Source organism: Achromobacter ruhlandii (assembly GCF_902859695.1).
GTDB lineage: Bacteria > Pseudomonadota > Gammaproteobacteria > Burkholderiales > Burkholderiaceae_B > Achromobacter > Achromobacter ruhlandii.
This window is the reverse complement of sequence record NZ_CADIJL010000015.1, coordinates 56567-110824: the sequence shown is the minus strand read 5'-3', so window position 1 is coordinate 110824 and position 54258 is coordinate 56567. Positions and strand designations below refer to the sequence as shown.

At 68.8% G+C, this 54258-nt stretch carries 60 protein-coding genes and 1 riboswitch (2 of these 61 only partly in view); of the genes, 34 read left to right on the top strand and 26 right to left on the bottom strand.

Annotated features, from left to right (window positions below; translation table 11 throughout):
- The 7 genes from HV742_RS18905 to HV742_RS18875 form a co-directional block, all read right to left on the bottom strand.
- Positions 1 to 641, bottom strand: partial view of a DUF1513 domain-containing protein gene (locus tag HV742_RS18905; protein WP_175146125.1) — the 5' portion only. It extends 535 nt beyond the left edge of the window; the window shows 641 of its 1176 coding nt (coding positions 1-641); it begins with the start codon at positions 639 to 641; the stop codon falls past the left edge of the window.
- A gap of 10 nt (positions 642 to 651) precedes the next feature.
- Positions 652 to 1740, bottom strand: a complete 1089-nt coding sequence (locus tag HV742_RS18900) for an imelysin family protein (RefSeq protein ID WP_175146124.1) — start codon at positions 1738 to 1740, stop codon at positions 652 to 654.
- Positions 1740 to 3257: a di-heme oxidoreductase family protein gene (locus HV742_RS18895; protein WP_175146123.1), complete on the bottom strand. Its 1518-nt coding sequence runs from the start codon at positions 3255 to 3257 to the stop codon at positions 1740 to 1742. Before HV742_RS18895 ends, HV742_RS18900 begins: the two co-directional genes overlap by 1 nt.
- Entirely contained in the window at positions 3254 to 4552 is a 1299-nt protein-coding gene (locus HV742_RS18890; RefSeq protein WP_175146122.1) for an imelysin family protein, read from the bottom strand. The genes HV742_RS18895 and HV742_RS18890 overlap by 4 nt, the downstream gene beginning before the upstream one ends.
- Positions 4553 to 4830: 278 nt before the next feature.
- A complete protein-coding gene (locus HV742_RS18885) occupies positions 4831 to 6150 on the bottom strand; it encodes an MFS transporter (RefSeq protein ID WP_175146121.1) in 1320 nt (439 codons plus the stop codon).
- Between the two features lie 44 nt (positions 6151 to 6194).
- The gene (locus tag HV742_RS18880; protein WP_175146120.1) at positions 6195 to 6863 is read right to left on the bottom strand and encodes a DUF4286 family protein; all 669 of its coding nucleotides are present in this window, start codon (positions 6861 to 6863) and stop codon (positions 6195 to 6197) included.
- A gap of 121 nt (positions 6864 to 6984) precedes the next feature.
- The gene (locus HV742_RS18875) at positions 6985 to 7896 is read right to left on the bottom strand and encodes a LysR family transcriptional regulator (RefSeq protein ID WP_059271950.1); all 912 of its coding nucleotides are present in this window, start codon (positions 7894 to 7896) and stop codon (positions 6985 to 6987) included.
- Between the two features lie 278 nt (positions 7897 to 8174).
- Here HV742_RS18875 and HV742_RS18870 point away from each other — a divergent pair, with 278 nt between their 5' ends.
- The 6 genes from HV742_RS18870 to HV742_RS18845 all read left to right on the top strand — a co-directional run bounded on the left by HV742_RS18870 (position 8175) and on the right by HV742_RS18845 (position 13254).
- Positions 8175 to 9182 carry an ABC transporter substrate-binding protein gene (locus tag HV742_RS18870; RefSeq protein ID WP_059271952.1) on the top strand — a complete coding sequence of 336 codons (1008 nt, stop codon included), beginning with the start codon at positions 8175 to 8177 and terminating at the stop codon, positions 9180 to 9182.
- Positions 9183 to 9308: 126 nt separating this feature from the next.
- Positions 9309 to 10100, top strand: a complete 792-nt coding sequence (locus HV742_RS18865) for an ABC transporter permease (RefSeq protein ID WP_026384433.1) — start codon at positions 9309 to 9311, stop codon at positions 10098 to 10100.
- A gap of 2 nt (positions 10101 to 10102) precedes the next feature.
- Complete coding sequence (locus tag HV742_RS18860) at positions 10103 to 10924, top strand: ABC transporter ATP-binding protein (RefSeq protein WP_175146119.1); 822 nt, start codon at positions 10103 to 10105, stop codon at positions 10922 to 10924.
- Between the two features lie 34 nt (positions 10925 to 10958).
- Positions 10959 to 11141, top strand: a complete 183-nt coding sequence (locus tag HV742_RS18855; RefSeq protein ID WP_054417758.1) for a DUF4089 domain-containing protein — start codon at positions 10959 to 10961, stop codon at positions 11139 to 11141.
- Positions 11138 to 12526 carry an AtzE family amidohydrolase gene (locus tag HV742_RS18850; RefSeq protein WP_175146118.1) on the top strand — a complete coding sequence of 463 codons (1389 nt, stop codon included), beginning with the start codon at positions 11138 to 11140 and terminating at the stop codon, positions 12524 to 12526. Before HV742_RS18855 ends, HV742_RS18850 begins: the two co-directional genes overlap by 4 nt.
- Before the next feature lie 20 nt (positions 12527 to 12546).
- Positions 12547 to 13254: a GntR family transcriptional regulator gene (locus HV742_RS18845; protein ID WP_024069876.1), complete on the top strand. Its 708-nt coding sequence runs from the start codon at positions 12547 to 12549 to the stop codon at positions 13252 to 13254.
- A gap of 26 nt (positions 13255 to 13280) precedes the next feature.
- Here HV742_RS18845 and HV742_RS18840 read toward each other — a convergent pair whose 3' ends face one another.
- Positions 13281 to 13826, bottom strand: coding sequence for an antibiotic biosynthesis monooxygenase (locus HV742_RS18840; RefSeq protein ID WP_175146117.1), 546 nt, complete (start codon positions 13824 to 13826; stop codon positions 13281 to 13283).
- 207 nt (positions 13827 to 14033) lie between these two features.
- Between HV742_RS18840 and hpxZ the strand changes: the two genes are divergently transcribed.
- Both hpxZ and HV742_RS18830 read left to right on the top strand, forming a co-directional pair.
- Entirely contained in the window at positions 14034 to 14411 is a 378-nt protein-coding gene (gene hpxZ, locus HV742_RS18835; RefSeq protein WP_059271958.1) for an oxalurate catabolism protein HpxZ, read from the top strand.
- Between the two features lie 147 nt (positions 14412 to 14558).
- The gene (locus HV742_RS18830; RefSeq protein ID WP_049072898.1) at positions 14559 to 15113 is read left to right on the top strand and encodes an NADPH-dependent FMN reductase; all 555 of its coding nucleotides are present in this window, start codon (positions 14559 to 14561) and stop codon (positions 15111 to 15113) included.
- A gap of 939 nt (positions 15114 to 16052) precedes the next feature.
- Here HV742_RS18830 and HV742_RS18825 read toward each other — a convergent pair.
- A complete protein-coding gene (locus tag HV742_RS18825) occupies positions 16053 to 16271 on the bottom strand; it encodes a dodecin (RefSeq protein WP_006386517.1) in 219 nt (72 codons plus the stop codon).
- A 188-nt stretch (positions 16272 to 16459) separates the two neighbouring features.
- Here HV742_RS18825 and HV742_RS18820 point away from each other — a divergent pair, with 188 nt between their 5' ends.
- Positions 16460 to 16963 (top strand): DUF6496 domain-containing protein, encoded by a 504-nt coding sequence (locus tag HV742_RS18820; RefSeq protein WP_049072897.1) that lies wholly within the window; start codon positions 16460 to 16462, stop codon positions 16961 to 16963.
- A gap of 12 nt (positions 16964 to 16975) precedes the next feature.
- Here HV742_RS18820 and HV742_RS18815 read toward each other — a convergent pair whose 3' ends face one another.
- Positions 16976 to 17887 (bottom strand): LysR family transcriptional regulator, encoded by a 912-nt coding sequence (locus HV742_RS18815; RefSeq protein WP_049072896.1) that lies wholly within the window; start codon positions 17885 to 17887, stop codon positions 16976 to 16978.
- A 109-nt stretch (positions 17888 to 17996) separates the two neighbouring features.
- Here HV742_RS18815 and HV742_RS18810 point away from each other — a divergent pair, with 109 nt between their 5' ends.
- From HV742_RS18810 to HV742_RS18800, 3 genes are all read left to right on the top strand, one after another.
- The gene (locus tag HV742_RS18810; protein ID WP_049072895.1) at positions 17997 to 18791 is read left to right on the top strand and encodes an SDR family NAD(P)-dependent oxidoreductase; all 795 of its coding nucleotides are present in this window, start codon (positions 17997 to 17999) and stop codon (positions 18789 to 18791) included.
- A gap of 27 nt (positions 18792 to 18818) precedes the next feature.
- Positions 18819 to 19832 carry a zinc-binding alcohol dehydrogenase family protein gene (locus HV742_RS18805; RefSeq protein ID WP_054503116.1) on the top strand — a complete coding sequence of 338 codons (1014 nt, stop codon included), beginning with the start codon at positions 18819 to 18821 and terminating at the stop codon, positions 19830 to 19832.
- 118 nt (positions 19833 to 19950) lie between these two features.
- On the top strand, positions 19951 to 20250 hold the full coding sequence (locus HV742_RS18800) for a hypothetical protein (protein WP_376750538.1): 300 nt from the start codon (positions 19951 to 19953) through the stop codon (positions 20248 to 20250).
- 94 nt (positions 20251 to 20344) lie between these two features.
- Here the strand turns inward: HV742_RS18800 and HV742_RS18795 are convergent, their stop codons facing one another.
- The 4 genes from HV742_RS18795 to HV742_RS18780 form a co-directional block, all read right to left on the bottom strand.
- Positions 20345 to 20698: an antibiotic biosynthesis monooxygenase gene (locus tag HV742_RS18795; protein WP_063579912.1), complete on the bottom strand. Its 354-nt coding sequence runs from the start codon at positions 20696 to 20698 to the stop codon at positions 20345 to 20347.
- A 127-nt stretch (positions 20699 to 20825) separates the two neighbouring features.
- Positions 20826 to 21182 carry a hypothetical protein gene (locus tag HV742_RS18790; protein WP_049072891.1) on the bottom strand — a complete coding sequence of 119 codons (357 nt, stop codon included), beginning with the start codon at positions 21180 to 21182 and terminating at the stop codon, positions 20826 to 20828.
- A 78-nt stretch (positions 21183 to 21260) separates the two neighbouring features.
- Entirely contained in the window at positions 21261 to 22166 is a 906-nt protein-coding gene (locus HV742_RS18785; protein ID WP_175146116.1) for an aldose epimerase family protein, read from the bottom strand.
- 91 nt (positions 22167 to 22257) lie between these two features.
- Positions 22258 to 23268: an NAD-dependent epimerase/dehydratase family protein gene (locus tag HV742_RS18780; protein ID WP_175146115.1), complete on the bottom strand. Its 1011-nt coding sequence runs from the start codon at positions 23266 to 23268 to the stop codon at positions 22258 to 22260.
- Between the two features lie 86 nt (positions 23269 to 23354).
- Between HV742_RS18780 and HV742_RS18775 the strand changes: the two genes are divergently transcribed.
- The 7 genes from HV742_RS18775 to HV742_RS18740 all read left to right on the top strand — a co-directional run bounded on the left by HV742_RS18775 (position 23355) and on the right by HV742_RS18740 (position 30387).
- Positions 23355 to 24254, top strand: coding sequence for a LysR family transcriptional regulator (locus HV742_RS18775; RefSeq protein ID WP_175146114.1), 900 nt, complete (start codon positions 23355 to 23357; stop codon positions 24252 to 24254).
- Between the two features lie 108 nt (positions 24255 to 24362).
- Positions 24363 to 24626 (top strand): hypothetical protein, encoded by a 264-nt coding sequence (locus HV742_RS18770; RefSeq protein WP_063579915.1) that lies wholly within the window; start codon positions 24363 to 24365, stop codon positions 24624 to 24626.
- Between the two features lie 238 nt (positions 24627 to 24864).
- A complete protein-coding gene (locus HV742_RS18765; RefSeq protein ID WP_175146113.1) occupies positions 24865 to 25170 on the top strand; it encodes a cupin domain-containing protein in 306 nt (101 codons plus the stop codon).
- Between the two features lie 133 nt (positions 25171 to 25303).
- Complete coding sequence (locus tag HV742_RS18755; protein ID WP_049072886.1) at positions 25304 to 25930, top strand: pyridoxamine 5'-phosphate oxidase family protein; 627 nt, start codon at positions 25304 to 25306, stop codon at positions 25928 to 25930.
- Positions 25931 to 26097: 167 nt separating this feature from the next.
- The gene (gene mutS, locus HV742_RS18750; RefSeq protein ID WP_059271982.1) at positions 26098 to 28752 is read left to right on the top strand and encodes a DNA mismatch repair protein MutS; all 2655 of its coding nucleotides are present in this window, start codon (positions 26098 to 26100) and stop codon (positions 28750 to 28752) included.
- Positions 28749 to 29942, top strand: a complete 1194-nt coding sequence (locus tag HV742_RS18745) for a ribosomal protein uL16 3-hydroxylase (protein WP_175146112.1) — start codon at positions 28749 to 28751, stop codon at positions 29940 to 29942. The genes mutS and HV742_RS18745 overlap by 4 nt, the downstream gene beginning before the upstream one ends.
- 217 nt (positions 29943 to 30159) lie before the next feature.
- Complete coding sequence (locus HV742_RS18740) at positions 30160 to 30387, top strand: endopeptidase (RefSeq protein WP_080977372.1); 228 nt, start codon at positions 30160 to 30162, stop codon at positions 30385 to 30387.
- Between the two features lie 203 nt (positions 30388 to 30590).
- Here HV742_RS18740 and bamC read toward each other — a convergent pair whose 3' ends face one another.
- The 4 genes from bamC to HV742_RS18720 all read right to left on the bottom strand — a co-directional run bounded on the left by bamC (position 30591) and on the right by HV742_RS18720 (position 34123).
- On the bottom strand, positions 30591 to 31715 hold the full coding sequence (gene bamC, locus HV742_RS18735) for an NlpB/DapX family lipoprotein (protein ID WP_175146111.1): 1125 nt from the start codon (positions 31713 to 31715) through the stop codon (positions 30591 to 30593).
- Positions 31716 to 31732: 17 nt separating this feature from the next.
- A complete protein-coding gene (gene dapA / locus HV742_RS18730) occupies positions 31733 to 32638 on the bottom strand; it encodes a 4-hydroxy-tetrahydrodipicolinate synthase (RefSeq protein ID WP_054417738.1) in 906 nt (301 codons plus the stop codon).
- A gap of 87 nt (positions 32639 to 32725) precedes the next feature.
- Positions 32726 to 33373 (bottom strand): site-2 protease family protein, encoded by a 648-nt coding sequence (locus HV742_RS18725; RefSeq protein ID WP_049072881.1) that lies wholly within the window; start codon positions 33371 to 33373, stop codon positions 32726 to 32728.
- 123 nt (positions 33374 to 33496) lie between these two features.
- Complete coding sequence (locus HV742_RS18720; protein WP_049072880.1) at positions 33497 to 34123, bottom strand: L-threonylcarbamoyladenylate synthase; 627 nt, start codon at positions 34121 to 34123, stop codon at positions 33497 to 33499.
- Positions 34124 to 34212: 89 nt separating this feature from the next.
- On the opposite strand from HV742_RS18720, the gene ypfJ reads away from it, so the two are divergent.
- The 3 genes from ypfJ (at position 34213) to HV742_RS18705 (ending at position 36549) form a co-directional block, all read left to right on the top strand.
- Positions 34213 to 35067 (top strand): KPN_02809 family neutral zinc metallopeptidase, encoded by an 855-nt coding sequence (gene ypfJ, locus HV742_RS18715; protein WP_049072879.1) that lies wholly within the window; start codon positions 34213 to 34215, stop codon positions 35065 to 35067.
- A gap of 181 nt (positions 35068 to 35248) precedes the next feature.
- Positions 35249 to 35785, top strand: coding sequence for a hypothetical protein (locus tag HV742_RS18710; RefSeq protein ID WP_049072878.1), 537 nt, complete (start codon positions 35249 to 35251; stop codon positions 35783 to 35785).
- Positions 35782 to 36549, top strand: coding sequence for a hypothetical protein (locus HV742_RS18705; protein WP_059271984.1), 768 nt, complete (start codon positions 35782 to 35784; stop codon positions 36547 to 36549). The genes HV742_RS18710 and HV742_RS18705 overlap by 4 nt, the downstream gene beginning before the upstream one ends.
- A 2-nt stretch (positions 36550 to 36551) precedes the next feature.
- Here HV742_RS18705 and HV742_RS18700 read toward each other — a convergent pair whose 3' ends face one another.
- From HV742_RS18700 to HV742_RS18690, 3 genes are all read right to left on the bottom strand, one after another.
- The gene (locus tag HV742_RS18700; RefSeq protein WP_080977371.1) at positions 36552 to 36824 is read right to left on the bottom strand and encodes a hypothetical protein; all 273 of its coding nucleotides are present in this window, start codon (positions 36822 to 36824) and stop codon (positions 36552 to 36554) included.
- 227 nt (positions 36825 to 37051) lie between these two features.
- A complete protein-coding gene (locus tag HV742_RS18695) occupies positions 37052 to 37702 on the bottom strand; it encodes a hypothetical protein (protein ID WP_054417736.1) in 651 nt (216 codons plus the stop codon).
- A gap of 132 nt (positions 37703 to 37834) precedes the next feature.
- The gene (locus HV742_RS18690) at positions 37835 to 38575 is read right to left on the bottom strand and encodes an ArsR/SmtB family transcription factor (RefSeq protein ID WP_049072874.1); all 741 of its coding nucleotides are present in this window, start codon (positions 38573 to 38575) and stop codon (positions 37835 to 37837) included.
- A gap of 78 nt (positions 38576 to 38653) precedes the next feature.
- Here HV742_RS18690 and HV742_RS18685 point away from each other — a divergent pair, with 78 nt between their 5' ends.
- A complete protein-coding gene (locus HV742_RS18685) occupies positions 38654 to 39916 on the top strand; it encodes an MFS transporter (RefSeq protein ID WP_063584393.1) in 1263 nt (420 codons plus the stop codon).
- Between the two features lie 134 nt (positions 39917 to 40050).
- Here HV742_RS18685 and HV742_RS18680 read toward each other — a convergent pair whose 3' ends face one another.
- The 3 genes from HV742_RS18680 to HV742_RS18670 form a co-directional block, all read right to left on the bottom strand.
- Complete coding sequence (locus HV742_RS18680; protein WP_059271986.1) at positions 40051 to 40683, bottom strand: FMN-binding negative transcriptional regulator; 633 nt, start codon at positions 40681 to 40683, stop codon at positions 40051 to 40053.
- A 144-nt stretch (positions 40684 to 40827) separates the two neighbouring features.
- Positions 40828 to 41313 (bottom strand): GNAT family N-acetyltransferase, encoded by a 486-nt coding sequence (locus tag HV742_RS18675; protein ID WP_049072871.1) that lies wholly within the window; start codon positions 41311 to 41313, stop codon positions 40828 to 40830.
- A gap of 30 nt (positions 41314 to 41343) precedes the next feature.
- Positions 41344 to 41538: a hypothetical protein gene (locus tag HV742_RS18670; RefSeq protein WP_049072870.1), complete on the bottom strand. Its 195-nt coding sequence runs from the start codon at positions 41536 to 41538 to the stop codon at positions 41344 to 41346.
- A 470-nt stretch (positions 41539 to 42008) separates the two neighbouring features.
- Between HV742_RS18670 and HV742_RS18665 the strand changes: the two genes are divergently transcribed.
- From HV742_RS18665 to HV742_RS18635, 7 genes are all read left to right on the top strand, one after another.
- On the top strand, positions 42009 to 42176 hold the full coding sequence (locus HV742_RS18665; protein WP_175146110.1) for a hypothetical protein: 168 nt from the start codon (positions 42009 to 42011) through the stop codon (positions 42174 to 42176).
- A gap of 131 nt (positions 42177 to 42307) precedes the next feature.
- Positions 42308 to 43921, top strand: a complete 1614-nt coding sequence (locus HV742_RS18660) for a PQQ-binding-like beta-propeller repeat protein (protein ID WP_175146109.1) — start codon at positions 42308 to 42310, stop codon at positions 43919 to 43921.
- A gap of 54 nt (positions 43922 to 43975) precedes the next feature.
- A complete protein-coding gene (locus tag HV742_RS18655) occupies positions 43976 to 44347 on the top strand; it encodes a tRNA-binding protein (protein WP_054417731.1) in 372 nt (123 codons plus the stop codon).
- 42 nt (positions 44348 to 44389) lie between these two features.
- Positions 44390 to 44569: riboswitch (yybP-ykoY riboswitch) on the top strand.
- 4 nt (positions 44570 to 44573) lie between these two features.
- On the top strand, positions 44574 to 45143 hold the full coding sequence (gene mntP / locus HV742_RS18650) for a manganese efflux pump MntP (protein ID WP_054417730.1): 570 nt from the start codon (positions 44574 to 44576) through the stop codon (positions 45141 to 45143).
- Between the two features lie 215 nt (positions 45144 to 45358).
- On the top strand, positions 45359 to 46582 hold the full coding sequence (locus tag HV742_RS18645) for a phosphoadenosine phosphosulfate reductase (RefSeq protein WP_175146108.1): 1224 nt from the start codon (positions 45359 to 45361) through the stop codon (positions 46580 to 46582).
- The gene (locus HV742_RS18640; RefSeq protein ID WP_175146107.1) at positions 46579 to 47124 is read left to right on the top strand and encodes an N-acetyltransferase; all 546 of its coding nucleotides are present in this window, start codon (positions 46579 to 46581) and stop codon (positions 47122 to 47124) included. Before HV742_RS18645 ends, HV742_RS18640 begins: the two co-directional genes overlap by 4 nt.
- On the top strand, positions 47009 to 47644 hold the full coding sequence (locus HV742_RS18635) for an IbrB-like domain-containing protein (protein WP_175146106.1): 636 nt from the start codon (positions 47009 to 47011) through the stop codon (positions 47642 to 47644). The genes HV742_RS18640 and HV742_RS18635 overlap by 116 nt, the downstream gene beginning before the upstream one ends.
- Here the strand turns inward: HV742_RS18635 and HV742_RS18630 are convergent.
- Entirely contained in the window at positions 47580 to 48434 is an 855-nt protein-coding gene (locus HV742_RS18630) for a sensor histidine kinase (RefSeq protein ID WP_175146105.1), read from the bottom strand. The genes HV742_RS18635 and HV742_RS18630 overlap by 65 nt on opposite strands.
- Positions 48431 to 49096, bottom strand: coding sequence for a response regulator (locus HV742_RS18625; protein ID WP_175146104.1), 666 nt, complete (start codon positions 49094 to 49096; stop codon positions 48431 to 48433). The genes HV742_RS18630 and HV742_RS18625 overlap by 4 nt, the downstream gene beginning before the upstream one ends.
- A 72-nt stretch (positions 49097 to 49168) precedes the next feature.
- Here HV742_RS18625 and HV742_RS18620 point away from each other — a divergent pair, with 72 nt between their 5' ends.
- From HV742_RS18620 to HV742_RS18605, 4 genes are all read left to right on the top strand, one after another.
- Entirely contained in the window at positions 49169 to 49960 is a 792-nt protein-coding gene (locus HV742_RS18620; protein ID WP_175146103.1) for a sulfite exporter TauE/SafE family protein, read from the top strand.
- Between the two features lie 462 nt (positions 49961 to 50422).
- Positions 50423 to 50980, top strand: coding sequence for a fimbrial protein (locus HV742_RS18615; RefSeq protein ID WP_175146102.1), 558 nt, complete (start codon positions 50423 to 50425; stop codon positions 50978 to 50980).
- Positions 50981 to 51147: 167 nt separating this feature from the next.
- A complete protein-coding gene (locus tag HV742_RS18610) occupies positions 51148 to 53637 on the top strand; it encodes a fimbria/pilus outer membrane usher protein (protein WP_175146101.1) in 2490 nt (829 codons plus the stop codon).
- Positions 53638 to 53695: 58 nt separating this feature from the next.
- Positions 53696 to 54258 carry the 5' portion of a fimbria/pilus periplasmic chaperone gene (locus tag HV742_RS18605; RefSeq protein ID WP_175146100.1) on the top strand. It continues 166 nt past the right edge of the window, so the window shows 563 of its 729 coding nt (coding positions 1-563); the start codon lies at positions 53696 to 53698; the stop codon falls past the right edge of the window.

Here is a 54258-nt window from a genome sequence, read left to right as displayed (position 1 = left end):
TCCAGGTTCAGTTCGAGCTTGCCGTAGTCCGGATGCGTCAGGATGCCGCCATTGGCCACGCACAGCGTCTTGCCGTCGGGCATCAACAGCACCTCGTGCGGCCCGATGCCGCCGCTGTCGTATTCGCCGATGCGGCGGTAGCCGCCGCCCGGCGTGGCATCGTAGATGCCGAGCACGCCACGGCCGCCGTCGAAATCGTTCTCGGTCGCGGCCAACAGCCGGCCGCCGTCGAAATAGGCGCCGTGGCCGAAGAAATGGCGGTCTTCCGGCAAGGGCAGTTCGAGCGGCGGGCGGTCGCCGCGCAGGTCGAACGCCAGCGCGAAGAAGCCCGGCTGGCGGCCGAACACCACGGCGCGTCCGGCGGGGGCGTCGATCGCGAAACTGTGGCCGCGCGCGGGCATCGGCACCACGTGGCGGTCCTGTCCGGCGCCATCGAGCACCACCGTCTCGTCGCGGCCGCCGCGCTGCCGCGCCGCCAGATAGCGCGCCTGGGCATCGTCGCCGGGAGCGGCCAGCGCTGGCCGCGGCCAGCCGAGAGCCGCGCCCAGCGCGCCGCCCGCGCCCCAGGCCAGGAAATCGCGCCGCGCGGGGCGCGCCGGCCCATTGCCGGCCGGCGCATCGCCCGCAATGCCGCTCAGCATGCGGTCGCGCTCAGTCGCCATCGAGCGCATTGAAGCCGATAGTCACGCCCAGCGCCGGCGCCAGGTCCTGGTCAACGATGGCCTTGGCGTTCTTCAGCGTCAACGCCGCCAGGCCCAGCAGGCGGCGCCCTTCGGCATCGCCCAGCGCCCGCTCCAGCGGCGCCGGCGCCTCGCGCAGCGCGCGCGCCGCGTTGCCCACTTCGGCCAGCACCGCGCCCGCCATCCAGTCCTCGCCCTTGGGCAAGGCATAGCCGCCCGCCTGATAGAACGCCGCCAGGCCCTCCAGGCCGGCGGCCAGCGTGCGCGTCGACAGCCCGCTGCGCCAGAACGCGGCGCGCCGGGGCCGGGCGCCGTCGGCCGAATCGCCCAGCACCGGCAGCAGCTTCACGTCGCGCGCGAACTGCAGCCCGGTGGACAGCGCCTTCATGGCTTCGGCCGCCACCTCCTGCGGATCGCGGTACAGATCGTTGCCCGCCCGCGGCCGCGCGAACTGGCGGCCGAAGTCGGCCTTGGCATCCCAGGCCTGCGCCACGTCGCGCGAGATCGCGGCGACGTTGCCCGACACGGCCCGGGCGTAGCCGCAAGCGTAGGCAAAGGTGGGCGCGCCTTGCTGCGCCAGCAACGCCGGCTCTCCATACAGCACGAATTCCAATGCCGGCAGCCCCTGCACCGCGACGCTGCGGCCGGCCAGCGCGCCCGGCTTGAGCAGGTCGGCATCCTGCGCCGCGATCACGGCCTGCACCTGGCGCGGCATCACGCCGCGCGTGTCGGGCCAGAACGCCAGGCGCTCGTAGCGGTTGGCCTGCACCAACGGCCCGAAGCGCAGTGGTTCGAGCCGCGCCCACGCCAGCGCCAGGTCGGCAAAAGCCGCTTCGACCCGCTTGGCGCCCGCCGCATCCGGCTTGCCGCACCACTGGCCGAGCGCGTCGTCCAGATCGGTCGCGGCGGCGACCATGCCGGCGGCGGCCGGCCGCGCGTAGCCGTGCGCCAGGCGCTCGCCCAGGTCGGCGGGCAATTCGGCGCCGGCGGCCAGCGGCCAGGCCAGCGCCAGCGCGGCGGCCAGGGCCGGCGCGCGCCAGCGTGCAACGAGGATAGCCATCACAGCGACTCCAGGAAACGGATCAGGTCGGCGCGTTCTTCGGGCGTCATCGCCACCACGCGGTCGCGCGCGGGCTGGCCCGCGCCGCCATGCCACAGCACCGCCTCCAGCAGCGTGCGGGCGCGGCCGTCGTGCAGCCAGGTGGCGGTGGGATTGACGGTCCTGGTCAGGCCGATGCCCCACAGCGGCGGGGTGCGCCATTCGCGGCCGTTGGCGGAACCATCGGACACGCCGTCGGCCAGGTCATCGCCCATGTCGTGCACCAGCATGTCGGTGTACGGCCAGATCAGCTGGAAGCGATGCTCGGCCTGCTTCGCGTTGCGGCTGGTGACGTACTTGGGCACGTGGCAGGCGACGCAATTGGCCTCGTAGAACAGTTTCTTGCCGGCCAGCACGCGGGCGTCGTCGGCATCGCGCCGCTGCGGCACCGCCAGGTTGGTCGAGTAGGTGGTGACGAAGTCCATCAGCTTGGCTGGCACTTCCTCCGGCCCGAAGCGCGGCTGCGCGCCGTGCGGCATCTTCAGGCACTGGGGCTGCGCCGCCGTACAGTCGCCGTAGTGGTTGGGGAACAGCGGCGTCGACAGCCCCATGTCGTTGGAAAACGCGGCGGCGCTCTGCTGCTCCACCGTGGGCTGGCCGGCCTTCAGATTGAAGCGGCCCAGCGCGCGCTGGCCGGTGCGCGCGTCGGTGACCCAGTTGGCCTTGCCGACGATGCCATCGCGCTTGTCGGCGCCGATGTTGGCCAGGATGTCGGCCTCGTGGATCGATTCCAGCAGGCCCAGGCCGATCATCGGCGGCGCCAGCCGCGGCGAGATCTGCGTGTCCTTGCGCATCGGGCCGTAGCCCAGGTTGTCGATGCGGTAGACCGGCTTCATCAGCGTGGCGGTCTCGCCGCCATTGAGCTTGACGGTGACCGGGGTGTACTCGATTTCCATGCGGCCTTCGGCCGGCAGGCCGGCCACCGCGAAGTTCTGCAACTGCACGCCATAGACGGGCTCGGGCAGCAGCGCGATCTCGCCCGGCGCCAGGCGCGGATGGCCGCGGTCCGGGCCTTCGGGCACCGCCAGGCGCAGCAGCAATGCCACGGCGTCGGGACGCTCCAGCGGATCGAAACCCGGCACCGAGCCGCGCCCGTCCTTGGTATGACAGGCCTGGCAGGACCGCGCGTTGAACAGCGGGCCGAGGCCGTCGGAGGCCTGCGTGGAGGCCGGCGCGGAGACCCAGTCCTTGCGGAACAGGCCGTTGCCGACCTGGAATTCCTGGCGCCGCTCGAAGCTCATGTTGGCCGACGGCTGCGAGAAGATGTCGGCGTTGATGAGCTTGTTGGTGGTGGTGGCGCCCGCCTGCATGGTCTCGAAGGTTTCGGCCTTGGAGAAATCGCGGGTCGGCGCGGTGATGGCGAGAACCCGCTTGAGGTCCTCGGCGCTCAGGTCGTCGCGCCCGGCGGGCGCGGTGGGAGCGGCGGCGACGCCGGCATGGGCCGACGCCGCCAGTACGGCGGCGAATACGAGCTTCACTTGAATACGGCGTCGGGTTTGTCCAGGCTGTCGGAACCTTCGATGGCGACCTTGCCCAGGTCCAGCAGCGCGATCACGCGCTCCAGGCTGCGGGTCTGGTCGACCAGGCGGTCGATGGCGGCCTGCACCACGGCGTTGCCCTCCTTGTTGCCGTCGGCGATCATCTGGTCATAGGTCTCGACCGTCTCGGCGCGGGTCTTCATGGCCTGCATCGCGGCCACGGTGGCGTCCAGCTTGGCGCGCACTTCGGCGTCCAGCTTGGGATCGCGCGCCTTGACCAGCTCCGACAGGCTGGCGCCCGCCACCTGCTTGCCGTCGACGCGGGTGTACGTGCCCAGGTAGACGTTGCGGATGCCGATCTGGTTGTAGAAGTGCGAGTTGTGGGTGTTGTCCGAGAAGCAGTCATGCTCTTCCTCGGGATCGTGCAGCATCAGGCCGAGCTTCATGCGCTCGCCGGCCAGTTCGCCGTACGACAGGCTGCCCACGCCGGTCAGCATCGCCACCAGGCCGGCCTTGGGATCTTCTTCCACGGCCTTGCGCGCGGCGCCGTCCTTCTTCCAGTTGCCGACCATCTCTTCCAGGTCGGTCACCAGCAGGTCGGTCACGGCCTTCAGGTAGGCGATGCGGCGTTCGCAGTTGCCGCCGGTGCACTGCTTGACGTCGTAGTCGGTGTGCGGACGGTTGCCCGCGTGGCGTTCCTGCGGCGTGCCCTTGCGGTCGGCCGGCGCCGGGCCGGTGCCGTTCAGGTCCTGGCCCCACAGCAGGAATTCGATGGCGTGGTAGCCGGTGGCCACGTTGGCCTCGTTGCCATCGGCCTCGTGCAGCACCTCGGACAGCAGCTTGGGCGTGATCTCGCTGACATCGACGGTCTTGCCGCCCACCGAGATCCTGGAATTGGCGATGACGTTGACCGCGTAGTAGGCGTTCTCGTCGTTCTCGGTGCCATAGGAGGCGTCCACGTAGTCGATCAGGCCTTCATCCAGCGGCCAGGCATTCACGCGCCCTTCCCAGTCATCGACGATCGGGTTGCCGAAGCGGAACGCCTCGGTCTGCTGGTACGGCACGCGCGCGTCCAGCCAGGCCTGGCGGGCGGCCTTGAGCGTGTCCGCGCTGGGCCTGGCGACCAGGGCGTTGATGGCTTCGCGCAGCGTCTTGGCGGAGGTCAGCGCGTCTTCATAGCCGGCCAGCGCCAGGTCCGAATAATTCGTCACCACGGCCTTGGGCTGCGTGGCGGCGTGAACCGCCCCCCCGAATGCCGCGACGGCCAGCGCCGCCCCCAACAACAACTTGCGCATCACTTTCTCCCGTAACTTGGACGAAATCCGCCCCGCGGCGGCTCCGTCCACACTTGAATTTTGTGGATGCGAGTGTAAACAATTTTCGTTTGTTATTCAGAATAAAGTCAGCTACCTGACGTTTTTCCGAATAAAAAGGCATGAAAACGCGCCCCGCCCCGCCGCTTCCCGGCCTCGCGGCCGCAGCGGCCATCAGACAGCCGCGCGCGGAACGGACGCAAAAAAGCCCGGGCAAGCCCGGGCGCAGGCGGGGGAAGCCGGCCTGGCCGGCCCCGCGTTCAGCGTTGCAGCGGCGCCTTGGCGGTCTCCCTGGCGGCCAGCACCGAGATGGCGGTCACGACCAGCGCGGCGGCCACGTACAGCGACACCGCCACGGTCGAACTCCACGACTTGAACAGGCTGGCGATGATCAGCGGCGCGAAGCCCCCGCCGACGATGCCGGCCAGCGTGTAGGCCAGCGACGACCCGGCGTAGCGCACCCGCCCCGGGAACTGCTCGGTGATGAAGGCGGCCTGCGGGCCGTACATCATCGCGTGGATCAGCAGGCCCACCACCACGGCGGCGCAGATCGCGATGGGATGCGCGGTGTCCATCAGCGTGAAGAACACGAAGGCCCAGATCATGCCCAGCACCGCGCCGGCCACGTACACCGGACGGCGCCCGATCTTGTCCGACAGATGCCCGCACAGCGGCACGGCGATGGCGTTGAGCGCCGCGCCCAGCATGGTGGCGCCCAGCGCCAGCGGCCGCGACAGGTGCAGCACGGTGGTCACGTAGGTCAGCGTGAACACCACCACCAGCGCATACAGCACGTCCGAACCGATGCGCGAGCCGCCGGCCACCAGCAGCTGGCGCCAGTGCTGCACCAGCACTTCCTTGATCGGGGTGCTGGCGGTTTCGCGCTTCTGTTCCATTTCCAGGAACACCGGCGTTTCCTCGACGCCGCGGCGCAGCCACAGGCCGAACAGCACCAGCGCCACGCTCGACATGAACGGCACGCGCCAGCCCCAGGCCTGGAATTCCTCGGGCGTGAGCCACAGCGAGATCAGCGCGATGAAGCCGGTGCCGATCAGCGTGCCGCACGACGGCCCGACCTGCGTGAAGGACGCATTGCGGCCGCGCTGGTCGGGCTTGCCGTGTTCCATCGACAGCAGCACCGCGCCGGCCCATTCGCCGCCCAGCGCCACGCCCTGGATGAAGCGCAGCGCCACCAATGCCACCGGCGCCCACACGCCCCAGCTGGCATAGGTGGGCAGCATGCCCATCAGGCCGGTCGACACGCCCATGATCACCAGCGTGGCAACCAGCACGAACTTGCGCCCCAGGCGGTCGCCCAGGTGGCCGAAGACGAAGCCGCCCAGCGGCCGCGAGACGTAGCCCACGGCATAGGTCGAGAACGCCAGGATGGTGCCCGTCAGCGGGTCGAACGACGGGAAGAAGATGGCGTTGAACACCAGCGCCGCCATCAGGTTGTAGATCGTGAAGTCGTACCACTCCAGCGTGGTGCCGACGGAGCTGGCCATGGCCAGCTTCTTCATCTTGTCCGGCGACGCGCCGCGGTGGGCGGACGCCGGCGCGCGCAAGGTGTTTTCAGCCATTGTGATTCCCCATGTTCGTGATGTGTGTGGACGGCGCCGCCGCGTCAACGCAGGTCGGCGGCCGCCAGCTTCCAGCCCAGTTCGAGCTGCCAGGCGTCGCCGGGGCGGATGCCGAAGGCGCCGGCGGCGCGTTCGGCCAGGGCCTGCGCGGCGGCGGCCGAGCTGGCCTCGACCACGAACAGCGGATCCAGGCGGCGGTTCTCGGTGGATTCTCGCGGCAAGGGGCCGCTCAAGGCCGCGTCCGGCGCCAACAAATAGGACTGAACGAAACCATCGACCTGCGCCAGCGCCGCGCCGGTGTCAGCGGCCCGCGCCGCCAGCGCCCCGGCATCGCCGCCGAACACCAGCGGCAGCACGGCAATGTGGCTGCCGCTGCCGAAGCCGGTCACGGCCTGCACCGCGCAGACGCGCCGCATCGGGTCGCGCATGCGGTCCAGGTTGGCCACCGACCACGGCGTCTGGCGCTCGAAGGCGGCGCGGTAATCGGCGGTGGTGAACGCGCCCAGCGATTCCGTGCGGTACAGCCCCAGGTACTTGCGGCCGCCGGACCGCGAGAAATAGCGCGCGCCCGACAGGAAGCCGGGGATGCGCACCCGCTCTTCGACGTGCTCGCGGTCGTACCAGCGGTTGAAGTCGGTTTCGAAGGCGGGATCGACGTCGCAGGCGACGAACAGCATGCCGTGGGGCGCGGACGGAGTGGAGGCTTGGCTCATGAAAGAAAAAATCCCTTCGATAACGGAAGGGACTCATCTTCGGCCGGCGGGGCCAACTCCGACAAACGAGTAATTTTTCGCGCCGGCAACAGAATTACTGAAAGCCGACCTAGGGATAACGCTATTGCGCGGATGCGAATTTGGGCGGCGCGACCGATGCGGTGTACTGATCCGAGGCGCGGCAGGCCAGCTCGGCCACCAGCCGGATCGCATCCGAACCGGCGCCCTCCAGGTAGCTCACCACCAGCAACTGCGGCGGCACCGGCACGTCGCAGCGGATCATCTGCACCTCGCCGCGCGCCACGTATTCGTAGATCGGCGGCAGCGGCACCAGGGCGCGGCCAAAGCCGCTGCGCACCAGCCGCGCCAGCGCCGAGATCGAGCTGACGCAATGCACCTTGCCCAAGGGCAGGCCGGCTTCGCGGAACAGCCCTTTCAGGGCCTCGTGCGGCTGCGAGCCGGGGCTCATGGTCAGCACCGGCTCGCTCAGCAGCTGCTGCACCGTCAGCGTCTCTTCATCGCCGGCCGGCCCGACCCAACCCATCTCCATCGGCAGGCAAGGCGTGCTGATGACGCCGGTATCGGTCAGCAGGTCGGTCTGGAAGGCGATGTCCAGCGTGCCTTCGCGCAGGCCGCGGTGCAGCGCGCGGGTGGTCTCCGAGGTCAACTGCACCTCGATGCCCGGATAGGTGGAGCGCAGGTTGGTCAAAAAGCCGATCAGCCAGGTGTGCACCACCGTCTCGATGGCGCCGATGCGCACCAGGCCGAACACCTCGTCGCCGGTGCGGCCCAGCGACAGGATCTGCTGGCGCAACTGCATCAGCCGCTCGCCATAGTCCAGCAGGCGCGTGCCCACCGCCGTCAGCCGCAGCTCCTTGGCGTCGCGCTCGAACAGGCGCGCGCCGATGTCCTCCTCGAGCGAGGCGATGCGGTTGGCCACCGCGGCCTGCGTGATGTGCAGGCGGTCGCTGGCCGCGCGAAAACTGCCCAGCCGGGCGGACCACAGGAAAGCTTCGACAAAACGGGTATTCATATCCACGCACGGCGCGCCCGATGACGCGCCCTTCCGATAACGGCGGGGCGGCAGGCCCCGGCCTGTGCACATCCTAACGCCTGGCGGGCCGGCCGCGCCATGACGCAACGCACGCTCCCTGGCGGTGCCGCATGCACCAGCTTGGTTCACGCGAGGCGCCAGGATCGCCCCATCATGGCGAAAAACCGGGCCCGCGAAGGTTGGCACGGGTCTTGCTTGAAGGACTGGTATGCAAGCTTGTCTACAAGCGCCCATTCTTTCCCGACCAGGAGTCCCGCATGACCGACCGCCCCGCGCCCTTCGCTTTCAACGCCACCCGCCGCCGGCTGATGCAGGGCGCCGCGCTGGGCGCCGCCGCGCTGGCCGCGCCCGCCCTGGTGCGCGCGCAATCGGGCCCGGTCATCCGCATCGGCTACTGGCCGGTCGCGGCCGGCCTGCCGTTCTATGCCGCCATCGAAAAGGGCTACTTCAAGGAAGCCGGCCTGAACGTCGAGGCGCTCAAGTTCGCCGGCGCGCAGCAGGTCATGGAAGCCATGCTGGCGGGCCGCGCCGACGGCAGCGCCAACGGCACCGGCTCGGCCAACCTGGCCATCGGCGAGATCGCCTCGCCCGGCCTGTTCAAGATTTTCGCCTCCAATCCCAGCAACGCCAAGAACGTGCTGGACGAGTTCATCGTCGCGAAAGACAGTCCCATCCAATCCATCGCAGACCTCAAGGGGAAAAAGGTCGGTTCTGGACCCGGCATCCAGAATGCCACGCTGGCCAAAGCAGTGCTGGAGCGCGCCGGCGCAACCGGGGCGACCGTGGTCGAGCTGGCGATCAGCCAGCACGTCGCCGCGGTCGCCGCCGGCCAGTTGGACGCGTGCTACACGCTTGAGCCCACCGGCACGGTCGGGCGCCTGAACGGCACCACCCGCGTCCTGGAAGCGGGCGTGATCGCCAAATACGTGCTGGGCGATCCGATGGCGCCGTGGTTCGGCGGCTCGGCCTCGCTGACCACCGCGTTCCTGAAAAAGCATCCCGAGGAAAGCAAGAAATTCATCGCCGCCTACGCCCGCGGCATCGAACTGATCCGCGCCAAGCCCGACGAGGCGCGCCCGTTCATGAAGGGCTACACCGCCATCGAAGGCCCCATGACCGAAGCCGTGCCGCTGGCCGCGTACACGCTCTACAACGAGTTCACCCCCAGCGACATTCAGTACTTCCAGAAATTCTTCGACCTGTTCGCCGACAAGGGCATCTTCGCGCAGAAGGTGGACGTGGCCTCGATGCTGTACAAGGGCTGAGCCATGGACGCGATCAACGCCAACCGCGCCAGCGCGGCCCCGGCCGGCAGCGCCAGCCACGCGGCCGTCGCATCGGCGGCCGCCCTCCCGGCTGCCGGGTCGCCGGGCAAAACCGCCCGCGCCGGCATGCCTGCCGCCGCGCCCGCCTCGCGCCCGCCGCGCACCTGGACCGCCGCGCGCCTGCTGCCGCTGATCGGCCCGCTGGCGCTGTACGTGGTGTGGGACCTGGTGGTGCGCCTGCAGCTGGTCAGCCCGGTGCTGCTGCCCACGCCCGGCGCCACGCTGGTGGCCCTGGCCAAGGGCATGGCCGGCGGCCCGCTGCTGGGCGACTTCCTGGCCTCGGTCAGCCGCACGCTGCAGGCCTTCGTCATCGCCGGCGTGATCGGCGTGCCGCTGGGCGTGCTGCTGGGCAGCAATGAAAAAGCCTACCGCAGCGTCGAATTCCTGGTGGACTTCTTCCGCTCGACGCCGTCGTCGGCGCTGATCCCGCTGTTCCTGATGATCTTCGGCGTGACCGACATGAACAAGATCGCCATCGCCGCCTTCGCCGCGGTGCTGGTGATCCTGTTCAACAGCGCCTACGGCGTCATCAACGCGCGCAAGCAGCGCGTGATGGCGGCGCGGGTGATGGGCGCCTCGCGCTGGCAGATCTTCAAGGACGTGCTGATCTGGGAAAGCCTGCAGCCCACCTTCGTCGGCCTGCGCAGCGGCGTGTCGATGGCGCTGGTCATCGTGATCGTGGCCGAGATGTTCATCGGCTCGGACAGCGGACTCGGCAACCGCATCATCAACGCCCAGCAGGTACTGAACGTGCGCGACATGTACGCCTCGATCCTGGCCGCCGGCGCGCTCGGCTACGTCCTCAACATCCTCTTCCTGGTGCTGGAAAAGCGCGTGGTCCACTGGAGCGGCCGATAATCATGTCCACCGTCATCAACCCCGTCATCGCCCCCGCCCCCGTGCCCGCGCCGTTCCAGCCGGGTCCGGCCGGCACCCACATCACCATCCGCGGTCTGACCAAGTATTTCGCCGGCTGGCCGCTGTACGAGGACTTCAACCTCGACATCCCCAAGGGCAAGATCGTCTCGGTGTTCGGCCCCAACGGCTGCGGCAAATCGACCTTGATCAACATGATCGCGGGCCTGATCCCCATCGATGCCGGCGAGATCCTGTTCGACGGCAAGTCGCTGGCCCAGACCAAGATCGGCTACGTCTTCCAGAACTACCGCGAGGCCATGTTCCCGTGGCTGCGCACCATCGACAACATCGCCTACCCGCTGCGCCTCGAAGGCCGCGGCAAAGCCGAGGTGGACGCGCGCGTGGAAGAGCTGGTGGCCTCGTTCGACGTCAAGTTCGACCTCAAGCGCTATCCCTATGAACTGTCGGGCGGCCAGCAGCAGACGGCCTCCATCATGCGCGCGCTGGCCCCCGGACCGGAAGTGCTGTTCCTGGACGAGCCGTTCTCGGCGCTGGATTTCGAGATGACGCTGTTCATCCGCGAAAAGCTGCAGGAGGTCTTCATGCAGACCGGCACCACCATGCTGCTGGTGTCGCACGACCTGGAGGAAGCCGTGTACCTGGCCGACCAGGTGCTGCTGCTGACCAAGCGCCCCACCCGCGTGGCCGAGATCCTGGACTACGGCGACGCCCGGCCTCGCACGGTCGAGACGCTGTCCGAGCCCAGCTTCATCGGCATGAAGAAACTGAGCCTGGAGATCTTCCAGCGCGAAGTCCGCAAATAGCCCGTCTTTTCCTTCCGATCCACCGGAGTCCGCCATGACCCAGGAAACCATCGACCAATACGTACGCAGCGCGCTGGCGCTGGCCGGCTATGCCCTGCGCGAACCGGCCGCGGCCGAAGTGGCGCGGCAGTTCACGCGCATCCACGACATCGCCTCGACCTTCATCGACGAGGCCCTGCCGGTGGAGCTGGAATCGGCCTCGGTGTTCCGCCCGTGAACGGCGCCGTCCTCGATCTGGCGCGGCAGATCCGCACTGGCGAGCGCAGCGCCGGCGCGGTGCTGGAAGCCACGCTGGCGCGCATCCGCGCCGCCGATGCGCGCTACAACTGCTTCACCGCCATCACCGAAACCCGCGCGCGCCAGGAAGCCGCCGCCATCGACGCGCGGCGGGCCCGCGGCGAATCCCTGCCGCCGCTGGCCGGCGTGCCGTACGCGGTCAAGAACCTGTTCGACACCGCCGAAGAGGTGACGCTGGCCGGCGGCCGCGTCAACGCCGCCAATCCGCCCGCGCCGCGCGACGCTACCCTGGTGGCGCGGCTGCGCGATGCCGGCGCCGTGCTGGTGGGCGCGCTCAACATGGACGAACACGCCTACGGCTTCACCACCGAGAACTCGCACTACGGCGCCAGCCGCAACCCGCACGATCCCGCCCGCATCGCCGGCGGTTCCTCGGGCGGCAGCGCGGCGGCGGTGGCCGGCGGCCTGGTGCCGCTGACGCTGGGCTCGGACACCAACGGCTCGATCCGCGTGCCGGCCTCGCTGTGCGGCGTGTTCGGCCTGAAGCCGACCTTCGGCCGCCTGCCGCGCACCGGCTCGTTCCCGTTCGTCGGCAGCCTCGACCACCTGGGCCCGTTCGCGGCCGATACGGCCAGCCTGGCCGCGGTCTACGATGCGCTGCAAGGCGCTGACGATGAAGATGCCGCCTGCGCCCAACGTCCCGTCGAACCCGCGCTGGCGGATCTGGGCTCGGACCGGCCGTTGCGCGTGGCCGTGCTGGGCGGCTACTTCGCGCACTGGGCCGGCGCCGAGGCGCGCCAGGCCGTGCAACTGGCCGCGCACGCGCTGGCGGCCACGCAGGTCGTCGAACTGGCCAGCGCCGAACAGGCGCGCGCCGCCGCGTTCGTCATCACCGCGGCCGAGGGCGGCGCCCTGCATCGCCGCCGCCTGGTCACGCACTATGACTACTACGAGCCGCATTCGCGTGATCGCCTGGTCGCCGGCAGCCTGGTGCCCGCCGCCTGGGTGCAGCAGGCCCAGCGGGTGCGCCACCGCGTCTACCGCGAGGCCATGGCGCTGTTCGCGCGCTACGACGTGCTGATCGCCCCGGCCACGCCGGTACCCGCCACCGCCATCGGCACCGAGACCCTGGCCCTGGCCGGCCAGTCACTGCCCGCCCGCGCCAGCATGGGCCTGCTGACACAGCCGATCTCCTGCCTTGGCCTGCCGGTGTGCGCCGCGCCCACCTGGCCGGGCATCGGCGCCGACGCGCACCTGCCATTGGGCGTCCAATTGATCGCCGCGCCGTGGCGCGAGGCCGATTGCCTGCTGGCCGCGCGGCGGCTGGAACAGGCGGGCGTTGCCACCGTTCGTCCCCTCTCCTGACCCGCCAACCGAGGCCGTCCATGGATTCCGCATTCGCCGTCATCGACACGCCCCGCAGCCTGGCCGATTCCGCCTACGGCACGCTCAAGCGCGACATCCTGGATTTCCGCCTGGCGCCGGGCGACCGCTTCACCGAGACCGAAATTGCCGACCGCCTGCGGGTCAGCCGCACGCCGGTGCGCGAAGCCCTGTTCCGCCTGGAACGCGAGGGCTACCTGGAGGTGCGCCAGCGCAATGGCTGGCTGGTCAAGCCGCTGGACTTCGACACGCTCGATCACTTCTATGAACTGCGCAGCGTGCTGGAGATCGCGGCGGTGCGCGCGCTGTGCGCGCCGGGCCAGGTGCCCGATCCGCTGCGCGCGCTGCAGCCGCTGGCGGATACGTGGCTGGTGGACAGCGCCCATTATTCCGGCGATGGCGAGTGGCTGGCGGACCTGGACGAGCGCTTCCATGCGGACCTGGTGGCCGCCGCCGGCAATCCTGAAATCGCGCGCGTGCACCGCGCCGCCACCGAGCGCATCCGCATCGTGCGGCGGCTGGACTTCACCCAGCCCGACCGCATCGCCCATACCTACGCCGAACATGGCGCCATCCTCGACGCCATCCTGGCCCGCGACGCCGAACGCGCGACGGCTTTGCTTGCGGCGCATATCGGCGACAGCCAGGCCGCCGTGCGCAAGATCACGCTGCACCGGCTGTATGCCACGCGCCGCGCGCAGGCGGCGTGATGGCGCAGGCGCGATACGCGGCCACGTCAGTGCGGCCGCAGCCAGCGCTCCAGCCGGCGCGTGACGAACGGAATGCAGACAAACACCATCACCGGCGTCATCGTCACGCTGGTGATCAGCGCGCGCCAGAACACCGGCAGCGCGCTCAGGTGTTCGCTCACCAGCAAGGTGAACGCCAGCAGCACCGGGAAGTACGCCAGCCAGATGCTCACGGCCTGCTTCCAGCGCGGCGGCGCGCCGGCGTTGCCCTGCGGACCGAACCAGCTGTCCATGCCGCTGACGCGGCGCGCATGACTGGCCCGCACCAGCGCGGCGCCGCGTTCGAGCCACATGCGGCGCGGCAACGATTGCTCCCAGCGATTGAGGCTGGCCTCGTCATTGAAGCGCAGCACGATCTGATACTGGTCGCCGCCCTCGGGCGGTTGCAGCACGCCCGAACCGAGAAAACCGGGAAAGCCGGCGGCGAGGATCTCGCCCTGGCGCATCCAGGACAGGAAATCGCTGTAGCGTTCGGGCGCAATGTGCCGGGTGACCAGCATGGTGACCGGGGCGGGAACGGCGGAACGGGACATGGTGAAACTCCTGGAGCGGCGTGCAGCGTGTTATGTGGTGTAAACCCTAGCAAGCCGCGTGCCAGCCGTGCACCGCAGCATCCCCCCCGCGGAAAGGGCGATCCGCCTATGCCACGGCGGAATTTGCGCACCGCAACACACCCCATATTGGTGATTACCCTGAATCAAGCACCATGGTGGTGCAATCAACACGGAGCACATCCTCACATGGACATCAACCTGCCCGCCGTCGTCGCCGAGGTCACCGTGGCCTTCGCGCGCTATGAAGCCGCCCTGGTCAACAACCAGGTCGACGTGCTCGACGAGCTGTTCTGGGACAGCCCCCATACGCTGCGCTATGGCGCCGGCGAGAACCTCTACGGCTATGACGCCATCCGCGCCTTCCGCGCCGGTCGTTCGCCGCAAGGCCTGGCGCGCCGCGTGCTGCGCACCGCCATCACCACCTATGGCCACGACTTCGCCACCACCAACATCGAATTCCAGCGCGACGGCAGCGACCGCATTGGTCGCCAGAGCCAGACCTGGATGCGCACGCCGCAAGGCTGGCGCGTGGTGTCGGCGCACGTCAGCCTGATGAGCGCGTAACCCGTCCGCGCCGCCCGCGGGACCGGGCCGGGCCGCCGCGTCCTGACACAAGTCAACACCGTCCATAACCTTATGGGTTCGCCGCCATTGAGCCGTCATGAGGACAGGTCTACACTGGGCTTTCCCCCGACCCAGGAGCCCCGCCTCATGAGCACCTACAAGATCGCCGTCTTCGTCGGCAGCCTGCGCGCCGCATCGATCAACCTGCGCCTGGCGCGCGCGCTGGAAAAACTGGTTCCCGCGGACTTCAAGTTCGACTACGTCAGCCTGGGCGACGTGCCGCTGTACAACCAGGACAACGAGAACAACCTGCCCGCGCCCGCGGCCAAGCTCAAGCAGCAGATCCTCGATGCCCAGGGCATCCTGTTCGTCTCGCCCGAGCACAACCGCTCGGTGCCCGCCGCCATCAAGAACGCGATCGACTGGGGCACCCGTCCGTGGGGCCAGAATTCGTGGGCCGGCAAGGCCGTGGGCATCCTGGGCACCTCGCCCAGCGCCGCCGGCACCGCCCTCATGCAGCAGCACCTGCGCAACATCCTGGCCGCCGAAGGCGCCAACGCCCTGACCACGCCGGAAGTCTTCCTGCAGTACACCGATGGCCTGGTCGACGACCAGTACAACATCACCAACGAAGGCACGCGCAAGTTCCTGCAAGGCTGGATCGACCGCTACGTCGACTGGGTCAAGAAGTTCAACGCCTGATTGCCGCCGCTGCCGGGCCAAGGGCGCCTGCCCGCCCCGGCAACCGATCGCCCGTCTACCTCCGGGCGGTCACGCCCCCCGCCAAGCCGGGGGGCTTTTTTTGTGGATAAAGCGCCCCCCGCTCCAAATAATTCCCTTCGCCTCGCCTCGGCAGGCAACAAGCCCGCCTCGCGCGCGCCCCCCCCTGCCCACCAACACCGCCCCAAAAAATAGCCGCCCGGCCGCCCGAAGGCCGGGCAGCCCCCCTCGGGGGGCAGCAAGCGCACGCAGTGCGCGCCGCGCGGGGGCCAACAATATCCCCGCCAACTGTGGAGAAGCTTGAGGACAGCTGTGGGGCAGGTGCGAAAAAGCCTGTCATGCCAGGCACTTGCAAGTGTCGATCAAAAAATGCGCAATCGACCGTTTGGCCGATCGCCGGAGCACTTATCCACCGCCTGAAGGACGAATCCCGCGCCTGGCGCCAGCACACGCGCCAACACGGGCATTTGTCCCAGCATTCTGTGGACAAGCATGAGGACAGAATGAGGGCAGCTCGGCTTTTCCCTTGCACATCAAGCACCTGCGAGGGGTGATCAAGAAAGGCCCAGCGCGGCCCGAAAAGGTGCCGGGTTGTCCCCGGGAAATGTGGATAAGGCTGAGGACAGCCTGCGGGCAGCCACGAAAATCCCTTTGCCGCCAAGGCCTTGCGGCGAGCGGGCAATAAACGCCCAGGGCCGCTCCCGCCGTACGACCGCGACCGCCGCCGCGCGATGGATGCGGCGCGCGGCCGGATTTGTCCCCACGGAATGTGGACAAACCTCTGAACAGTCTCATGACAAGCTGAAAAAAAGCTTATCCGGCAAGCACTTGCAGTCAGCGCTCAAAAAAGGAGCAGCCGCGCGGACGCGCCCGCGACCTGCACGCCCCCCTGTGCGGCGGGGACCGCGCCCCGGCGACGCGCTAGACGTCGCCATCCTCCAGCCGCATGCCGATCTTCAGGCCGACCTGCCAGTGCGCCACCTTGCCGTCCTTGATGTGGCCGCGCACCTCGGTGACCTCGAACCAATCCAGGTGGCGTAGCGTTTCGGACGCGCGTTCGATGGCCTTGCTGATCGCATCGTCGGTGGACTTGGTGGACGAGCCCACCAGTTCGATCTGCTTGTAGACATGATTCGACATGGCTTGTCTCCTTTGAGGGGGAAGCGTTGCGAATCGTCGGCCGCGCGCGGGGTTCCGGCGCTTACGACCGGCAATCCATTCGAACACACAGGATACCGCGTGGGGCATAGAGTGGTGTTACGAGTTCCGTCGGCGCGGCCTCGCCCACGTCGCGGTCTCGCTTCTGAAACGCAAGCCAGGAGGTTGTCATGCCTGAACGGAAAACGCTGCAACGCGCCGCGCGCGACAAGAAGCAAGGCAAGTCCCCATCCACCCAAGCGGGCGAATTCGTGCGCGAGGAAATCGACCACGTGCGCGAAGGCAAGCACGGCGTGCGCTCGACCAAGCAGGCCATCGCCATCGGCCTGTCGAAGGCGCGCCGCGCCGGCGTCGACCTGCCCTCGCCCAAGAAGGCCGGCGCGGCCACCCGCCGCAAGGCCAAGCAGGACAGCGAGGCGGCGCACGACGGCCACGCGAAATCCGCCACGCGCGCCCGCGCCACCACCCGCGCCCTCAAGCGTGAAAGCGCCAAGCCGGCGTCCAAGTCCGCCCTGTCGCGCCATGCGTCCAAGACGGCCAGCCGGCGCACGGCGGCGGATCGTTCGGCCGCCGCGAAAAAGGCCGCCGCCACCAAGGGCGCGGCGGGACGCTCGGCCGCCGCCAAGAAAGCCGCGCGCACCCGCGCCGCCAACCGCGCCGCCGCCCATCACTGAGCGGCGCGGCGGTCACGGCGTGGCGCCGGCCTCGAACTCCCGCAGGCGCGCCTGCAGGAATTCACGCAGGCGCTTGACCGCGGGCGACAGCAGCATGCGGTGCACGCACAGCAGGTACAGCGGCGACGGTTCGCCGATGTAGTCGGGCAAGGCCTGCACCAGCCGCCCGGCGCGCAGATCGGCCAGCACGTCGTAGCGCGACTTGTAGGCCACGCCGTGGCCGGCCAGCGCCCAGCGCCGCACCAGGTCGCCGTCGTCGCCAACGCGGTCGCCCTTGACCGGCACGGTCACGGCGTCGCCCTCGTGCTCGAAGGCCCAGCGGTCGTGCAGGGACTCGCCCAGCACGAAGCACAGGCAGTTATGGCGGCGCAGGTCGGCGGGGGTGCGCGGCATGCCGTGGCGCGCGAAATAGGCCGGCGCGGCGCACACGACGCGGCGGTTGTGCTCGCCCAGCGGCAGCGCCACCAGGCCCGAATCGCCGGGCGTGCCGTAGCGCAGCGCGATATCGACCGGCTGCCGGTAGAGGTCGGCCAGACGGTCGCTGATGCGCACCTGGAAGTTCACGCGCGGATGGCGCTGCTGGAATTCGTCCAGCCAGGGCAGCAGCACATGGCGGCCAAGGTCCGACGGAATCGACACCGACAGCGTGCCGGAGATCGCCGTCTTGTCGCGCGCCAGCGCGCTCTGGCCGGCCTGCAGGCTCGACAAGGCGGCGCGCGCGTATTCCAGGTAGCGCTCGCCGTCGCCGGTCAGCCGCAGGCTGCGCGTCGATCGCACGAACAGGCGGGTTTCGAGCGACAGTTCGAGCCGCTTGAGCGCGGCGCTGGCCACGGCCGGTGTCAGGTCCAGCTCGCGCGCGGCAGCCGAAAAACTGCCGTGATCCGCCGCCGCCACAAAGATGCGCAGGTCTTCAAACCGAACCATGAAGGGCTCATTTTCAAAAAATTATTGAAACTGAGTCCGATGCTAGCCGGTTTTTCCGCATTCGCCACTGGGTAATGATGACGTCACCCCCACGCTTTTGGAGTCCCCCATGAAAATCGAACTCGACGGCAAGAAGGCCCTGGTCACCGGCTCGTCCGGCGGCATCGGACTGGCCATCGCCCAAGGCCTGGCCGAGGCCGGCGCCCAGGTCGTGCTGCACGGCCGCAACGCCGACAAGCTCAAGCAGGCCGCCGACGCCGTCGCGCGCCAGCATCCGGGCGCCCAGGTCCACACCGTGCAGGCCGACCTGTCCACCGCCGACGGCGCCGCCTCGATCTGCGCCGCCCATCCCGACGTCGACATCCTGGTCAACAACGCCGGCTACTTCGCGCCCAAGTCCTTCACCGAGATCACCGACGACGACTGGCGCTACATGCTCGACACCAACGTCATGAGCGGCGTGCGCCTGTCGCGCTATTACCTGCCGCGCATGCTGGCCGCCGACTGGGGCCGCATCGTCTTCATCTCCAGCGAATCGGCGCTGCACATTCCCGCCGAGATGATCCACTACGGCGTCAGCAAGACCGCGATGCTGGGCGTCTCGCGCGGCCTGGCCGAGCTGACCGCAGGCAGCGGCGTGACCGTCAACGCCGTGCTGCCCGGCCCGACGCGCTCCGAAGGCGTGGTCGACTTCTTCGCCGAAATGGCCAGGGAACAAGGCCTGCCGCAAGAACAGATGGAACGCGACTTCATCGCCCAGCATCGTCCCAGCTCGCTGCTGCGCCGGCTGGCGACGGTGGAGGAAGTGGCCAACATGGTCGTCTACACCTGCTCGCGCCAGTCCTCGGCCACCAACGGCGCCGCCCTGCGCGTCGACGGCGGCGTGGTCCGCACCATCGCCTGATCCCTTTTTCCCGTCCAGAGATCCCCCATGAAAGCCATCGCCTACTTCCAGAACCTGCCCGCCACCGATCCGCAATCGCTGCAGGACATCACCGCGCCCGAGCCCGTGCCCGGCGACCACGACCTGCTGGTCGAAGTCAAAGCCATTTCCGTCAACCCGGTGGACGTGAAGATCCGCGCCAACCGCAAGCCGAAGGACGGCCAGCCCGAGATCATCGGCTGGGACGCCGCCGGCATCGTGCGCGCCGTGGGCGCCAAGACCAGCCTGTTCGCGCCCGGCGACCGCGTCTGGTACGCCGGCGCCCTGACCCGCCCCGGCGCCAACAGCGAACTGCACGTGGTCGACGAGCGCATCGTCGGCCGCATGCCGCAGAGCCTGGATTTCGCCCAGGCCGCCGCGCTGCCGCTGACCACCATCACCGCGTGGGAACTGCTGTTCGACCGCCTGCGCGTGCTGGACAACGCCGCGCCCAGCCAGGGCTCCCTGTTGGTGGTCGGCGCGGCCGGCGGCGTCGGTTCGATCCTGGTGCAGCTGGCGCGCCAGTTGACCGGCCTGACCATCATCGGCACCGCCTCGCGGCCCGAGACCCAGGCCTGGGTCACCGAGCTGGGCGCCCATCACGTCATCGACCACACCCGCCCGCTGGCCGAGGAACTCAAGCGCATCGGCCATCCGCAGGTCAGCTTCATCGCCGGCCTGACCCAGACCGACCAGCATTTCCCGCAGCTGGCCGAAGCCATCGCGCCGCAGGGCAGGATCGCGCTGATCGACGATCCGTCCGCCATCGACGTGCGCCTGCTCAAGGGCAAGTCGGCCTCGCTGCACTGGGAATTCATGTTCGCCCGGCCGCTGCACAACACGCCCGACCTGATCGCCCAGCACGAGCTGTTGAACCAGGCCGCGCGGCTGATCGACAACGGCACCCTGCGCACCACGCTGGGCGAGCACTACGGCCGCATCAACGCCGAAAACCTGCGCCGCGCCCACGCCTTCATCGAGAGCGGCAAGGCGCGCGGCAAGGTGGTGCTGGAAGGATTCTGATCCGCCCGGCCCGTCCCGACGAAAAAAATGGGACGGGCGTCTCGCATTCGCCCGGAGAAAGAGGTAAAACCTCGACTGCGCGCCGCGGGCCTGCCGCCCGCCGCCGCGCCTTCGGGAGTTGGCTCTGATTTCTCACCTGTTCGACCAAGCGCGGGAACCCATGCTCTGGGGCATGGTGGCGGTCGCCCTGCTGATGCTGCGGCTGGTGCCGCTGCAGGGCTGGAAAGCCGTCATCGTGGCGGGCATCACCGCCGGGCTGGTGTTCGACACCATCCAGTTCCGGGTCGGCCCGCCGCGTCTGTGGGACGCCCTGGTAATGGGTTCGATCCTGGCCGCCCTGCTGGTGGCCACGGCGCAGGAACTGCTGGTGCTGGTGCTGCGGCGCCTGCGCGCGGCGCGTTCGCGGGCGCGCGCCTGACCCCGCCCCGAGCCGCCGACACATCCTGTCGGCGCCGCCGCGCGTTTCTTCACACAGCCCGATCAAATAGCGCGAAACCTGGCGCGCCGTCGGCTCAGGCGGCGGGCAGCCCGGGCAACACCAGGTCATCGACCTGGTAGGTGTGGAATTCGCTGGTCGATACCGCGTCGAGCTTGCGGAATTTCTCCACGAACACCGGATCGGAAAAGAATTCGTCGACCTTTCCCGCCCCCGAGATCGCCTCGATGTTCACCACGGTCTTGCCGTCCGTGCTTTTGGCCAGGTTGCTCCACAGGAACCCCGGCTTGGTGCGCGCCACATAATGCACCACCTCCTGGATCGCCTGGAAGGCGTCCTCCTGCCGGCCCGGATGGGCATGAATCACGTTGACGATGAATACCGTGCCATCCGGCGCGGGCTTGAAGGTGGCTGAAACGGGAAAGGCCATGTCGGCTCCTGTGGTGAAAGACAGGCAACACTATGGCCCGGCGCGACGCCGCGAAAAAGAGGCCGGCGGGCGCGAGACAACGGACATTGCCGTCCGCAATCGCGCGCCTTCCCGGCTCGGACCCGGATCAGGCCTGCCCGTCGCGCCGGGCGCGGGCGTGCGGATCACGGATCTCGTCTTCCAGTTGCGCGATCAGCCAGTCGAACCAGCCGTTTTCGGTTCGCGCATAGACCGCCGCGGCCGGAATCTTGCCTTCGCGCCAGCCCGGCTGGTGCGTGTCCATCCAGGCCGACAGGCTTTTGTGCGGGGCCAGCAGGCCCGACAGCCACGACCAGACATAGTCGGGCACGTTGCGCCGGAATCCCTTGGCGCAAGCGTAGATCGTCGGCTCCAGCGGCAGGTTGCCCGAACGGGCCAGCCTGGCCTGCACCCGGCGCAGCGTTTCGGCGGCCGCCTGCAATTGTTCGGTGCTGAGCTTTTTCACGTAACGACTCCTGGATTGGGTTTTTGCCGGATTATCGCCGGAGCGTCCGGTCGTTGCCAGCGGCATCGCCGCGCGCCATCAACGCCCGCCACGCGGCGCTTGCAGCGCCAGCAGCATCGACGCGCTGAAACGCTCGCCCGGCGCCAGCACACGCAGGCCGGTGCGCGTCTCGCCCGCCGCCGCCAGGTTGAAGGCGTCGGCCACATTGGTGACCGGCTCCACGCACAGGAAATCCGCTCCCGGCGCGGTGTAGACCACCAGGTGCGCGAAAGCCGGATCGGCGTGCAGCGCCAGTTCATGGCCATCCGGCCAGTGCAGCGTGGCGCGGCCGCCCCACTGCGACAGATAGGTATCGCAGCCCTCGGCCGACTGGCCCATCTCGCGCACGTGGGCGGTCTGGCTGGCGCCGGGCAGGCCATCGGCATCGGTCGGCCAGATGCGTCGCGCATGCAAGGCAACGCGCGTCGCGGTGAAATACGGGTGAATGCCGCAGCCGAATGGCATCGGCGCGTCGCTGTGGTTGATCATCACGAGCGTGAGCGACAGGCCGCGCGAATCCAGCCGGTAGCGCTGCACGCATTCATACGGCCACGGCCAGCCCAGCACGCCGGCAGGCTGCCGCAGCACCAGATCCACGGCATCGTCGGCCAGGTGCCGCACCTCCCAGGGTTGGTACAGGCCGCCGCCGTGGATCGCCTGCGGCCGTCCCGGCAAGGATTGCAGCGCATGCCGCGCGCCGCCGAAAGTGAACACCCCGTCGCGCACCCGGTTCGAGTACGGCGCCAGCGGATAGGAACCGGCGCGCGGCCATTGCGCCAGCGGCCAATCCGTCTCGGCCAGCGGCACGATCCAGTCGTGCGCATCGGTCGACAGGCGCGTCAGGCGCCCGCCGCCGCCGGGCGCGAACTCGGCGCGGTGCGGGCCGTGGGCGATGGTTACGCGTTCGCTGGCATCCAGCGTCGCGGGAAAGGGCAAATCAGGCATCGGGCGCTCCCGCGGCGCTGCGAACGGCCGCGTGGCGCCATTGTGCATGGCCCGGTCCGGCGCCAGCAAGCCAGACGCGCCGCCTCCCCCTTCAGGCCACGGCCGCCGGCAACGCGGCCGGCAGGCAATTGAGCCCGCGCAGCGTCGCCGCGACCGCCTCGTCCAGCGGCGTATGCGGTTCGGCGCCCAGCACGCCGACCAGGCGCGCGTTGTCCATGCGCAGCGGCTGACGCCACAGGTAACGCATCTCCAGCAGCTCGCGCACGGTCTCCGAAAAAGGCGCCGCCAGCCGCAGCAATCCCCATGGAAATGCGGCCACGCGCGGTTCGAGGCCGTGACGGCGCGCCACCCGCGCGATCGCCGCCGTCATCCCTGTGCCGTCTGGATCCCAATGCCCCGCCATATGCAGGGCGGTGAACGGCGCCAGCGCCTCGCGCCGCGCCAGCAGCTCGACCAGCGCCCGGCCCACGTCCGGCAGATAGCTCCACTGATGCCCCACGCCCGGCGCCCCCGGGTTGCTGATGCGCCGCAACGGCCGCCCCGGCTTGACCAGTCCTTGCGAGAACCAGTTGTTGCCGGCGCGCGGGCCGAAGAAATCACCCGCGCGCAGCACCAGCGCGCGCGCACCGCGTTCGCTGGCCGCCCGCAGGCGGCGTTCGAGCTCCACCCGGATCGCGCCCTTGCGCGTCAGCGGATGCTGCGGCGAACTCTCGCGCAGCACCGCAAACGCATCCGGCCCGTAGTTGTAGATCGTGCCCGGCAGCACGATCGTCGCGCCCTGGGCGGTCGCCACCGCAATGGTGTTGTCGATCATCGGCAATACCAGTTCGCCCCAGCGGCGATAGCCCGGCGGATTGACGGCATGCACGATCACCTCGCACCCCAGCGCCGCCCGCGCCACGTCCTGGCGATTCATGGCATCGCCGCGCAGCCACGTCATGCCGTCGCGCCGCGCCGTTTCCGTCGCCAACCCGCGCGCCAACGCGCGCACGCCCCAACCGGCGTCGCGCAGCTGACGCGCCGCCTCGCCGCCAACGCCGCCCGTGGCGCCCAGCACCAGCGCGGCGCCCGGCCGGCTCGATTCGATCATCGTCATGGTCATCTCCCGTGAATCCATGGCGACCATTCTGGCGCGGCGGCCATACGAAATAAATTGCCGAACTTCGCCCTGCCGCTATACATTTCTGCATGACCAAACCGATCGGCTGGGAACTCTATCGCAGCTTTCTCGCCGTGCTCGCCGAGGGCTCCCTGTCCGGCGCGGCACGGGCGCTGGGCATCACCCAGCCCACCGTGGGCCGTCACATCGCGGCGCTCGAACGGGCCCTGGGCCAAGTCCTGTTCACCCGCTCGCCGACCGGCCTGCTGGCCACCGACGCCGCCTTGGCGCTGCGCGGCTACGCCGAAGCCATGCACAGCCACGCCGCGGCCCTGGAACGCGCGGCCGCCGCGCAGGGCCCGGGTGTCTCCGGCACCGTGCGGATCTCGGCCAGCGAGGTCATCGGCATCGAGGTGCTGCCCCCGGTGCTGGCGCGCCTGCGCCGCGACCACCCCCGCCTGACCCTCGAACTGGCCCCCACCAACCGCGTGCAGAACCTGCTGCTGCGCGAAGCCGACATCGCCGTGCGCATGGCGCCGCCGAAGCAGGAACAACTGATCGCGCGCCCGGTCGGCCATGTGGACATCGGTCTGTACGCGCGCAAGGACTACCTGCGCCACCGCGGCACGCCCGCCACGCTGGCCGACCTGGCCGGCCACACGCTCATCGGCTATGACACCGAAACCCCCTTCCTGCGCGGCGCCGGCAAACGCCTGGCGGTCCCCTGGAGCCGCGACAGCTTCGCCCTGCGGGCCGACAGCGACCTGGCGCAACTGGCCCTGATCCGCGCCGGCGCGGGCATCGGCTTCTGCCAGGTGGCGCTGGCCCGCCGCGACCGGCGACTGGCGCCGGTGCTGCCCGACCATGTGTCATTCCAGCTCGAAACCTGGATCACCATGCACGAAGACCTGCGCGCCAGCCCGCGTTGCAAAGCGGTGTTCGACGCGCTGGTGCAATGCCTGCTGGCCCATACGGAAGCAACGCGCTAGCGCCGGCGGCCCGGCTCCCGGCGGTGCGACATGCGGTCGGGATCCGGTCCGATGTTCGGATATACTGTTTATCCATACAGCAATCCGACCGCAAGGGCGCCCCACCCCATGACCAGTCTGATCAATTCCCCACCCAGCCGCAGCATCTGGCTCAGCGCCTTCCCGCGCCTGGCCGGCGTCAAGAATGGCGACTACCTCCCCTTGCGGCGGCTGCAGGAAGCCACCGGCCTGGACGGCGGCCAGAAACTGCGCGACGTGCTGGCCGCTGCCGAGCGCGAAGGGCTGCTGCTGATCGATCGCGGCGCCACGCCCGCCAGTTACCGCGCCACGTACGCACTCGAACGCCAGGTCACGCTGTTCGCGGCCGACTGACGAGCCGCCCGCGGCGATAGAGTGCTAACGATCCCTTGCAATGCTGTTACATCTCGGGAAATAGAATTTCCCGGAATGCACCCTACGGAGAAAAACATGCAAGAAGACACCGCCAAGCCCGAACCCACCCGCCGCCGCTGGCCCTTCGGCTACGGCCAGGAAGGCTGAACCGCTTTTCTCTTTCCCGGGGCATGCAAGCGCAGCCCATCCGCTCGGGCGCCGTCCCGATACACCGACCATGCCCCTGCTCAATCTGGTTGACGCCGCCAGCCGCCTGCCCGACGCCTGGAAATCCGACGTGCTCGCCCGAACGGGCGGCAGCAACATCAAAGTCCTGCGGATGGATGGCCAGCCCTCCCCCGCCGAAACCCACGACTACGACGAGGCCCTGATCGTCATCAGCGGCGCCCTGCGCCTGTCGGTGCGGGACGAAGTGATCGAGGTCGCGGCCGGCGGCATGTACCTGGCGCCGGCCGGCGTGCCGCACGCCGTCGTCACGGGCAGCCATGGCGTGCTGATGATCGTCGATCCGGTCGGCAGCTGAGGCCGCGACGGATATGACGCTCGCTGACTGCGAGCGCGAACGCGGCGGCACCCGTGAGGTATTCTTCTCCGTTTGCAGCATGCCGGCACGGGTCCAATCGCCCGCCGCCGCCCCCTTTCCCCGAGCCTTCGCCATGCCCCTGGACACCGCCCATCTCGTTACCGACGCCGCCGCCCTGCAAGCCCTGTATGGCGAACCGGGCGAAGCTTCGCTGAAAAAAGAAGTGGACCACGTCCATCCACACTACCGCGCCTTCATCGAGGCCGCCCCGTTCGCGGCGCTGGCCACCTCCGGCCCGGACGGCCTGGATGTGTCGCCGCGCGGCGATCCCGCCGGCTTCGTCGTGGTCGAGGATGAAAAGACCCTGCTGCTGCCGGACCGGCGCGGCAACAACCGCATCGACAGCCTGCGCAACATCCTGGCCGAGCCGCGCGTGGCGCTGCTGTTCCTGATTCCCGGCGTCAACGAAACGCTGCGCGTGAACGGCACCGCGCGCATCAGCGTCGACCCGGCGCTGCTGCAACGGTTCGAGATGGACGGCAAGCAGCCCCGCTCGGTCCTGATCGTCGACGTACAGAAAGTGTTCTTCCAATGCTCGCGCGCCCTGCTGCGCTCGCGGCTGTGGGATCCCGCCACCCAGATCCCGCGCACGGCGCTGCCCAGCGTCGGCCGCATGCTGTCCGACCTGACCGCTGGCACCTTCGATGGCGTGGCTTACGACCGGGACCTGCCGGCGCGCGTGGCCAGCACGTTGTACTGAGACGCGCGGTTCCATGAGCCTCGTCGGCATTTTCGTGCTGGTCCACGGCATCGTCCTGCTGCCCTTCCTGGCCTGAAGGTTCCCCCGCCGGGCAACCTGGCCGGGCGGCGCCGCGCCCCCTCTGCCTCAGCTCCCCCGCCCCGCCCCGGCCCGATACAATCACGGGCATGAATTCCGCAACACAGACCACCGCCGCCGAGGCCCACGCCGGCCACACTCCCATGATGCAGCAATACCTCCGCCTGAAGGCGGAGGCTGGCCCCCTGCTGCTGTTCTACCGCATGGGCGACTTCTATGAAATGTTCTATGAAGACGCGGAACGCGGGGCGCGCCTGCTCAACCTGACGCTGACCAAGCGCGGCTCCTCCAACGGCACGCCGATCCCCATGGCCGGGCTGCCGGTGCACGCGATGGAGCAGTACCTGGCGCGGCTGGTGGCGATGGGCGAATCCGTCGCCATCTGCGAACAGATCGGCGATCCCGCGGCCTCCAAGGGCCCGGTCGAGCGCCGCATCGTGCGCATCGTCACCCCCGGCACGCTGACCGACGACGCGCTGCTGCCGGCCAAGGCCGACCGCGCGCTGGCCGCGGTGTTCGTCACCGGCAACGCGCGCGCGCCGCGCGCCGGGCTGGCCTGGCTGAATCTGGCCAGCGGCGACTTCCGCGTCACCGAATGCGCGCCGGCGCAGCTCGAATCCGAGCTGCACCGCATCGCGCCGGCCGAGATTGTCTGCGCCGACAGCGCCGAATTCGACTTCCCGTTCGAAGGCGCCCGTTCGCGCGTGCCCGACTGGCACTTCGAAAGCGACGGCGCCCGCGCGCACCTGCTGGCGCATTTCAAGACCGACACGCTGGCGGGCTTCGACATCGAAGACATGCCGGCCGGCATCTGCGCCGCCGGGGCGCTGCTGCGCTACGCCGCCCGCACCCAGTCGCAGGCGCTGGCGCACGTGCAGAGCCTGTCGGCCGAGCGCCCCGGCCAGTTCGTGCTGCTCGATCCGGTCACGCGCCGCAACCTTGAACTGACGCAGACGCTGTCGGGCGAGGATTCGCCCACGCTGTTCTCGCTGCTGGACGGCTGCCGCACGCCGATGGGCAGCCGCCTGCTGCGCCGCTGGCTGCACCATCCGCTGCGCGAGAACGAACAGGCCCACGCCCGCCAGCATGCCATCTCGACGCTGCTGGCCGGGCGCATGGACGTCGAACAGACCTTCGGCTCGGCGGGCCTGTTGGAGACGCTGCGCGGCGCGCTCAACGCCTTCCCCGACATCGAACGCATCGCCGCGCGGCTGGCGCTGCGCTCGGTGCGCCCGCGCGAACTGGCCAGCCTGCGTGATGCCCTGCAAGCCCTGCCGGCGCTGCGCGACCTGGTCGCGCCGATGGCCGCCTCGCCGCGCCTGAACGACCTGGTCTCGCATCTGTCGGTGGACCCGGCGCTGGCCGCCCTGCTGATGCGCGCCATCGCCCCCGAACCGGCCGTGGCGATCCGCGACGGCGGCGTGCTGGCCGCCGGCTTTGACGCCGAACTCGACGAACTGCGCGCCCTGGCCGCCGACGGCGGCGACTTCCTGGTGCAGCTGGAAGCGCGCGAACGCGAGCGCACCGGCATCAGCAACCTGCGCGTCGAATTCAACCGCGTGCACGGCTTCTACATCGAGGTCACCAAGGGCCAGACCGCCAAGGTGCCCGAAGACTACCGCCGCCGCCAGACGCTCAAGAACGCCGAACGCTACATCACCCCGGAACTCAAGACCTGGGAAGACAAGGTGCTGTCGGCGCAGGACCGCTCGCTGGCGCGCGAGAAGTGGCTGTTCGAGCAACTGCTGGACGTGCTGGCCGAACACGTGCGCCCGCTGTCCGACTGCGCCGGCGCGCTGGCCGAACTCGACACGCTGGCGGCATTGGCCGACCACGCGCGGCGCCACGACTGGATCGCCCCCGAACTGTCCGAGCAGGCCGACATCGACATCGACGCCGGCCGCCACCCGGTGGTCGAACAGGCCATCGAACGCTTCACGCCCAACGGCTGCCGCCTCGATCCCGCGCGCCGCATGCTGCTCATCACCGGCCCCAACATGGGCGGTAAATCGACCTACATGCGGCAGGTGGCATTGATCGTGCTGCTGGCGCGCATCGGCAGCTTCGTGCCGGCGGCGCGCGCCCGCATCGGCCGCATCGACCGCATCTTCACCCGCATCGGCGCCGCCGACGACCTGGCCGGCGGACGCTCGACCTTCATGATGGAGATGACCGAGGCCGCCGCCATTCTCGCGGCCAGCACGCCCAACAGCCTGGTGCTGATGGACGAGATCGGCCGCGGCACCTCCACCTACGACGGCCTGGCGCTGGCCTGGGCCATCGCCTGCCGCCTGTTGGCGCACAACCGCGCCCTGACGCTGTTCGCCACCCACTACTTCGAACTGACGCGCCTGCCCGCCGAACAACCCGCCTCGGCCAACGTGCACCTGGCCGCGGCCGAGTCGGCCGGCGGCATCGTGTTCCTGCACGAAGTGCGCGAAGGCCCGGCCAGCCGCAGCTACGGGATCCAGGTGGCGCAACGCGCCGGCGTGCCCGCCGCCGTGATCCGCCAGGCCACGCGCGAACTCGAACGGCTCGAAGCGCAAGGCGCGCCCACGCCGCAGCTCGGCCTGTTCTCGGCCGCGGCCGAGGCCGACGCGCAGGCCTACGCCGAAGCCGACCGCGCCGACGCCATCGAGGCGCTGGACACGCTGCGCGAGGAACTCGCCGGCATCGATCCCGACAGCCTGACCCCGCGCGAAGCGCTGGACGCCCTCTACCGCCTGAAGAAGCACCTGCAATGAACCTCGACCATCCCCTGCCGCTGTTGGGCAACCAGAGCCCCAACGACTTCATGCGCCGCTACTGGCAGAAGAAGCCGTTGCTGATCCGCCAGGCCATCCCCGACTTCAAGCCGCCGGTGACCATCGCCGCGATCAAGAAGCTGGCGCGCCGCGACGACGTCGAATCGCGCCTGATCTGGCGCGAGAATGGCGAATGGCAGATGGAGAACGGCCCCTTCGCCCGCCTGCCCAAGGACAACGAAGGCGACTGGACCCTGCTGGTGCAAAGCGTCGACCTGCACAGCGACGCCGCGGCCGAGCTGATGCAGCAGTTCCGCTTCATCCCCGACGCGCGGCTCGATGACGTGATGATCAGCATCGCCAGCCACGGCGGCGGCGTCGGCCCGCACTTCGACAGCTACGACGTGTTCCTGCTGCAGGCGGCCGGCGAGCGCGAATGGCGCTACGGCCGCCAGAAGGACCTGTCGCTCGAACCCGGCCTGCCGCTCAAGATCCTCAGCCATTTCCAGCCCGAGGAACAGGCCGTGCTGGCGCCGGGCGACATGCTCTACCTGCCGCCGCAGGCCGCGCACGACGGCATCGCCGCCGGCGACGGCTGCATGACCATCTCGATCGGTTTCCGCGCCCCCACGCAGGCCACGCTGGCGCGCGGCCTGCTCGAAGCCGCCGCCGACCAGGTGATGGCGCGCGTCGGCCTGCTGGGCGGTCCCTACGGCGAGCCGGCGCTGCCCGGCCCCAAGCTGTCGGCTGTCTACCGTGATCCGGCCCAGGCCGCCGTGACCACGCCGGCGCAGGTGCCGGATGCGCTGGTGCAGGCCACGCTCGACACCGTCAGCAAGCTGCGTTTCGACGACGCGCTGGCCTCGCGCTTCCTGGGCTGCTGGCTGACCGAGCCCAGCAATCTCAGCGTGTTCGACGGCCCCGAAGGCCTGGACGTGGACCTGGAAGAAGACTGGCCCGCCAGCGGCAGGCTGGTGCTGGACCGCCGCAGCCGCATGCTCTATCGCGGCAAGCAGCTTTTCATCAACGGCGAAACCGCCATGACGCCGGCCGCGCCCGCGCTCTGCAAGCTGGCCGATGCGCGCAGCCTGGACTGCGCCGATCCGGCCTGCGCGCGCCTGTCGGACGAGGCGCGCGCTTGCCTGGCGGACTGGCTCGACTCGGGCTGGATCCATTACGTCGCCTCGTAGTATCCGGAAACCTGCGCGTATCCGTCTTGCACAGAACGCAATGAGGTCTATGCGCAGGGTCACATAAAGCAAGACATCACACCGCGCGGAAAGGTTTGTTGCCGTTGGGATGCGACCTTTTTAACTTTCACACTCGCAAGGCTTACGCGTTCCTGTAGCCTGGATTCTGGTTTCCCCTGACGGGGTTTCAAGAGTCGTCATCTACAGGAGTCCAAAAATGATGAGCAAAACCTTGATTATTGCGTCGGTGCTGGCGGTCTCGCTCAGCGCGTGCAACAAGAAGGAAGATGCCCCGGCCCCCGCGAACAACCCCACGCCGGGCGCCACCACCCCGGCCCCCTCGAGCACGCCGCCGGCCAGCTCGCCGGCGCCCGCCCCCACGCCTGGCACCACGCCTGGCGGCGGTTCGAACACCCCGGGCGGCTCGACCACGCCCGCGTCCTGATCAGCGAACAACCCCCGCGCTGATCACGGCAAGCAGAAACCCCGGCCCCGCGCCGGGGTTTTTGTTTGCGCGCCGCCGGGCGCCGTTCCCGCGCGTGCCGCCGCCGCGGCATACCCGAACCCCCGCGCGCAAAGAAAAAGGCCCGCGAAGGGCCTTTTCCGGAGCCGTGCGGGCGCCGTGGCGCCCGCCGGGATACGCAGCAATTACATCTTGTCCTTCAGCACGCTCAGCAGGCGCTGGGCGGTGGCGCTGTTGTCGCGTTCGCCCTTGGCGTCCAGCACCGTGACGGTGGTCTGTTCGCCGCTGCCGACCAGGTGGATGCGGTACTGCGGCGCCTCGGCCTTCTTGTCGCCCGAGAACATGCGGCTGAAGAAGCCCGGCTGGTCGATCTTCTCGCCCGTGTCGGTGTCGACGTAGCGCACGAAGTAGTCGCCGGCCGAACGATCGCGATCGTCCACCGAGAAGCCGCCGCCGTCCAGCGCCACGCCGACACGGCGCCAGGCGCGGTCGAACGATTCGCTGACGATCAGGGCCGCGCCCTGCGCGCGGACGTCCTGCTGCACCGCCGGCTTCTGCGGCGCGGCTTCCGCCTGCTGCACCAGCTTGCGGGCGTTGTCGACGTCGGTGCCCAGGTAGACCATCATGCGCGCCAGCATGGCGGCGTTCAGGCCCGGGTCTTCCTTGCCGTTCTGCCACTGCACTTGCGAGCCGTCGCCGCCGACGCGCTTTTCGAGCATCTGGCGGTGGCTGACGTAGATCTCGGTGTGGCCGTTGACGCGTTCGACGCGGGTGCGGAATTTCTCGCGCTCGCCGCTGTCCCAGGCCGACTCCAGCACCGCGCCCAGGGCCTGGCGCAGCCAGCTTTCCGGGATCTTGGCGCGGTTTTCCGCCCAGTCGGTCTCGATCAGGCCGGCGGCCGGATTGTTGCTGGCGACGGTGAAGCCGTTTTCGGTCCAGAAGTCGACCAGGCGCGGGAACACGTCCTCGGGCGCGCGGTCGACCACCAGCCAGCGCAGGTCGCCATCGCGTTCGACGCGCATGTCCTGGCGGTTGGGCAGCACGTTGCTGGCCTTGGGCGCGGAGGCCTGGGCCTGGCCCTGCTGCTGGAACTGCGAATAGGTGGTCGAGCCCGACGTCGGCGCGCGATAGCGCGGATCGCTGGCGGCCTGGGTCAGGTCGGGCGGGATGCTGAGCGGTTCGCCACGTTGCGTGACGGCGCTCTTGTAATTGACGGACTCTTCATTGCCCAGGAATTGGTTGACCTCGCTGCAGCCGGCCAACAACACCAGAGACATCAATGCCGACAGACCGGCATGACGCTTGTTCATACGTATCCTCACGATATTTAGAGCAGGCCCGTTTCCTGGAGCGCGCGACGCACCGTTTCGTGGTGCGATGCGCCCAGTTCCACCAGCGGCAAGCGGTAGCCCAGCGCGGTGCGGCCCATTTCGGCCAACGCCCACTTGACGGGAATAGGATTGGCTTCAACGAACAAAGCCTTGTTCAGACGGGCCAGGTGCGCATTAAGTTCACGCACCTTCGGCACATTGCCCGCCAGGGCGGCGGCGCACAAGTCACGCATGAGCTTGGGCGCGACGTTGGCGGTCACGGAAATATTGCCGCGCGCGCCCAGCAGGATCAGGGCGGCGGCGGTGGGGTCATCGCCGCTGAACACCTGGAAGCTGGCCGGCGCCTCGCGCAGCAGCAGGCCGCCGCGGGCGATGTCGCCGGTGGCGTCCTTGATGCCGATGATGCCCGGCACCTGGGCCAGGCGCAGCACCGTGTCGTTGCTCATGTCGGCAACGGTGCGGCCCGGCACGTTGTACAGGATGGTCGGCAGATCGACGGCTTCCGCGATGGCGCGGAAGTGACGGTACAGGCCTTCCTGCGACGGCTTGTTGTAGTACGGCACCACCGACAGGCCGGCCTGCGCGCCCACCGCCTTGGCGTGGCGCGTGAGGTGGATGGCTTCGTCGGTGGAGTTGGCGCCCACCCCGGCGATGACCGGGATGCGGCCCGCGGCATGCTCGACCGCGACGCGGATCAGTTCCGCGTGTTCTTCCATGGAGACCGTCGGCGATTCCCCGGTGGTGCCCACCACCACCAGTGCATCGGTTCCTTCCTGGATGTGCCAGTCGATCAACGAGCGATAGGCCGCGTAGTCCAGGCTGCCGTCGGGCTGCATCGGGGTGACGAGGGCCACCATGCTGCCCTGGAAATTAACGCCTGCGGCGGTTGCAGGGGATGCCATAAATGAGGGGCTCCAAAGCCCCACGGCGGGATGCCCCAGGGCCAGAATCAATGAAACCGCTGAGTTTAACGGATATTGGCCAAAATCCTAGAGGAACCACTGAACGATCGTCGTTCCCAAAGCCAATACCGGACGCATCAATATCCACAGCACGTCGGTCACCAGCAGCACCACCACGATCACCAGCCCATACGGCTCGATTTTCGAGTATTGCCAGGCCAGGCGGTTGGGCAGCAGGCTGAAAAGGATGCGTCCCCCATCCAGCGGCGGAATCGGCAGCAGGTTCAGCGCCATCAGCACCAGGTTGACCTGCACGCCGGCCATCGCCATTTCGAACCAGAAGCTCTCCTGCATGCCGGTTTCCAGGAACAGGCGCAGCGAAAACACCCACAGGATGGCCATCAGCAGGTTGGCGGCGGGCCCGGCCAGCGCCACCCACAGCATGTCCTTCTTGGGACGGCGCAGGCGGCCGAAATCCACCGGCACCGGCTTGGCCCAGCCGAACAGCATGCCCGGGCTGCCCAGCAGCTTGGAGGTCAGCAGGATCACCACCGGCACCAGCAGCGTGCCGATCGGGTCGATGTGGCGCGCCGGGTTCAGGCTGATGCGGCCCGCCTGGTAGGCGGTCGGATCGCCGAACATGCGCGCGACGTAGCCGTGCGCGGCCTCGTGCAGGGTGATGGCGAAGATTACCGGTATCGCGTAGACCGCGATCGTCTGGATGATGTCATTCATGGCGAAGCGGATTGTAGAGGAGCCGCGTGACGAACAGTGCGGCCAGATGCAAAGCGGCGCCATGCCTGCCGCGCGGCGGCGGCCGGCGGCGCGCGCCGCCGCATGAACGCGCGATCGGCCGTTTCAGGCCAGGCCCAGCGTGGCCGGATCGCCGCGCCCCACCCGCACCACCACCGGCTCGGCGCCGGTCAGGTCGATCACGGTGGTCGGCGAATGCGGGCAGGCGCCGGCGTCGATGATGGCGGCCAGGTCGTGGTCGTAGCGCTCGCGGATGTCCTCGGCGTCGTTCAGGGCGTCGTCCTCCCCCTTCGGGATGAGGGTGGTGGACAGCAGCGGCGCGCCCATCTGTTCCAGCAGGCCCAGCATGACGGCGTGATCCGGCACGCGGATGCCGATGGTCTTGCGCGATGGATGCGAAACGCGTCGCGGCACTTCCTTGGTGGCTTCCAGGATGAAGGTCCACGGCCCCGGCGTGGCGGCCTTGAGCAGGCGGTACTGGCGGTTGTCGACGCGGGCGAAGTGGCCGATCTCGGCCAGGTCGCGGCACAGCAGCGTGAGGTGATGGCGTTCGTCCAGGCCGCGCAGGCGGCGCAGGCCGTCGGCCGCGTTCTTGTCGTCCAGGCGCGCGACCACCGCGTAGCTGGAGTCGGTGGGCACCGCCACCAGGCCCCCGTCGTTCAGCCATTGGGCGGCCTGCTTGAGCAGGCGCGGTTGGGGATTCGCGGGGTGGATATCTAAATGGAGAGCCATGGGTTTATCCTAACACTCTTGAAGGCCGCTTCACCATTGGCGGCCCTGGCAACACATGGCGGCCTTGCCGGCCCGCCCGGAGACACAGTATGCGCCTGGACGATTCCCGCGAAAGCGACAACGTGGAAGACCGCCGCGCCAGCGGGCCGCGCATCGGCGGCCGTGGCACCATCGGCATCGGCACCATCGTGCTGGCCCTGGTGGCCATGTATTTCGGCGTCGACCCCAGCGTGGTGCTGCAGATGGCCGAGGGCCCGCCCGCCCAGCAGCAACAGGGCCCGGCCGCGCGGCCGCCCGCCAACGACCCGCAGGCGCGCTTCGTCTCCAAGGTGCTGGGCGAAACCGAGGACACCTGGAGCGCCATCTTCCAGAAAGACCTGAATCGCCAGTACGTGCCGCCCAAGCTGGTGCTGTTCCGCGGCGCCACGCCCACGGCCTGTGGCACCGGCCAGGCGGCCATGGGGCCGTTCTACTGCCCGGGCGACAGCAAGGTCTACATCGACCTGGCCTTCTTCGACGAGCTGCAGAACCGCTTCAAGGCGCCCGGCGATTTCGCCCAGGCCTACGTCATCGCGCACGAGGTCGGCCACCACGTGCAGCACCTGCTGGGCATCTCCGACCAGGTCGACAACCTGCGCCGGCGCAACCCGTCGCAGGCCAACGCGCTGTCGGTACGCATGGAACTGCAGGCCGACTGCTTCGCCGGCCTGTGGGCGCAGCGCGCCAACGCCGCCCGCAACATCCTCGAAAGCGGCGACGTCGAGGAAGCGCTGGCCGCGGCCACCGCCATCGGCGACGACCGGCTGCAGAAGCAGAGCCAGGGCTACGTGGTGCCGGACGCCTTCACCCACGGCTCGTCGGCGCAGCGCGTGCGCTGGTTCAAGCGCGGCCTGGACAGCGGCGACCTCAAGCAATGCGATACTTTCGCCGCCAGCTCGCTGTAGGCCGGCATGCCGGCCGCAGCGCCGCCAAGCCTGTATATTCATACAGCCTCGGACCCGACGCCGTCTTCATCTTGTAAGATTACGCCCCCGCGCCCATCAGGCGGCGCGGGCCAGAGCCCCCGCGAGGGGGCTTTTCCGCTGGGCGGCCCGGCGGTGCATTCCCAGACTCTAGATCCGTTCCATGGCCAACAAGTTCGAACCGTTAATCACCCCTGACGAGGTGCAAGAGATCCTTGCGGAGCCCAAGGAAACCGTCAAGCCGGTCGCCTGGATCCCCAAGCCGGCCGCGATCACCCCGCTGTGGATGGAATTCGCCAGCCCGTGCCGCGTCAAGGGCGAAGTGCGCGACGACGTGATTTTCCGCGCCACCTACCGCGGCGCCCGCACCGACGTGCACGGCCAGGCCACCATCTTCCTGGCCGAGGCGTTCTGTGCCAGCCTGTTCGTCGGCCCGCACCGCGTCTTCGGCGTCGACACCGACGACTCCTTCCACACCAGCCTGGTGGGCGAAGGCCGCCCGCAATATCGCAAGCCGCTGGCGGACCGCAGCCACGAACACCTCTGGGTGGACGAAGGCGAAGGCTACGCCGAACCCGTCGTGCCCGCCCTGCACACCATCGCCGAGCTGATGCAGTATTTCCTGCCGAGGGCCAACCTGACCCTGACCGGCGGTTTCGCGCATCCCCTCAAGGGCCGACAAATCGAACTGATCCTATGAGCAATTTCCTGGAAGCCTCCGGCTGGACCGTCCTGCCGGCGGGCGAACACGCCATCCGCGCGATCTCGCCGATGACGCTGGGCCTGGACGGCCAGCACGCGGCATTTTTCATCGCCCATCCGGACGACGCCACGTTCTACCTCACCGACGCCTGTGAAACGGCGATGCACGCCTCCAGCTACGGCATCGAGCTGGCGGCCAAGCGCATCGACATCCTCAACGAAACGCCGGGCGTGAGCCTGGCGCACTTCGACAAGTCGGGCGCCATCGTCGCCGCCGGCCCCAACGAACAGTTGCAGGAAGCGCTGTGGGATGCGGTCAAGCTGGCCATGGCGCTGTCGTTCCAGTGCGCCAAGTGGATGCCGCGCTTCAGCCAGCTACGCTTTCGCGCCCAGGTCGGCCGCGCGCTGGCGGCCGGCGTCGGCCCCAACCGCATGGTCAAGGGCGCGCGCGCCAAGGGCAGCAGCGGCCATACCGCCGACTTCGCCTTCGCCGTGCGCGCCGCCGGCAGCACCGCGCTGACCTACATCGAACCGATCGCCCTGAAGGCCGGCAAGAAAATGGACTGGACGCAGGTCTACCAGACCCACGGCAAGATGTCGGACGTGAAAATGGCCGATGCGCGCAACTCGCGCATGGTGATCCTGGAAGACGGCGCCTCGGCCGAGGAACTGAAGAAGGCGGTGGCCATCCTCGAACAGTCGGCCAGCGTGCTGACGCTGGCCAAGACGCGCGACTGGAAGGCGGTATTCGCCGCCGAATAGGGTCAGGACGCCATGTGGGTCAGGCCGTCGACGATCTCGCGGCCATGCAGGATGGCCGCATGCACCGCTTCGCGCGGACTGTAGACGAAGCCGCCCTCGGCAAAGCGTGGCACGGGGTATTCGTCGCCGCCTTCCTGCACGGCGCCCGCCTGGACCACCATGATCGATGCGATGAAAACGGGGCCGCTGGGCAGCGCCTGGACTTCAGCGCCGTCGCCCCGGGACACCTTGGCGGTAAGCCGGTATCCCTTGTAGATCAAGTTGTTCTGATGCACTTCGGATGCCCTCTTTCTGCGACCCAGCATACCGCGCCTGTTCATGACAGTTCGGATATGTTTTGTAACGCCGGCTGCCGATAGAAACATTGTTGCGACGCGGAAATTGCGTCCCCGTTTCCGTGGCGGGTCCGGCCAAGGCATCCACAGGCAGGCACGGCGCGGCTTGCGGCCGCATGACAGGGTCCTGCGCTGCGCGCCGCGCTGATCCGTCCCGGGGATTTCCCCTAGGGCTGTTGCGAAAGCGCACTTTCGGCCACTTGCATGGCCGTGACGCGCAGATAGTCCGGCAGCGTCCAGCCGCGGCCCAGCAGGAACATGCGGGTATGCAGGTCGTCCAGCACCGCCGCCGTCACGGCCGGGCCGAGATAGGTCAGCCGCTTGCGCCGCAGGTCGACATAGCCCAGCGTGTAGTCACGCGCCAGGCCCAGCCACAGGCGATGGGCGCCGACCGACTGGCGCGCCCCGCTCATGATGCACAGGCCCGCCTCCAGCCCCCAGCGATACACCGCCGTGGCCAGCCCCATGCGCTGGTAGGGCGCGGCGTACTTCGAATGCGGCGCGCGCACATAGGGATCGGCGCGCCGGCCCACTTCGATCAGGCGGTTGAACACCGTATAGCCCGCCAGCCGGCCGCGCCGCACATCCACCACATACACGTAATACTCGCCATCGGCTTCGCGGTAGCGAAGCACCAGGCCAGGGATCTCGGTTTGAACCTCCGGCAAGCCATGCAGGCGATCCAAGGGTCGGTTCATGCGGTCGTGGATGGCATCGAGTTCGGCTTCCACTTCGCGCGGGCCGTGGTTGACATCGATGCGCAGCTCCGTCACGCCAGGCAAGGCGCGACGGAAAACGTGCAGGGCCAGCGTAGGCAAGGCCACCTCCTGTACAGGGCAAATGCCCGATGAAAAAAAATGTGCGCGCTCGCGCGGCCTGCCGGCCCGCGCGAGCGCGAAAGCGAATTCGAGGGGATGCGCATGAAGCCGGGGAACCCCGGCCGAAAAACGCTAGGCGGCGTGGCCGCCCTTCAGGTTCCAGTCCACCGCGTCGGCGGCCGCCTCCCCGGGCATGCCGAAAAATGCGGGGAACTGCCGCGCGCCCTTGCGGGTGATGGACAGCGCGCGCGAATCCAGGTCCTTGTCGACCCAGCCGCGTTGCAACAGCGCCTCCAGCAAGGCGGCGCCCAGCGCGCCGCCCAGGTGCGAGCGGCGCTCGCTCCAGTCCAGGCACGGGCAGGCGAAACGGCGGCGGCGCTGGCGCGCCTGCGTCACGTCCACCCCCACCTGCGCCAGCGAGGCTTCGCCCAGGGGCGTCAACACGTAATCGCGGCCATCGGCCGCCAGCCACTGGCGCGCCAGCATCGCGTCGTGGACGCGCACCGCCAGCGTGCCGGCCATGTGGTCGTAGCAGGTACGCGCTTCGCGCAGGGCCGACGGCGTGTTGGGCTTGAACGGCGCGCGTTCGGCGCCCGCCACCACCAGCAGCGCCTCCAGCGCCCGCGCCACTTCGGCATTGGCCAGCCGGTAATAGCGATGCTTGCCCTGCGCCGCCTGCTCCACCAGGCCCTGCTCGCGCAACCGCTGGAAATGGCTGCTGGCCGTGGATGCGCCGATGTCGGCGGCCGCCGCCAGCTCGGTGGCGGTGCGGGCACGGCCATCGAGCAGCAGGCACAGCATGCGGGCCCGCGCCGGATCGGCGATGGCGCCGGCGACGGCCGAGAGGTTGATGTCGGCGAACTCGGATTCCATGATTCGGCCCAGGCCAAAGTGTTGGATACGGGCTCAAGCATACTGCGACTCATCGCAACAGGACAGCCCGTTTCCATCATGCCCAACCCTTCGCGTTTCTTCGGCTGGAAGGTCCTCCACGCCACCTTCGTGCTGGCCATCTTCGGCTGGGGCGTGGGTTTCTACGGACCGCCCGTATTCCTGCACGCGGTGGTGCAGCGCACGGGCTGGAGCGTGACGCTGGTGTCGGCGGCCGTCACGCTGCACTTCCTGTGCGGCACGCTGATCGTGGCCAACCTGCCGCGCCTGTACCGGCGCTGGGGCGTGCCGGGCGTGACGCTGGCCGGCGCAGTGGCGCTGGCGCTGGGCGTCTGCGGCTGGGCGCGCGCGGCCGAACCGTGGCAGCTGTATGCGGCCGCGCTGTTATCCGGCATGGGCTGGGTGACGCTGGGCGCGGCGGCGGTCAATGCCTTGATCTCGCCCTGGTTCGTCAGGCGCCGGCCAGCCGCGCTGGGCATGGCCTACAACGGCGCCAGCGTCGGCGGCATCCTGTTCTCCCCGCTCTGGGTGTTCCTGATTGCCAGCTACGGCTTCGCGCGGGCGGCCGCATGGGTCGGCCTGGCAATGGTGATCGTGATCGCGCTGCTGGCGCGCCAGGTGTTCGCCGTCACGCCGCGGCAGCTGGGCCAGCATCCCGACGGCATGCCGCCGGGCGCGCCGGCGCAGGCGGACGCCGCGACCTGGCCGCGCGTCTCGCGGCTGTGGCGCGACCGCGCTTTCCTGTCGCTGGGCGCGGGCATGGCGCTGGGGCTGTTCGCGCAGATCGGCCTGATCGCGCACTTGCTGTCGCTGCTGGCGCCGCTGCTGGGCGCGCAGACCGCCGGCATCGCCATGGGGCTGGCCACCGCCAGCGCCATCGCCGGCCGCAGCCTGGTGGGCTGGCTGATGCCGCCCGCGGCCGACCGCCGCCTGGTGGCCTGCCTGTCGTATGGCGCGCAGATCGCAGGCTCGCTGGTGCTGATGCTGGCGGCGGGCCACGCCTGGGCCGTATGGCTGGGGGTGCTGCTGTTCGGCGCCGGCATCGGCAACGCCACCTCGCTGCCGCCGCTGATCGCGCAGGCCGAATTCGCGCGCGAGGACGCGGCGCGGGTGGTGCCATTGATCGTGGCCCTGTCGCAAGGCGCCTATGCCTTCGCGCCCGCCGTATTCGGCGTGCTGCGCACGCTCTCCGGCCAGGGGCCGCATCCGCTGTTCTGGTTCCTGGCGGCGGCGGCCGGGCTGCAGGCAGCGGCCATCGCCTGCCTGGCATGGGGCCGCGGCGCCGCGCACCGGCGGCGCCTGCAGGTGGCCGGCGCGGCCTGATCGGCCGCGCCATCCGGATCGCTCAAACCCTGTCGCTCAAGCCGTATCGCTCAAGCCGTATCGCTCAAGCCACGTCGCTCAAGCCACGCCGCTCAACCGACGTGACGCGGCCGACGTGCCGGGACGGGCCCGGCTCAATCCAGCCCGCCGCGGCGCGCCACCAGGCCGGCCATCACGACATCGCCCTGTTCGCCGGCCAGGCCGGCCGCCACGCCCTGGCGGTCGGCCGCGTTGCGGTTCTGGCTGACCTTCCACTTGCCTTCGATGCGCGTGATGGCGATTTCCACGCCGACAATGGCGCGCATCTGTGCCGCAATGAAATCCTCGGGCGCGTCCTCGACCCGCCAGGGCTGCGCGCGCGCCTTCTCCTGCGCATCGGTCAGCGCGCCGATCTGCGCCCGCACCCAGGCCGGGTCGTCATGCACCGTGGGCGTGCCCCAGACGTGGACGGCCACGAAGTTCCAGGTCGGCACCACCTTGTGGGTCTCGGCCTTGGTGGCGTACCAGGAGGGCGTGATGTAGGCCTGCGCGCCATGGAACACCAGCAGGCATTCGGCGCCGGCGGCCAGCTCCTTCCATTGCGGGTTGGCGCGCGCCATGTGCAGCCGCAGCACGCCTTGCGGCCCCTCCGGATAGAGCAGACAGGGAATGTGGTTGGCCATCAGTCCGCCCTCCCCGCCGGTCATGAGCACCCCGAGGGGATGCGCGCGGATGAAATCGTGCTGGACCTCCAGCGAGTCTTCACGGAAAGCGGACGGCAGGTACATGGCGAATGGCGTGGATGACGGGAAAAGCACACCATAGCGCCGCCCTGGCCCCATTGCCAGAGCCAGATGACCATCGAATCATGGGGCCACGGGAGCGCCCCCCGGAACCGGCCGGACGGCCGCCCTTGCGCGCGCGGCCGGCGTTCAGGCCAGCGGCTTGACCAACAGCACCGTGGTGAAGCCGCTATCCCATTCCTCGTCGGGATAGGTGTCGACCTCGGCATAGCCGTGCTTGCCGTAGAACGCGCGGCTCTGCGTATTGAAGGTATCGGTCTCCAGCCGCGCCTCGGCATGCCCGTCGGCGCGCATGCCGGCTTCGGCCACGGCCAGCAGCGCCGCGCCCACGCCGCGGCGCTGCAGATCCGGATGCACGTGCAGCGCCCAGATGAAGTTCTGCTCCCAGTCGACCATGCCGGCCACGCGGCCTTCGACCTCGCACACGTGAAAGCGCGCGCCGCGCTCGGCGACATAGCGGGGGATCTTGCCGCTGTCCAGGAAGTACCGGTATTTTTCCGGTGTCATCTGGGGCTGCCAGGTGCCTTCGTAGGTGCGCGTCAGCACGTCTTCAAGCGCCGCCGCGTCATCGGGGCGCGCCGTCCGGATCATCAGGGGGTTCGTGGATTGCTTCATGCGCGGCAGTGTAGCAACCGCGCCGCGGCCCTATCGTCGGACGCGCTCGTAGGCCAGCTTCATGCGCTCGCGCGCCGCGGTTTCATGCGCATAGGCGCGGTCATAAGTGGCCAGGCAATCCGGCGTGGGATCGGGCCACTTGATCGCGGCGATGGCGCTGGTCAGTTCATCGCGCGCGCGCTGCCATTCCTTGACGGCGGCATACCATTCCTTGGTCGTGTCCATAGCTTCCTCCCTATGTGCACGAGCCCCATCGTAGTCCCGCCATCGCCGCTTGCAATAGAGACTTTCGCCGATGCAAACGGATGAGCCCGGATGCCATCCGGATGATGCCCGCGGGCGGAGGCGCGGCGCGGGCGCGGTAGAATTCCGCTATCCGCGCTCGGCACAGGCACCGCCACGCGGGTAGCGGCAGGCGTCGCGGCATGCGCGGCGCGCCAACCGGGTATATTGCGCCTCCGCGCCAGCCCGTGCGCCCGGCCCGCGATCCGCCTCGCGGTCCCCTCGACAACCCCTCACGAAATCCGCTCCCATCAATCAGTGAACGCGCCGCCGTCGCGGCGGTCGTATAGCAGCCGGCCGATGCCGCGCTTGCCGATTTACCTCATCACGATGCGATGAATATTGACGTCAACCCTCACTTACTCACGGCCACAGCAAATGCTACTGTTCCGCCTGTGCAAGGAGTACAAGCAATGGATCAGAAAACGAAGCCCTGGGCCTTTCCCAAACCCCATCCGGAAAACACCCCGCGGGGCGAACGAAACAAACAGGAGTTCGACACGCCGCCGGTGAGCGAAACGCCCGCGGCCAAGCCGCGCGGCAAGAAAAGCGTCACCACGGCCGCCGCCGCCAAATCATGACGCGTCATTGACGGCCCTGCGCCCATGCGCCCGCCCGCCGCCGCGCCGCTTCCCGCCGCCTTCGCGCGGCCGGTCCGTGGCCCGCAAGTCCTGAATCCGCCGCGCGCCCAGGGGCGCCGGCCGCATCAATCATGAACGCGTTCATGAATCCGGCGCTGCAGGGCGCCGGCCGCATCACCGGCGTGTTCTTCCATCCGGCCGGCGACCTCGTCGCCGTGGCCTCGGCCTTTCCCCTGCTCATCAACCCGCCCGCGCGCGCCGCCTATGGCGGCGCCGCGCTGCGCTATCGCGTCGGCTTGTACCGCCGCGGCGAACCCGCGCCGTTCGCGGCCTGCGACGCGCCGCGCCTGCCCATCAATGACGTCGCCTTCCATCCGGACCAGCCCGTCATCGCCATCGGCGCGGGCAGCTATGACGGCGGCTATATGTTCGAAGGCGAGCTGATCGCCTGGAACTGGGACAGCGGCGCCTGCCATCGCCCCTTCCTCAACGTGCCCGAAGTGGTGCGGTGCCGCTACCTGCAAGACGGCCGCATCGAGGCCTGGGTCCGCCCCTGGGACGAATCGTGGGACGAACAGGACGACGATGTCCCCGCCGCGTCCGAAACACTGCTGCGCGTCGAGACCGCCGCCGGCGTGGCCACGCCGGAACTGGACCCCGCCACCGCCACCCTCGACCACGCCACGCCGCCCGATGTCGGCGACGCCGCCAAGCGCCTGGCCGACTGGCTGGGCCTGCCCGACCTGGGGCTGCGCGGCGCCATCTGGGACCTGGCGTGGCTCGACGCCGACACGCTCGCCGCGGTCCACGACGCCTGCCTGCTCGACCGCTACCGCGCCGACGGCGCGTTGCTCGCGCGTCACGACGGCGGCGGCCGCGGCGCCGAGATCCTGCGCGCCACGCCGCTCGTCGTGCACGCCATCGCCCCGCCCGATCCCGCCGACCGCTTCCGCCGCGACTCGCGCCTGTACGCGCTGCGCGACGGCGAGCTGACGGCGCTGCGCGACGAGGATGGCCAATACACCTTCTGCGCCAGCGCCGACGGTCGCCTGCTGGGCCGCCGCGACCGCATCGATGCGCGCCGCCGCACGGCCGGCGACGTGCTGCTGGCCCCCACCCTGACCGGAGAACGACGCCTCGATCTCGGCCACTACGATTGCTTCAACCACTACATCGGCATCAACGGCGCGCCCGATCTGTTCTCGCTGCAAGGCACGCCGCCCGGCTCGCACGAAGGCAAGCACCTGTGCCGGGTCCACGCCGATGGTCGCCTCGAACGCCTGTGGCCATTGCTCAAGCCGGACGGCACGCCCGCCAGCCACGCCATGGAATGCCGTGGCGCCTACGTCAATGACGCCCTCGGCGCCAGCGTGGTGATCGCCGGCAAGCACTACTCGCCCACGGTCGGCAACGCCTATCGCGGCTTCATCTACCGCAAGTCGCTGGCGCGCGGCCAGGAACGCTGGCGTCATGCCACCCCGGCCTCGGCCAGCGCCATCATCGTGGCCGACGGCCTGGTGCTGGCGGCCTTCCTCGACGGCACCCTGATGCTGATCGACGCCGCCAGCGGCGACCTGCTGCTGGCGTCCCGGGTCCGCATCGGCGGCGTCGCGACCGTGCTCTACGCGCTCGCCGCGCACGGCGGCAGACTGGCCGTCGGCGCCATCGACGGCCGCATCGCGCTGGTCGATCTGGCCGCGCTGGCGGGCATGCGCCCGACCCGTGGGGGCATCGATCTGGCATGATGGGGCCATCGCGGGCATCGTCGCCCGCTCCCCTTGAACCGATCGCCCACGCCCATGCACTACACCCAGGACCCCGCCACTCCGCCCGCCCCCACCGTCGGCTTCGACGACTTCATGAAGGTCGACATCCGCGTCGGCACCATCATTGCCGCCGACCCGTTCCCCGAGGCGCGCAAGCCCGCCTACAAGCTGACCATCGATTTCGGCGCCGGCGTCGGCGTCAAGAAAAGCTCGGCGCAGATCACCGGCCGCTACTCGCTTGAGGAACTGCCGGGCAAGCGCATCCTGGGCATCGTCAATTTCCCGCCGCGCCAGGTCGGCCCGGTGCGCTCCGAAGTGCTGGTGCTGGGGCTGGCCGACGCCAACGACCACACCATCCTGGTGACGCCCGAGCACGACGTCCCCAACGGCGCCCGGCTGACCTGAACCCGCCGTGTCACACCGGCGCCATGCGCCGTTTGGTACACTGCAAGCCTCCTTGGGGAGTAGCCTCTTCCGGCCCCGTCCGGAAGCGCCCGCGTCAACACTCTTGGCCCACCTGGCCATGGCGCGCGCGACCGACACGGTCAGGCGAGACCACGGACTGATCCATAGCTCACGACCGGGCGATATGGACGGTCTGTGTGTTTCGCCCGGTCGGAGCCTCTCCCGCATGAACGCCCTCTCCACACTCGTCCTGGCTTTCGCCATGTCCACCGACGCCTTCGCCGCCGCGGTCGGCAAGGGCGCCGCCCTGCACAAGCCCCGCCTCTCCGAAGCCCTGCGCACCGGCGTGATATTCGGCGTGATCGAAGCCATCACGCCCGTGATCGGCTGGGCGCTCGGGTCCGTGGCCGCCCGCTACGTGCAGGAGTGGGACCATTGGATCGCCTTCGTCATGCTCTGTATCCTGGGCGGCATGATGATCCGCAACGGCTGGCGCGCGGACCATGACGAAGCCGCGCCGCCGGTCGCCCGCCATTCCTTCTGGCTGCTGGCCGTCACCGGTTTCGCCACCAGCATCGACGCCATGGCGGTCGGCGTCAGCCTGGCCTTCATCGACAACAACATCGCCGTCACCGCGCTGGCCATCGGCCTGGCCACCATGCTGATGGTGACCCTGGGCGTGATGGTGGGCCGCCTGATCGGCAACGTCGCCGGCAAGCGCGCCGAAGTGCTGGGGGGCCTGGCGCTGATCGGCATCGGCGCCACCATCCTGTACGAGCACCTGAAGGCGGCGTGACCGCGCGCGCCGGCTCGCGCATCGCCCGGCCCGGCGCAGTTCGTGCCTCTCCGTCAATGTCGGACGCATTGACCGCTTTGACGCCTCGCGTTCGGGCTATCCTCACAGGCCTGTCGCGGCGGATACGCATAAATTTTCCCTGGCCGGCAGATACACGGCGCCGCGGCTCCGCCCGCGCGGCGCATCCGGAACGCCGCGCGCATGGAGGGAAAAAAATGGCGGTCAAGCATTACCGCGACTGCAACGTCCTCGACGCCGCCCGGGCCCGCATCCGCCTGGTGTTCCAGCACTTCGAACGCGTCTGCGTGGCGTTCTCCGGCGGCAAGGACAGTTCCGTCACCCTGCACCTGGCGCTCGACGTGGCGCGCGAAATGGGACGCGGCCCGGTGCACGCGGTCTTCATCGATCTCGAAGGCCAGTACCAGGCCACCATCGCCCATGTCACCGAGATGTTCCAGCGGCCCGACGTCCATCCGTGGTGGATCTGCCTGCCCATCAACCTGCGCAATGCCTCCAGCCTGCGCGAACCCTACTGGTGCGCCTGGGAACCGGGCCGCGAGGCCGACTGGATCCGCCCGCTGCCACGGCATCCCGCCGTGATCAGCGATCCCGGCTATTTCCCGTTCTACCGCCATCGCATGGAATTCGAGGAGTTCGTGCCCGAATTCAACCAATGGCTGTCGCGCGACGCGTCCACCGCGTTCCTGGTGGGCATCCGCTCCGACGAATCGCTCAACCGTTACCTGGCGGTCAAGCGCCGCAGCAAGAAATGCGCCTGGACCCCGCCCGGCGCGCACAAGGCCCTGGCCTGGAGCACCCGCGACAAGCAGAGCGACAGGGCCGTCACATTCTTTCCGATCTACGACTGGAAGTTCGAAGATCTCTGGCGCTACACAGGCGAGCACCGCCATCCTTACAACCGGCTCTACGACCAGATGCTGCGCGCTGGCGTGGCGTACTCGCAGATGCGCATCTGCCAACCCTATGGCGATGACCAGCGCAAGGGGCTGGACCTGTTCCACAAGCTCGAGCCGGCCACCTGGTTCCGCGCCGTCAAGCGCGTCGAAGGCGCCAACTATGCCGCACGCTACTGCCGCCAGCGCTTTCTCGGCTATCGCGGCGGCCTCGGCCTGCCGCCCACCTTCAGTTCCTGGCGCCAGTACAGCCAGTTTCTGCTCGACAGCATGCCCGACACGCTGCGCCAGGTATACGCGCGCCGCATCGACGTCTTCATCGCCTGGTGGGAACAACACGGCCAACCGCTGGCCCAGTGGCCCGATGCCGGCATTCCCGATCTCGAAAACCGCAAGGCGCAGCCATCCTGGCGGCGCATCGGCCTGTCGCTGCTCAAGCAGGACATGGCCCGTTCACTGTCGTTCGGGCCCGCGCGGCGCGACATCGACATCGTGCTTGCCCCGGCCCAGCGGACATCCCCATGACCGCCCTGAACCAATACGACTTCCTGCGTCTGAACTCCTACGACGACGAGGCCGCATTCTTTGCCCAGATGGGGCGCTTTTTCGCCAGCGCCACGGTGCGCCGCGACTGCGGCGGCTACCCCTTGAACGACAGCGCGCGCCACCGCTGGTTCGTGGTGCGCCGGCGCGGCCAGCAGCGCCTGCTCGGCTTCGTCGGTATCGAATTGCAGACCGGCGCGGTCCGCATCCGCGACGGCTACATCCGCCCCGAAGCGCGCCAGCACGGCCTGTTCCGAGAGTTGCGGCGCCAGGTGCTCGAATTCATCGACGAACGCAACCAGCCCTGCACATTGCGCGTGCCGCACAACTGCGCGGCGCTGCTGCTGCCGTACGGCTTCCAGATCCAAACCACCCGGGGCAACTGGGTCACCATGAAAAGGAACACGCATGCCACACGTAGCGGATCTGGAGAACCGGGCCAAGGCCTTGTTCGAGGAACTGCGCACCCTGCCTCTGGCTTCGCGCATCGACGCCATCAACCGGATCCGGCGATGCCTGCATGAGCACAGCCCGTTCGCGGCCGAGCCAGTAGATTGCGTACAGTGGATTCCCGGCTACCAGGTCGAGGCCAACGACTACAACCCCAACAGCGTCGCGCCGCCCGAAATGCGGCTGCTGGAACTGTCGATCCTGGCCGACGGCTATACCCAGCCCATCGTCGCCCACCGTGCGGCGGCGGATCGCTACGTGGTGGTCGACGGCTTTCACCGCCAGCGCGTCGGCAAGAAGAAAGGCCCGATCCAGGCGCGCGTGCACGGCTACCTGCCGCTGGTGACGATCCGGCCCGGCCGCGACGCGGCCGCCGACCGCATCGCCGCCACCATCCGCCACAACCGCGCCCGCGGCGTGCACGGCGTGATGCCCATGACCGAGATCGTGGTGCGCCTGCTGCGAGCCGGCTGGAGCGACGCCGACGTGGCCCGCCAACTCGGCATGGACGAGGACGAAGTGCTGCGCTTCAAACAGGTGTCGGGCCTGCCCGAGCTGTTCCAGGACCATGGGTACTCGCGCTCCTGGGAATAGCGGCGGCCAGCGGCAGGCTCAGGCGCGCGCACAATCCGCCGCCCGATGCTGGCGCCAGCACCAGCAGGCCGCCATGGCGCGCCGCGATGGTGCCCACGATCGACAAGCCCAGGCCAGCGCCCTCGACCTGGCGCTGGCCGCGCCAGAACGGCTCGGCCGCCTGCGCGCATTGCGCCGGCGTCAGCCCGGGACCATGGTCGCGCACCGCCACCACCAGCTGGTCGGTGACGATCGCCACGTCCACCTCGACCGGCATCTCCTGTGGCGAATACTTCAGCGCATTGTCCACCAGGTTGCGCACCGCGCAATCCAGCAGGGTGTCCGGCAGGGCCGCCAGCGGCCCCGCATCGGGCAAACGCCAGCGCACCCGCGCGGGTTTGCGGCCGGCCACCCGCTCCAGCACCGCCACCGCGTCGCAGGCGCACAATTGGCCAGCGTCATCGCCATCGGCGCGGGCCAGCATCAGCAATTGTTCGATCAGCCGCTCCAGGCGCTCGGTGCCCGCCAATGCATACGTGATCGCCTGACGGCTGGCGCCGTCCTGCGCCGCCGGCAGGCGCTGCAACACCTGCAGATGGGTTTTGATCGCGGTGACTGGCGACCGCATCTCGTGCGCCGCGTGATCCGAGAAATGCCGTTCGCGCCGCAGCATCTCCTGCATGTGCCGCGACAGGTGCGCCAAGGTGCGCGCGCCACCGAACCAGGGCAGCATGCGGCCGGCCAGCAGCCCGGCCGCAACGCCCGCCACCCAGACCACGGCCAGCAGCGCCAGGCGCCCGTGCACGCTCATGGCCGCGGCATTCCGAGCCGGTAACCCCAGCCGCGCACGGTTTCGATGAGATCGGCGCCGAGCTTGCGGCGCAGCTTGTGAATGTGCACGTTGACGGCGTTGCTCTCGACCCGGTCGTCGAAGCCGTACAGGCTGTCGCGCAACTGATCCATGGTGAGAATCTGCCCGGGATGCTGCAACAGCGTCGTGAGCAAGGCCAGTTCGCGCCGCTGCAATGTGACGCGGGCGCCGTCCAGCAGCACTTCGCCACGGGACGGGAACAGCGTCAGGCGCCCGTGGTCGATGCGGTCGGCGCTGTACCCGGCGGCGCGCCGTATCACCGCCTGCAGGCGCGCGCCCAGCTCGTCCAGGTCAAATGGCTTGGGCAGGTAGTCGTCGGCGCCGGCGCGCAACGCGTCGACGCGGTGGAACACCCCCGACCGTGCGCTCAGCACCAGAACCGGCAGGCTCTGGCGCCGCGCGCGCCACTTCGCCAGCAACGTCATGCCGTCGCCGTCGGGCAGGCACAGATCCAGCACACAGGCGCTGACATGGGACGTCCGCACCGCCAGGTCGGCCTGGCGCAGGGTGCCGACCGCGTCGACCACGAACCCCTGCAGCCCCAGACCGGCCTGGATCGCCAAGGCAATCGAGGCATCATCCTCGACCAACAAAATGCGCATCGCAGACTCCCTGTTCCCGCACGTTATACTTATTCGAAGTAATAAGTTAATTTCTAAAAGTAATTAACAAAGATGACCGCAACCCTGCTCGGACTGTGCATTGGCGTCTCCTTGGGCCTGACAGGCGCGGGAGGCGGCATCCTGGCCGTGCCCGCGCTGATGTTCGGGCTGGGCCTGACGCTGCCCCAGGCGGCGCCGGTAGCGCTGATCGCCGTGGGTATCGCCTCGGCGGTCGGCGCTGTGCAGGGCTTGCTGCGCGGTCTGGTTCGCTACAAGGCCGCCATGCTGATGGCGGCGATGGGCGCACTGACCGCCCCTCTGGGATTGTCGCTGGCGCGCCACCTGCCGGCGCACAGGCTTAGTCTGATTTTTGCCGGCGTCATGCTGCTGGTGGCGGTACGCATGGCGCAGCAGTCGCGCCGCCGCGCGCCGATCGCTGGAGCGCCCGACGCCCCGCCAAAGGCCTGCCGCCTGTCGCCCGAGACCGGCCGCTTCGTCTGGACCCGCCTCACCGCCGCCACACTGGGCGGCATCGGCGCCGTCTCCGGCATCTGCACCGGCATGCTGGGCGTGGGCGGCGGCTTCATCATCGTGCCGGCGCTGACGCACTTCAGCGATGCACGCATGATCAGCATCGTCTCGACGTCGCTCATGGTCATCGCGCTGGTTTCCGCCGCCACGGTCGGTTCGGCGCTGCTGCATGGCCTGACGCTGACGGCGGCGCAATGGGTCTTCGTGGCCGCAGCGGTCGCCGGCATGGCGATCGGCCGCGCGCTGGCGCCGCGCCTGCCGCAGGCGGTGTTGCAACGGACGTTCGCGGCCGTGTGCGTGGCGGTGGCCGTCGTGCTTGCCTGGCGCGCGTGAACCGCCCCGGGTTCAGGGCGCCAGCCGTCGAGGCGGTGCGCGCCCTTCGCATCTGATTCGCGTTAACGAACAGATAATCGCCGTCATGCAGGATGCCTGGCATGACGAAAAACTCCCATATCTATCCGCATGCCCGGCGGGTTCTGATTGACCTGCCTCCGCCCGCGCCAGCGGGCGTGGTTGCATCGCCGGCGCAGATGCCGGCCTTTTCGCCAACATCCGGCTCCCTGGCTTTCGTTACGCCGCGCGCCCCTGTCAGGTTCGCGGGTCGCGCGGCGGCCACGCCCGTTTCCCATTGCTGACGCCCATGCCTCGCAGTGCCCCGCGACCGCCCTAGATCGCGCGATGGCTGCGTGCCCGCAGCGGCGACCGGCCCCGGATTTCTCCGCCCGGCTCCTTCGATTTCTTCAACCGCACGACCAGTGCAGACCATCCCCAACGGGTATCACATAAGGACGATCCATGTTTAAGAAGACACTCCTCGCCACCGCGACCAGCGCCGCCCTGCTCGGCCCGCTGGCGGCATTCGCCGCCGGTGACACGGGCCAAGGTTCCATCACCTTCACCGGTTCGGTTCTCGAAGCGCCTTGCTCCATCGCGGCCACCGACGCCAACATGGCCGTCGAGCTGGGGCAAGTCTCCAATAAGGTTCTGAGCGGCACGGGCAAGCACGGCACCTCGGTGCCGATCGAGATCCACTTGATCGGTTGCAACTTCGGCACGCCGACAGCGGGCGCGACCAATCCCGCCGGCTCGAAGATCGAAATCGTTTTCCCCGGGCAGACAGGGACCACCGGCATGATCCCCAATACCATGGGTAGCGCCCAGAACGTCGCCATCCAACTGTTGGCGGCCAACGGCACCTCGCCCGTCAACTTCGATGTGGCTGGCGCCGGCACGCAAATGTCCAAAGGCGACAATCTGCTGAGCTTCTTCGCCCGCATCGCCAACGACGGCGCCGCGCAAGCCGTGGCGGGCACGGTCAAGTCCAAGGTGACCTACATGCTGGACTACAAGTGAACGGTTGATCTCCACCGTTCCGCGCGCCCGCCCCCCGCCGCCGTCCTGGCGGCGGGAGGGGGGCGGGCGCGCGAGCAATACCCCACCGAGGCGGCCGCTCAGCGCCGCCGCATTGACGCCGAGGCAGTCCGGCACCCCTTCTGGCCGGCGACTCGGCAATAGATATCATGACCCTGGCCCGTTTGGCATCCCTCGTGGCGATCAGTACCTTTGCATGCGCGGCACAAGCGACGGAATTCAGCACCGGCTTTGTCAATACCAAAGACAAGAACAACATCGATCTTTCGATCTTCAGCCGCGATGGCTACATCGCGCCCGGCACCTACCTGCTCGACATCTACCAGGATCAGCGGCTGGTCCAGGGCCAGACCCTAGTCAGGTCGGTGCCCGTGATCGGCGATGGCACCGTCTTCTGTGTCACCCCCGAAATGGTCGACATGCTCAACCTGAAGGATGACATCCGCGCGCGCCTGGCCCATGTCGACGCGGCCGAGGGCGGCCCCTGCGTCGACCTGAACACCCCCGACAGCCGGGTCGTCTACAACGCCGAACGCCAGAGTCTGACCTTGACGGTGCCGCAGGCTTGGCTGCAATACCAGGACCCGGACTGGGTGCCGCCCGCGCGCTGGAGCAATGGCGTGAACGGCGTGATCCTGGACTACAACCTGCTGGCCAATCGCTACATGCCTCAGCAGGGTGCGCGCACGACGAGCTACACCCTGTATGGCACCGCTGGCCTGAACCTGGGCGCGTGGCGGCTGCGCAGCGACTACCAATACAACCGTTACGACGGCGGCGGCCAGTCGCAGGCGCGCTTCAGCCTGCCGCAAACCTACCTGTTTCGCGCCTTACCGCAGTGGCGTTCGAAACTGACGCTGGGCCAGACTTACCTGTCGTCCGCCATTTTCGACCCTTTCCGCTTCGCGGGCGTGACGCTGGCCAGCGATGAACGCATGCTGCCCCCATCGCTGCAGGGATACGCGCCGCAGATCGCCGGCATCGCCAACAGCAACGCCCAGGTGACGGTCAGCCAGAACGGCCGCCTGCTCTACCAGACCCGGGTGTCACCCGGCCCCTTCGTGCTGGAGGCGCTGAGCCAGAACATCAGCGGCAGCCTGGACGTGACAGTGCAGGAAAGCGACGGCAGCAAGCGTAGCTGGCAGGTCAACACCGCCAGCGTGCCGTTCATGACGCGCAAGGACAACCTGCGTTACCAACTGTCTTGGGGGCGTCCGCTGTTCGGCGGCGACAGCGGCAACCACCTGGCCAAGCCCCAATTCGTGATGGGCGAAGCCGCCTGGGGCGCGTTCAACAACACCTCGCTGTATGGCGGACTGATCATCACCAATGACAACTACCGGGCGCTGGCGCTGGGCGCCGGGCAGAACCTGGGCAGATGGGGCGCGCTGTCGGCCGACGTCACGCGCTCGGATGCGCGCCTGCCGTATTCCTCGGCGCCGCGGCGCACGGGCTACAGCTACAGGGTCAACTACGCCAAGAACTTCGACGAACTGGGCAGCACGCTGGCCTTCATGGGCTACCGCTTCTCGGGGCGGCACTTCCTGCCCATGCGCGAATTCATCGTTCGCTCGGCGTTGCACGGCGGCGATTTCCGCGATGAAAAGCAAAGCTATACGGTTTCCTACAGCCAGTACATCCAGCCGCTGCAGCTGAGCGTTTCCGTGTCGCTGAGCCGGCTCAATTACTGGAACGACACCAAGGCCAACAACCACTACATGCTGTCGTTCAACAAGAATGCGAGTTTCGGGCCGCTGCGCAACGTCGGCCTGTCGCTATCGCTGGCGCGCACCCAGAGCTTCTACGGCCCGGCCCAGAACCAGATCTTCGCCAGCCTCAGCATCCCGCTGGGCGACACGCGTCAACTGAGCTATGGCTACCAGAATAGCGGCGGTGGCAGCATGCAACAGAACGTCGGCTACACCGACTTCAGCACCCCAGGCACCACCTGGAACCTGAGCGCCAGCGACGACCACGGCAACGACACGCGCCGCCAGAGCATGAGCGGCAACATCCAGAGCCGCACGGCCTACGGCCGCGCCGCGGGCGATTTCACCTGGCAGCCGGGCCAGTACCGCAGCGTGGGCCTGAACTGGTACGGCTCGCTGACGGCGACCCCCGAGGGTGCGGCCTTCGGCCCCCCCGCGGCCGGCAACGAGCCGCGCATGATGATCGACACCGACGGCATCGCCGGCGTGCAGATCGAGAACGGCGATGCCATCACCAACCGCTTCGGCATCGCCGTCGTCAATGGTGTGTCGAGCTACCGGGAGAGCTATCTGGCGGTGGACGTCAACGCGCTGCCCGAGGGGGTCGACGTGGCCGACGCGATGATCAACCAGGTGCTGACCGAAGGCGCCATAGGCTACACCCGCGTCAGCGCCATTCATGGCGAGCAGATGCTGGGGCGCGTCGAGCTGCCCGGCGGCAGCCATCCGCCCCTGGGGGCGCTCGTGCTGTCCACCCGCACCGGCAAGACCGCCGGGATGGTGGCCGACGGCGGACTGGTGTACCTCAACGTGGCCCCCGACGACCGCCAGGCGCTGACCGTCACATGGGGCGGCACCACCGAATGCCACCTGACGCTGCCGACCGCGGCGGCGCTCGACCAGGGGCCGCAACCCCTGCCCTGCCAATGAGACGCCCCTCGGGGCGCCCGACTTTTTGAGAAGAGCACACGTGAAACGCAAACATCTTATGAGCCTGCTACTGGGCGCCGCCCTGGCCTGGGGGCCGAGCGCCCAGGCCGCCATCAACGTGGACCGTACCCGCATCATCATGGGCGGCAACCAGAAGTCGGTATCGGTCATCCTGAGCAACGAGAGCCATGACACGCCCTATCTGGCGCAGGCCTGGGTCGAGGACGCCGACGGCAACACGATCAGCGACCTGGTGGCGCTGCCGCCCTTGCAGCGCATCGACGGCGGCAAGAAGGCCCAGGTGCGCATCGCGCGCGCCAACGACGGCCTGGCCGCGAGTCTGCCGCAAGACCGCGAGACCCTGTTCTATTTCAACGTGCGCGAGATTCCGCCGGAGCCGCCCAAGACCGACGCCAACATCCTGCAGCTGACCATGCAAAGCCGGCTGAAGCTCTTCCTGCGCCCGGCCAAGCTGGTCGAGCGGGGCGAGGCGGAGCCGGAAAAGAGCCTGCAGATACACGCCGGCGGCCAGCAGCTGACACTGAAGAATCCCTCCCCCTACTACACCACGGTGATCTGGATAGGCCAGGACCGCAAGCAGCCCCTGCCCGGCTTTGGAAC

Coding starts and splice junctions, on each gene's coding strand:
- HV742_RS18855 (WP_054417758.1), top strand. CDS start 10,959: ATGACCCAGGAAACCATCGACCAATACGTACGCAGCGCGCTGGCGCTG.
- HV742_RS18770 (WP_063579915.1), top strand. CDS start 24,363: ATGACCAGTCTGATCAATTCCCCACCCAGCCGCAGCATCTGGCTCAGC.
- HV742_RS18745 (WP_175146112.1), top strand. CDS start 28,749: ATGAACCTCGACCATCCCCTGCCGCTGTTGGGCAACCAGAGCCCCAAC.
- HV742_RS18870 (WP_059271952.1), top strand. CDS start 8,175: ATGACCGACCGCCCCGCGCCCTTCGCTTTCAACGCCACCCGCCGCCGG.
- HV742_RS18820 (WP_049072897.1), top strand. CDS start 16,460: ATGCCTGAACGGAAAACGCTGCAACGCGCCGCGCGCGACAAGAAGCAA.
- HV742_RS18675 (WP_049072871.1), bottom strand. CDS start 41,313: ATGAAGCAATCCACGAACCCCCTGATGATCCGGACGGCGCGCCCCGAT.
- HV742_RS18620 (WP_175146103.1), top strand. CDS start 49,169: ATGACCGCAACCCTGCTCGGACTGTGCATTGGCGTCTCCTTGGGCCTG.
- HV742_RS18805 (WP_054503116.1), top strand. CDS start 18,819: ATGAAAGCCATCGCCTACTTCCAGAACCTGCCCGCCACCGATCCGCAA.
- HV742_RS18845 (WP_024069876.1), top strand. CDS start 12,547: ATGGATTCCGCATTCGCCGTCATCGACACGCCCCGCAGCCTGGCCGAT.
- HV742_RS18690 (WP_049072874.1), bottom strand. CDS start 38,575: ATGGAATCCGAGTTCGCCGACATCAACCTCTCGGCCGTCGCCGGCGCC.
- HV742_RS18680 (WP_059271986.1), bottom strand. CDS start 40,683: ATGTACCTGCCGTCCGCTTTCCGTGAAGACTCGCTGGAGGTCCAGCAC.
- HV742_RS18785 (WP_175146116.1), bottom strand. CDS start 22,166: ATGCCTGATTTGCCCTTTCCCGCGACGCTGGATGCCAGCGAACGCGTA.
- HV742_RS18765 (WP_175146113.1), top strand. CDS start 24,865: ATGCCCCTGCTCAATCTGGTTGACGCCGCCAGCCGCCTGCCCGACGCC.
- HV742_RS18630 (WP_175146105.1), bottom strand. CDS start 48,434: ATGAGCGTGCACGGGCGCCTGGCGCTGCTGGCCGTGGTCTGGGTGGCG.
- HV742_RS18865 (WP_026384433.1), top strand. CDS start 9,309: ATGCCTGCCGCCGCGCCCGCCTCGCGCCCGCCGCGCACCTGGACCGCC.
- HV742_RS18840 (WP_175146117.1), bottom strand. CDS start 13,826: ATGTCCCGTTCCGCCGTTCCCGCCCCGGTCACCATGCTGGTCACCCGG.
- HV742_RS18635 (WP_175146106.1), top strand. CDS start 47,009: ATGCCACACGTAGCGGATCTGGAGAACCGGGCCAAGGCCTTGTTCGAG.
- HV742_RS18810 (WP_049072895.1), top strand. CDS start 17,997: ATGAAAATCGAACTCGACGGCAAGAAGGCCCTGGTCACCGGCTCGTCC.
- HV742_RS18885 (WP_175146121.1), bottom strand. CDS start 6,150: ATGGCTGAAAACACCTTGCGCGCGCCGGCGTCCGCCCACCGCGGCGCG.
- HV742_RS18775 (WP_175146114.1), top strand. CDS start 23,355: ATGACCAAACCGATCGGCTGGGAACTCTATCGCAGCTTTCTCGCCGTG.
- HV742_RS18720 (WP_049072880.1), bottom strand. CDS start 34,123: ATGGCTCTCCATTTAGATATCCACCCCGCGAATCCCCAACCGCGCCTG.
- HV742_RS18880 (WP_175146120.1), bottom strand. CDS start 6,863: ATGAGCCAAGCCTCCACTCCGTCCGCGCCCCACGGCATGCTGTTCGTC.
- HV742_RS18670 (WP_049072870.1), bottom strand. CDS start 41,538: ATGGACACGACCAAGGAATGGTATGCCGCCGTCAAGGAATGGCAGCGC.
- HV742_RS18725 (WP_049072881.1), bottom strand. CDS start 33,373: ATGAATGACATCATCCAGACGATCGCGGTCTACGCGATACCGGTAATC.
- HV742_RS18875 (WP_059271950.1), bottom strand. CDS start 7,896: ATGAATACCCGTTTTGTCGAAGCTTTCCTGTGGTCCGCCCGGCTGGGC.
- HV742_RS18645 (WP_175146108.1), top strand. CDS start 45,359: ATGGCGGTCAAGCATTACCGCGACTGCAACGTCCTCGACGCCGCCCGG.
- HV742_RS18625 (WP_175146104.1), bottom strand. CDS start 49,096: ATGCGCATTTTGTTGGTCGAGGATGATGCCTCGATTGCCTTGGCGATC.
- hpxZ (WP_059271958.1), top strand. CDS start 14,034: ATGGACATCAACCTGCCCGCCGTCGTCGCCGAGGTCACCGTGGCCTTC.
- HV742_RS18830 (WP_049072898.1), top strand. CDS start 14,559: ATGAGCACCTACAAGATCGCCGTCTTCGTCGGCAGCCTGCGCGCCGCA.
- HV742_RS18685 (WP_063584393.1), top strand. CDS start 38,654: ATGCCCAACCCTTCGCGTTTCTTCGGCTGGAAGGTCCTCCACGCCACC.
- HV742_RS18825 (WP_006386517.1), bottom strand. CDS start 16,271: ATGTCGAATCATGTCTACAAGCAGATCGAACTGGTGGGCTCGTCCACC.
- HV742_RS18780 (WP_175146115.1), bottom strand. CDS start 23,268: ATGACCATGACGATGATCGAATCGAGCCGGCCGGGCGCCGCGCTGGTG.
- ypfJ (WP_049072879.1), top strand. CDS start 34,213: ATGCGCCTGGACGATTCCCGCGAAAGCGACAACGTGGAAGACCGCCGC.
- HV742_RS18665 (WP_175146110.1), top strand. CDS start 42,009: ATGGATCAGAAAACGAAGCCCTGGGCCTTTCCCAAACCCCATCCGGAA.
- HV742_RS18860 (WP_175146119.1), top strand. CDS start 10,103: ATGTCCACCGTCATCAACCCCGTCATCGCCCCCGCCCCCGTGCCCGCG.
- HV742_RS18655 (WP_054417731.1), top strand. CDS start 43,976: ATGCACTACACCCAGGACCCCGCCACTCCGCCCGCCCCCACCGTCGGC.
- HV742_RS18795 (WP_063579912.1), bottom strand. CDS start 20,698: ATGGCCTTTCCCGTTTCAGCCACCTTCAAGCCCGCGCCGGATGGCACG.
- HV742_RS18890 (WP_175146122.1), bottom strand. CDS start 4,552: ATGCGCAAGTTGTTGTTGGGGGCGGCGCTGGCCGTCGCGGCATTCGGG.
- HV742_RS18615 (WP_175146102.1), top strand. CDS start 50,423: ATGTTTAAGAAGACACTCCTCGCCACCGCGACCAGCGCCGCCCTGCTC.
- bamC (WP_175146111.1), bottom strand. CDS start 31,715: ATGAACAAGCGTCATGCCGGTCTGTCGGCATTGATGTCTCTGGTGTTG.
- HV742_RS18610 (WP_175146101.1), top strand. CDS start 51,148: ATGACCCTGGCCCGTTTGGCATCCCTCGTGGCGATCAGTACCTTTGCA.
- HV742_RS18815 (WP_049072896.1), bottom strand. CDS start 17,887: ATGGTTCGGTTTGAAGACCTGCGCATCTTTGTGGCGGCGGCGGATCAC.
- HV742_RS18710 (WP_049072878.1), top strand. CDS start 35,249: ATGGCCAACAAGTTCGAACCGTTAATCACCCCTGACGAGGTGCAAGAG.
- mntP (WP_054417730.1), top strand. CDS start 44,574: ATGAACGCCCTCTCCACACTCGTCCTGGCTTTCGCCATGTCCACCGAC.
- dapA (WP_054417738.1), bottom strand. CDS start 32,638: ATGGCATCCCCTGCAACCGCCGCAGGCGTTAATTTCCAGGGCAGCATG.
- HV742_RS18660 (WP_175146109.1), top strand. CDS start 42,308: ATGAACGCGTTCATGAATCCGGCGCTGCAGGGCGCCGGCCGCATCACC.
- mutS (WP_059271982.1), top strand. CDS start 26,098: ATGAATTCCGCAACACAGACCACCGCCGCCGAGGCCCACGCCGGCCAC.
- HV742_RS18755 (WP_049072886.1), top strand. CDS start 25,304: ATGCCCCTGGACACCGCCCATCTCGTTACCGACGCCGCCGCCCTGCAA.
- HV742_RS18900 (WP_175146124.1), bottom strand. CDS start 1,740: ATGGCTATCCTCGTTGCACGCTGGCGCGCGCCGGCCCTGGCCGCCGCG.
- HV742_RS18740 (WP_080977372.1), top strand. CDS start 30,160: ATGATGAGCAAAACCTTGATTATTGCGTCGGTGCTGGCGGTCTCGCTC.
- HV742_RS18705 (WP_059271984.1), top strand. CDS start 35,782: ATGAGCAATTTCCTGGAAGCCTCCGGCTGGACCGTCCTGCCGGCGGGC.
- HV742_RS18640 (WP_175146107.1), top strand. CDS start 46,579: ATGACCGCCCTGAACCAATACGACTTCCTGCGTCTGAACTCCTACGAC.